Origin of the sequence: Paraburkholderia unamae, assembly GCF_003096875.1 — a bacterium.
GTDB lineage: Bacteria > Pseudomonadota > Gammaproteobacteria > Burkholderiales > Burkholderiaceae > Paraburkholderia > Paraburkholderia unamae.
This window is the reverse complement of the sequence record NZ_QEOB01000026.1, coordinates 56620-109583: the sequence shown is the minus strand read 5'-3', so window position 1 is coordinate 109583 and position 52964 is coordinate 56620. Positions and strand designations below refer to the sequence as shown.

At 65.6% G+C, this 52964-nt stretch carries 43 protein-coding genes and 1 tRNA gene (1 of these 44 running past the window's edge); 20 read left to right on the top strand and 24 right to left on the bottom strand.

Annotated features, from left to right (window positions below):
- The 3 genes from C7402_RS37955 to aceE all read right to left on the bottom strand — a co-directional run.
- Positions 1 to 1259: dihydrolipoyl dehydrogenase family protein (locus C7402_RS37955; protein ID WP_116614198.1), on the bottom strand; the 1259-nt coding region annotated here is incomplete at its 3' end.
- 90 nt (positions 1260 to 1349) lie between these two features.
- Positions 1350 to 3014 carry a dihydrolipoyllysine-residue acetyltransferase gene (gene aceF / locus C7402_RS37950; RefSeq protein ID WP_116614197.1) on the bottom strand — a complete coding sequence of 555 codons (1665 nt, stop codon included), beginning with the start codon at positions 3012 to 3014 and terminating at the stop codon, positions 1350 to 1352.
- Positions 3015 to 3092: 78 nt separating this feature from the next.
- Positions 3093 to 5789: a pyruvate dehydrogenase (acetyl-transferring), homodimeric type gene (gene aceE, locus C7402_RS37945; protein WP_112176809.1), complete on the bottom strand. Its 2697-nt coding sequence runs from the start codon at positions 5787 to 5789 to the stop codon at positions 3093 to 3095.
- Positions 5790 to 6084: 295 nt separating this feature from the next.
- On the opposite strand from aceE, the gene fixL reads away from it, so the two are divergent.
- From fixL to C7402_RS37925, 4 genes are all read left to right on the top strand, one after another.
- On the top strand, positions 6085 to 8598 hold the full coding sequence (fixL, locus tag C7402_RS37940; RefSeq protein ID WP_112176808.1) for an oxygen sensor histidine kinase FixL: 2514 nt from the start codon (positions 6085 to 6087) through the stop codon (positions 8596 to 8598).
- Positions 8595 to 9242, top strand: coding sequence for an oxygen response regulator transcription factor FixJ (gene fixJ, locus C7402_RS37935; protein ID WP_112176807.1), 648 nt, complete (start codon positions 8595 to 8597; stop codon positions 9240 to 9242). The genes fixL and fixJ overlap by 4 nt, the downstream gene beginning before the upstream one ends.
- A gap of 272 nt (positions 9243 to 9514) precedes the next feature.
- Positions 9515 to 10369 (top strand): bifunctional methylenetetrahydrofolate dehydrogenase/methenyltetrahydrofolate cyclohydrolase FolD, encoded by an 855-nt coding sequence (gene folD, locus C7402_RS37930; protein ID WP_116614196.1) that lies wholly within the window; start codon positions 9515 to 9517, stop codon positions 10367 to 10369.
- Positions 10370 to 10611: 242 nt separating this feature from the next.
- A complete protein-coding gene (locus C7402_RS37925) occupies positions 10612 to 12711 on the top strand; it encodes a M3 family metallopeptidase (protein ID WP_116614195.1) in 2100 nt (699 codons plus the stop codon).
- 94 nt (positions 12712 to 12805) lie between these two features.
- Here the strand turns inward: C7402_RS37925 and C7402_RS37920 are convergent, their stop codons facing one another.
- Entirely contained in the window at positions 12806 to 14092 is a 1287-nt protein-coding gene (locus C7402_RS37920) for an amidohydrolase family protein (RefSeq protein WP_116614194.1), read from the bottom strand.
- Between the two features lie 107 nt (positions 14093 to 14199).
- The gene (dinB, locus tag C7402_RS37915; protein ID WP_244315030.1) at positions 14200 to 15396 is read right to left on the bottom strand and encodes a DNA polymerase IV; all 1197 of its coding nucleotides are present in this window, start codon (positions 15394 to 15396) and stop codon (positions 14200 to 14202) included.
- A gap of 141 nt (positions 15397 to 15537) precedes the next feature.
- On the opposite strand from dinB, the gene C7402_RS37910 reads away from it, so the two are divergent.
- Positions 15538 to 16233, top strand: a complete 696-nt coding sequence (locus C7402_RS37910; RefSeq protein ID WP_116614192.1) for an aspartate/glutamate racemase family protein — start codon at positions 15538 to 15540, stop codon at positions 16231 to 16233.
- A gap of 36 nt (positions 16234 to 16269) precedes the next feature.
- Here the strand turns inward: C7402_RS37910 and C7402_RS37905 are convergent, their stop codons facing one another.
- The 3 genes from C7402_RS37905 to C7402_RS37895 all read right to left on the bottom strand — a co-directional run bounded on the left by C7402_RS37905 (position 16270) and on the right by C7402_RS37895 (position 17682).
- Positions 16270 to 16530 carry a hypothetical protein gene (locus C7402_RS37905; protein ID WP_112176801.1) on the bottom strand — a complete coding sequence of 87 codons (261 nt, stop codon included), beginning with the start codon at positions 16528 to 16530 and terminating at the stop codon, positions 16270 to 16272.
- A 376-nt stretch (positions 16531 to 16906) separates the two neighbouring features.
- A tRNA-Met gene (locus tag C7402_RS37900) sits at positions 16907 to 16983 on the bottom strand.
- Between the two features lie 159 nt (positions 16984 to 17142).
- The gene (locus C7402_RS37895; RefSeq protein ID WP_116614191.1) at positions 17143 to 17682 is read right to left on the bottom strand and encodes a PadR family transcriptional regulator; all 540 of its coding nucleotides are present in this window, start codon (positions 17680 to 17682) and stop codon (positions 17143 to 17145) included.
- 205 nt (positions 17683 to 17887) lie between these two features.
- On the opposite strand from C7402_RS37895, the gene C7402_RS37890 reads away from it, so the two are divergent.
- Positions 17888 to 18877 (top strand): NAD(P)H-dependent flavin oxidoreductase, encoded by a 990-nt coding sequence (locus tag C7402_RS37890; RefSeq protein ID WP_116614190.1) that lies wholly within the window; start codon positions 17888 to 17890, stop codon positions 18875 to 18877.
- Positions 18878 to 18941: 64 nt separating this feature from the next.
- On the opposite strand, the gene C7402_RS37885 is transcribed toward C7402_RS37890, so the two are convergent.
- Entirely contained in the window at positions 18942 to 19562 is a 621-nt protein-coding gene (locus C7402_RS37885) for a 2-hydroxychromene-2-carboxylate isomerase (RefSeq protein WP_116614189.1), read from the bottom strand.
- Positions 19563 to 19625: 63 nt separating this feature from the next.
- Positions 19626 to 20480, bottom strand: a complete 855-nt coding sequence (locus tag C7402_RS37880) for an IclR family transcriptional regulator (RefSeq protein ID WP_244315029.1) — start codon at positions 20478 to 20480, stop codon at positions 19626 to 19628.
- A gap of 184 nt (positions 20481 to 20664) precedes the next feature.
- Here C7402_RS37880 and C7402_RS37875 point away from each other — a divergent pair, with 184 nt between their 5' ends.
- A complete protein-coding gene (locus C7402_RS37875; RefSeq protein ID WP_116614187.1) occupies positions 20665 to 21393 on the top strand; it encodes an SDR family oxidoreductase in 729 nt (242 codons plus the stop codon).
- A 125-nt stretch (positions 21394 to 21518) separates the two neighbouring features.
- Positions 21519 to 22304: an exodeoxyribonuclease III gene (gene xth / locus C7402_RS37870; RefSeq protein WP_116614186.1), complete on the top strand. Its 786-nt coding sequence runs from the start codon at positions 21519 to 21521 to the stop codon at positions 22302 to 22304.
- Between the two features lie 9 nt (positions 22305 to 22313).
- Here the strand turns inward: xth and C7402_RS37865 are convergent, their stop codons facing one another.
- The 4 genes from C7402_RS37865 to glnA form a co-directional block, all read right to left on the bottom strand.
- The gene (locus C7402_RS37865) at positions 22314 to 24407 is read right to left on the bottom strand and encodes a prolyl oligopeptidase family serine peptidase (RefSeq protein WP_116614185.1); all 2094 of its coding nucleotides are present in this window, start codon (positions 24405 to 24407) and stop codon (positions 22314 to 22316) included.
- Between the two features lie 132 nt (positions 24408 to 24539).
- The gene (gene ntrC / locus C7402_RS37860) at positions 24540 to 26111 is read right to left on the bottom strand and encodes a nitrogen regulation protein NR(I) (protein ID WP_116614184.1); all 1572 of its coding nucleotides are present in this window, start codon (positions 26109 to 26111) and stop codon (positions 24540 to 24542) included.
- A 66-nt stretch (positions 26112 to 26177) separates the two neighbouring features.
- Positions 26178 to 27320, bottom strand: coding sequence for a nitrogen regulation protein NR(II) (gene glnL, locus C7402_RS37855; RefSeq protein ID WP_112176792.1), 1143 nt, complete (start codon positions 27318 to 27320; stop codon positions 26178 to 26180).
- Positions 27321 to 27523: 203 nt separating this feature from the next.
- A complete protein-coding gene (gene glnA / locus C7402_RS37850) occupies positions 27524 to 28939 on the bottom strand; it encodes a type I glutamate--ammonia ligase (RefSeq protein ID WP_112176791.1) in 1416 nt (471 codons plus the stop codon).
- 453 nt (positions 28940 to 29392) lie between these two features.
- On the opposite strand from glnA, the gene C7402_RS37845 reads away from it, so the two are divergent.
- Entirely contained in the window at positions 29393 to 29857 is a 465-nt protein-coding gene (locus tag C7402_RS37845; RefSeq protein ID WP_112176790.1) for a rhodanese-like domain-containing protein, read from the top strand.
- Positions 29858 to 29976: 119 nt separating this feature from the next.
- Here C7402_RS37845 and C7402_RS37840 read toward each other — a convergent pair whose 3' ends face one another.
- From C7402_RS37840 to hrpA, 5 genes are all read right to left on the bottom strand, one after another.
- Positions 29977 to 30834 (bottom strand): competence/damage-inducible protein A, encoded by an 858-nt coding sequence (locus C7402_RS37840; RefSeq protein WP_116614183.1) that lies wholly within the window; start codon positions 30832 to 30834, stop codon positions 29977 to 29979.
- Positions 30835 to 30870: 36 nt separating this feature from the next.
- The gene (locus C7402_RS37835) at positions 30871 to 31704 is read right to left on the bottom strand and encodes an EI24 domain-containing protein (RefSeq protein WP_112176788.1); all 834 of its coding nucleotides are present in this window, start codon (positions 31702 to 31704) and stop codon (positions 30871 to 30873) included.
- 224 nt (positions 31705 to 31928) lie between these two features.
- On the bottom strand, positions 31929 to 32984 hold the full coding sequence (locus tag C7402_RS37830) for a sterol desaturase family protein (RefSeq protein ID WP_116614182.1): 1056 nt from the start codon (positions 32982 to 32984) through the stop codon (positions 31929 to 31931).
- Between the two features lie 23 nt (positions 32985 to 33007).
- Positions 33008 to 34021 (bottom strand): YVTN family beta-propeller repeat protein, encoded by a 1014-nt coding sequence (locus C7402_RS37825; RefSeq protein WP_116614181.1) that lies wholly within the window; start codon positions 34019 to 34021, stop codon positions 33008 to 33010.
- 156 nt (positions 34022 to 34177) lie between these two features.
- Complete coding sequence (gene hrpA / locus C7402_RS37820) at positions 34178 to 38824, bottom strand: ATP-dependent RNA helicase HrpA (RefSeq protein WP_116614180.1); 4647 nt, start codon at positions 38822 to 38824, stop codon at positions 34178 to 34180.
- A gap of 23 nt (positions 38825 to 38847) precedes the next feature.
- On the opposite strand from hrpA, the gene argA reads away from it, so the two are divergent.
- From argA to proP, 3 genes are all read left to right on the top strand, one after another.
- Positions 38848 to 40239: an amino-acid N-acetyltransferase gene (argA, locus tag C7402_RS37815; protein WP_112176785.1), complete on the top strand. Its 1392-nt coding sequence runs from the start codon at positions 38848 to 38850 to the stop codon at positions 40237 to 40239.
- 45 nt (positions 40240 to 40284) lie between these two features.
- The gene (locus C7402_RS37810) at positions 40285 to 40560 is read left to right on the top strand and encodes an oxidative damage protection protein (protein ID WP_112176784.1); all 276 of its coding nucleotides are present in this window, start codon (positions 40285 to 40287) and stop codon (positions 40558 to 40560) included.
- A 644-nt stretch (positions 40561 to 41204) separates the two neighbouring features.
- Positions 41205 to 42662 (top strand): glycine betaine/L-proline transporter ProP, encoded by a 1458-nt coding sequence (proP, locus tag C7402_RS37805; RefSeq protein WP_425273819.1) that lies wholly within the window; start codon positions 41205 to 41207, stop codon positions 42660 to 42662.
- A gap of 89 nt (positions 42663 to 42751) precedes the next feature.
- Here the strand turns inward: proP and C7402_RS37800 are convergent, their stop codons facing one another.
- The 5 genes from C7402_RS37800 to C7402_RS37780 form a co-directional block, all read right to left on the bottom strand.
- On the bottom strand, positions 42752 to 43240 hold the full coding sequence (locus C7402_RS37800) for a metallophosphoesterase family protein (protein ID WP_116614178.1): 489 nt from the start codon (positions 43238 to 43240) through the stop codon (positions 42752 to 42754).
- Positions 43241 to 43289: 49 nt separating this feature from the next.
- Positions 43290 to 43634, bottom strand: a complete 345-nt coding sequence (locus C7402_RS37795; RefSeq protein ID WP_244315028.1) for a cupin domain-containing protein — start codon at positions 43632 to 43634, stop codon at positions 43290 to 43292.
- An 8-nt stretch (positions 43635 to 43642) separates the two neighbouring features.
- A complete protein-coding gene (locus C7402_RS37790) occupies positions 43643 to 45046 on the bottom strand; it encodes an FAD-containing oxidoreductase (protein ID WP_116614176.1) in 1404 nt (467 codons plus the stop codon).
- Between the two features lie 348 nt (positions 45047 to 45394).
- On the bottom strand, positions 45395 to 45649 hold the full coding sequence (locus C7402_RS37785) for a hypothetical protein (RefSeq protein WP_372460482.1): 255 nt from the start codon (positions 45647 to 45649) through the stop codon (positions 45395 to 45397).
- Between the two features lie 160 nt (positions 45650 to 45809).
- Positions 45810 to 46424, bottom strand: coding sequence for a glutathione S-transferase family protein (locus C7402_RS37780; RefSeq protein ID WP_116614175.1), 615 nt, complete (start codon positions 46422 to 46424; stop codon positions 45810 to 45812).
- On the opposite strand from C7402_RS37780, the gene C7402_RS46565 reads away from it, so the two are divergent.
- From C7402_RS46565 to C7402_RS37745, 8 genes are all read left to right on the top strand, one after another.
- Positions 46408 to 46614 (top strand): hypothetical protein, encoded by a 207-nt coding sequence (locus tag C7402_RS46565; RefSeq protein ID WP_133254626.1) that lies wholly within the window; start codon positions 46408 to 46410, stop codon positions 46612 to 46614. The genes C7402_RS37780 and C7402_RS46565 overlap by 17 nt on opposite strands.
- Positions 46615 to 46868: 254 nt before the next feature.
- Complete coding sequence (locus C7402_RS37775) at positions 46869 to 47117, top strand: hypothetical protein (RefSeq protein WP_112176777.1); 249 nt, start codon at positions 46869 to 46871, stop codon at positions 47115 to 47117.
- Between the two features lie 395 nt (positions 47118 to 47512).
- Entirely contained in the window at positions 47513 to 47785 is a 273-nt protein-coding gene (locus C7402_RS37770; RefSeq protein ID WP_116614174.1) for a hypothetical protein, read from the top strand.
- 520 nt (positions 47786 to 48305) lie between these two features.
- The gene (locus tag C7402_RS37765) at positions 48306 to 48605 is read left to right on the top strand and encodes a hypothetical protein (protein WP_116614173.1); all 300 of its coding nucleotides are present in this window, start codon (positions 48306 to 48308) and stop codon (positions 48603 to 48605) included.
- 566 nt (positions 48606 to 49171) lie between these two features.
- On the top strand, positions 49172 to 50209 hold the full coding sequence (locus tag C7402_RS37760) for a LacI family DNA-binding transcriptional regulator (protein WP_116614172.1): 1038 nt from the start codon (positions 49172 to 49174) through the stop codon (positions 50207 to 50209).
- Between the two features lie 280 nt (positions 50210 to 50489).
- Positions 50490 to 51512 carry an ABC transporter substrate-binding protein gene (locus C7402_RS37755; protein WP_372460490.1) on the top strand — a complete coding sequence of 341 codons (1023 nt, stop codon included), beginning with the start codon at positions 50490 to 50492 and terminating at the stop codon, positions 51510 to 51512.
- Positions 51513 to 51532: 20 nt separating this feature from the next.
- Positions 51533 to 52357 carry an ABC transporter permease gene (locus C7402_RS37750; protein ID WP_116614171.1) on the top strand — a complete coding sequence of 275 codons (825 nt, stop codon included), beginning with the start codon at positions 51533 to 51535 and terminating at the stop codon, positions 52355 to 52357.
- Between the two features lie 28 nt (positions 52358 to 52385).
- Positions 52386 to 52964: the 5' portion of an ABC transporter permease gene (locus C7402_RS37745; protein WP_116614170.1), read on the top strand. 375 nt of this gene lie beyond the right edge of the window; only the first 579 of its 954 coding nucleotides appear in the window; it begins with the start codon at positions 52386 to 52388; its stop codon lies beyond the right edge, outside the window.

The window sequence follows — 52964 nt, the reverse complement described above, 5'->3', positions numbered from 1 at the left end:
GTGCGCATCTGCTTGTCGACTTCGATGAAGCCGCGATCCGTCACCGCCACACCGGCCTTGTCCGCGCCGATCTTCTTGCCGTTGGGCGAGCGGCCTACGGCAACCAGCACGAGATCGTAGCGCTGCGCTTCGGCAGGCGCCTTCTCGCCCTCGAACGTCACGTAGATGCCGTCGTCCTTCGCCTCGGCCTTCGTGGTCTTGGTCTTGAGCATGACGTTCGCGAAGCGCTTCGCGTTGTACTTCTCCCAGACCTTCACGAGGTCGCGGTCCGCGCCGGCCATCAGGCCGTCGAGCATTTCCACGACGTCGATCTGCGCGCCGAGCGTCGCATAGACAGTGGCCATTTCCAGACCGATGATGCCGCCGCCGATCACGAGCATCTTCTGCGGCAACTGGCGCAGTTCCAGCGCGCCGGTCGAATCGACCACGCGCGGATCTTCCGGCATGAACGGCAGCTTCACGGCCTGCGAGCCCGCCGCGATGATCGCCTGCTTGAACTTGACGATCTTCTTGCCGCCCTCGCCCACCACTTCCATGTGATGCGGATCAAGGAACGAGCCCAGCCCCGTCACGACTTCGACCTTGCGCGCCTTCGCCATGCCGGCGAGACCGCCGGTGAGCTTCTTGACGACGCCGGACTTGAAGTCGCGCAGGCGGTCGAGATCGATCTGCGGCTTGCCGAACGTGATGCCGTGCGAGCCGAGCGCTTCGGCTTCGTCGATCACGAGCGCCGTGTGCAGCAGCGCCTTCGACGGAATACAGCCCACGTTCAGGCACACGCCGCCGAGCGTCGAATACCGCTCGACCAGCACGGTCTTCATACCGAGGTCGGCGGAGCGGAACGCCGCCGAGTAGCCACCGGGGCCCGCGCCGAGCACGAGCATGTCGCATTCGACGTCGGCGCTGCCGCCGAAGCTGCCGGCTTGCGGTGCCGGTGCTTTTGAGGCTTCTGCGGCCTTCGGCGCTTCGGCGGCCTTGGGCGCTTCGGCCTTCGGAGCCGCGGCCGGCGCCGCTGCGCCTACCGATGCCTCGACCAGCGCGATCACCGTGCCCTGCGAAGCCTTGTCGCCCGGCTTGATCTTCACTTCCTTCACCGTGCCCGCGACGTCGCTGGGCACTTCCATCGTGGCCTTGTCCGACTCGAGCGAGAGCAGCGTCTGCTCTTTCTCGATGACGTCACCGGCCTTGATGTTGACTTCGATGACGTCGATGTCCTTGAAGTCGCCGATATCCGGCACTTTCACTTCGACGAGACTCATGGTGTCCCCTTTTGGAATGACCGGCCACGCCAGCCGCGGCGCGCACGCATCGTTCGTGCGGCGCGGCGGCGCAAGCCGGTCAAAGCGGTTTTACAGAATCACGCGGCGGAAATCGCCGAGGATCGAAGCGAGGTACGCGTTGAAGCGCGCGGCAGCCGCACCGTCGATCACGCGGTGATCGTACGAGAGCGACAGCGGCAGCGTGAGGCGCGGCACGAACTGCTTGCCGTCCCACACCGGCTTCATCGCGCTCTTCGACAGGCCGAGGATCGCCACTTCCGGCGCGTTGATGATCGGCGTGAAGTGCGTGCCGCCGATGCCGCCGAGCGACGAGATCGAGAAGCAGCCGCCTTGCATCTGGTCCGGCTTGAGCTTGCCATCGCGGGCGAGCTTCGAGAGTTCGGCCATTTCCTTCGCGATGTCGACGAGACCCTTCTTGTCCGCGTCGCGGATCACCGGGACGACGAGACCGTTCGGCGTGTCGGCGGCAAAACCGATGTGGTAATACTGCTTGAAGACGAGGTTGTCGCCGTCAAGGCTCGCGTTGAACGCCGGGAACTTCTTCAGCGCGGCGACGCAGGCCTTGATGACGAACGCGAGCATCGTGAACTTCACGCCCGCCTTCTCGTTTTCCTTGTTCAGCTGCACGCGCAGCGCTTCGAGGTCGGTGATGTCCGCTTCGTCGTTGTTCGTGACGTGCGGGATCATGACCCAGTTGCGGTGCAGGTTCGCGCCCGAGATCTTCTTGATGCGCGACAGCGGCTGCGTATCGATCGGACCGAACTTCGTGAAATCGACCTTCGGCCAGGGCAGCAGGTTCAGGCCTGCGCCGCCAGCGGCCGGTGCGGCGGCAGCGCCGGCCGGCGCCGCGAGCGCACCCGTCATCACGCCCTTCACGAACGCGGTGATGTCGTCCTGGGTGATGCGGCCCTTCGGACCCGAACCCGTCACGCGGGCCACGTCCACGCCGAGCTCGCGTGCGAACTTGCGCACCGACGGCGAGGCATGGCTCGGACGGCGCGCGCCGCCTTCGCCTGCCGGAATGATCGGTGCTTGCGCAAGCGCCGACGGTGCGGCGGGCGCAGGCTTGGCCGCTGCGGGCGCAGGCGCGTCCGACGGCTCTTCGACATGCTTCGCAGCCGGTGCGGCGGCGGGTGCCGCAGCGCCTTCGGCTTCGACGACGACGATCTCGGTGCCTTCCGACACGTTATCGCCGACCTTGACCTTGATTTCCTTCACGACGCCGGCCACCGGGCTCGGCACGTCCATCGTTGCCTTGTCCGATTCGAGCGTGACGAGCGACTGCTCCTTCTCGACGCGGTCGCCGACCTTCACGCCGATCTCGATGACGGGCACATCCTTATAGTCGCCGATATCGGGGACCTTGACGCTTTGCACGCCGCCGCTCGCGGCGGCTGCGGGCGCAGCAGCGGCAGGTGCCGCAGCAGGCGCAGGGGCCGCGGCGGTGGGTGCCGGTGCTGCGGCAGGCGCGGCGGCCGGAGCCGCAGCGGCGCCCGCGCCGTCCAGCACCAGAACGAGCGTGCCTTCCGACACGTTGTCGCCCACCTTGACCTTCACTTCCTTGACCGTGCCCGACGCCGGGCTCGGCACGTCCATCGTCGCCTTGTCCGACTCCAGCGTGACGAGGGATTGCTCTTTTTCGACGGTATCGCCCGCCTTCACCAGCACCTCGATCACAGGAATGTCCTTGTAATCGCCGATGTCCGGCACCTTCACTTCGATCGCTTGACTCATTGTTAGTGTCTCCGGGGCCGCATAAAACACGCCTCCCCGCTTCGGGGAGGCGTGCATGCCATGCACAGGGGTGATGGGTTAGACGGTCATCGGGTTGGGTTTGGACGGGTCGAGGTTGTACTTGGCGATCGCCTCGCCAACCACCTTGCGCTCGATCTTGCCTTCGTCCGCGAGCGCATTGAGCGCCGCAACCGTGGTCCAGTAACGATCGACTTCGAAGAAGTGACGCAGCTTCTCACGCGTGTCCGAACGGCCGAAGCCGTCGGTGCCGAGCACCACGAACTTGCGCGGCACGAGACCACGGATCTGGTCGACCAGCGCACGCACGTAGTCGGTCGAAGCGATGATCGGGCCTTCCGTGCCCTTGAGCAGCTTCTCGACGTGCGATTCGCGGCGCGGCTCGCTCGGGTGCAGCAGGTTCCAGCGCTCGACTTCGTGACCTTCGCGGGCCAGTTCGGTGAAGCTCGGCACGCTCCAGAGGTCGGCTTCGACGCCCCAGTCGTTCTTCAGCAGGTCGGCGGCGGCGATCACTTCGTTGAAGATCGTGCCTGCGCCCATCAGTTGCACGCGCGGCGCCTTGGCGTTGTCGGCACCCTTGCGGAACGCGTACATGCCCTTGATGATGTCGGCCGCCACGTGCTCGCCCTGCGGGATCGCCGGGTGCTCGTAGTTCTCGTTCATCACGGTGATGTAATAGAACACGTCTTCCTGGTTCTGCACCATGCGGCGCAGACCGTCCTGCATGATGACGGCGAGTTCGTAGCCGAACGTCGGGTCATAGTTCACGCAGTTCGGCACCGAAGCGGCCCACAGGAGCGAGTGGCCGTCTTCGTGCTGCAAGCCTTCGCCGTTCAGCGTCGTGCGGCCGGCCGTGCCGCCCAGCAGGAAGCCGCGCGAACGCATGTCGCCGGCTGCCCACACCAGGTCGCCGATACGCTGGAGGCCGAACATCGAGTAGAAGATGTAGAACGGGATCATGATCTCGCCGTGCGTCGAGTACGACGTCGCGGCCGCGATCCAGTCCGACATGCCACCGGCTTCGTTGATGCCTTCCTGCAAAATCTGGCCGGTCTGCGATTCCTTGTAGAACATCAGCTGATCGGAATCTTCCGGCACGTACTTCTGGCCGTCCTGATTCCAGATGCCGATCTGGCGGAACAGACCTTCCATGCCGAAGGTACGCGACTCGTCCGGCACGATCGGCACGACGCGCTTGCCGAGCGCCTTGTCCTTCAACAGGATGTTCAGGATCCGCACGAACGCCATCGTCGTCGAAATCTCACGGCCTTCGCCCGTGCCCTTGAGCAGCGGCTCGAACGCGTCGAGCGCCGGCACCGGCAGCGATTCCGCCTTCTGGCGGCGCGCGGGCAGGTAACCGCCGAGGTCCATGCGCTTCTGGCGCATGTACTCGAGTTCCTTCGAGCCTTCTTCGAACGTGAGGTACGGCACGTCGACGATCTGCTCGTCGGTGATCGGCAGACGGAACTGGTCGCGGAACTTCTTGAGCTGATCCACCTGCATCTTCTTCTGCTGGTGGGTGATGTTCATGGCCTGGCCGGCTTCGCCCATGCCATAGCCCTTGATCGTCTTGGCGAGGATCAGGGTCGGCTGGCCCTTTGCGTGCTGGGCCTGATGGAACGCCGCGTAGATCTTGTGCGGGTCGTGGCCGCCGCGGTTCAGGTTCCAGATGTCGTCGTCGGACCAGTCGGCGACCAGCGCCTTCAGTTCAGGCGTGTTGAAGAAGTGCTCGCGCACGTAGGCGCCCGACTCCGACTTGTACGTCTGGTACTCGCCGTCGACCACGTCCATCATGCGGCGCATCAGCGCGCCCGACTTGTCGCGCGCGAAGAGCGCGTCCCAGCGTGATCCCCAGATGACCTTGATGACGTTCCAGCCGGCGCCGCGGAACTCGCTTTCGAGTTCCTGGATGATCTTGCCGTTGCCGCGCACCGGGCCGTCCAGACGCTGCAAGTTGCAGTTGATGACGAACACGAGGTTGTCCAGACGCTCGCGGCCGGCCATGCCGATCGCGCCGAGCGATTCCGGCTCGTCCGTTTCGCCGTCGCCGAGGAAGGCCCAGACCTTGCGGCCTTCGGTCTTCGTGATGCCGCGCGCCTGCATGTACTTCATGAAGCGCGCCTGATAGATCGCCATGATCGGGCCGAGACCCATCGAGACGGTCGGGAACTGCCAGAAGTCCGGCATCAGCCACGGGTGCGGATACGACGAAATGCCGCCGCCGTCCACTTCCTGGCGGAAGTTGTCGAGCTGGTTCTCGGAGAGACGGCCAAGCAGGAACGCGCGCGAGTAGACGCCCGGCGACGAGTGGCCCTGCACGAACACGAGGTCGCCGCCGTGCTCGGCGGAAGGCGCATGCCAGAAGTGGTTGTAGCCGACGTCATAGAGCGTGGCCGCCGACGCGAACGAGGCGATATGGCCGCCAACGTTCGTGTGCTTGCCCGCGCGCAGGACCATCGCCATGGCGTTCCAGCGCGTGTACGAGCGAATACGGTGTTCGATGTCCTGGTCGCCGGGGTTCTTGGCCTGGTTGGCGACGGGGATCGTATTGATGTACGGCGTGTTCGCCGAGAACGGCAGATGCTCGCCATGCACGCGGGCGAACTCGATCTGCTTTTCGATCAGGTAGTGGGCGCGATCAGGGCCGACAGTCGAAATGACGCCGTCGAGTGCTTCGAGCCATTCGGCGGTTTCCTGGGGATCCTCGTCCTTGTCGGCGGCAACGTACTTGAGGACTTCGTCGGGTACAGCGGACATGCTCGTCTCCTGGGTGTAGGGGAACGCTGTTGATCGGACCATGCGGGCGGCAACGCTTAAGACGTGACCGGGCCAACCGCAGCAGCTTCCGGGCGATTGTAATGACCCCCCTGACCGTCGCGCAACAAAATTTTCGAATTGCGAGATGTGATTTTATAATGTGGAAAATTGCTGCACCGCACGCTTAATCGTTCGTGCCCTTGTGCCGATAACGGCCAGTTTGCACCCGTTTATCGGCGATTTACTGCTTTTTTCGCGGCATTTCCGTGTCTTACGCTGAGCTACAATCCTTGCCATGTTGACCGAACGGCTTTTCGCACGCTCGGCACGCCCGCCCGGAACGCCTGGCGAGTCGTCGCCGTCCCGCTGGCACCACGGACCCTGGTGGTCGAATTCCTATTTGCTGACGCCGCTCCTGTCGATCCTCGTGTTCCTGATCGTCATGAGCCTGATCTTGTGGAGCCTGAACCGCCGCGAGCAGCAGCAGCAGGAAGACACGCTCTACCGCAATGTGGCGTGGGCCCAGCAACAGATCCGGCTTTCCATGACAGGCGCGCAGGAGCAGTTGCAGGCGCTCGCGCGCGATCTGGCGGCCGGCCACAGCGACCCTGAGTATTTCCAGACGTCCACCACGGACATCATGCAGGGCCATCCCGAGATCCTCTATCTCAACTGGTACACGAGCCAGGAGGAGCCCCGCTGGCCCAACACGGCCATGCCGGTCTTCGGCCAGCGCCTGGCCAAGCCCAACGACGCGCAAATGGACGAGGCCGTGAAAGCCGCCTTCGCCGAAGCGCGCGCCACGCGCCGCCAGGTGTATTCGCCGCTCATTTACGACGACGTCGGCAACGGCTACATCACGCTGCAAACGCCGGTATACCGCGATCGGGAATTCCTTGGTTCGATCGCGGCCGTGTTCTCGGTCGAAGGCATCCTGAAGCACGACATCCCGCCCGAGCTGTCGGCCAAGTACAAGATCTCGATACTCGACGCGAACAACCGCGAGCTCGCCACCACCTCCACGCGCCCGCGCCTGCCGCGCGACGTCTATTACGACCTGCCGCTCGACCCGCCAGGCCAGGGCATTTCGGTACGCGTGTACTCGTACCCGCAGATGACCAACTTCACGAACAACACGCTCGTGTGGCTGGTCGCGGGTCTGTCGTGCTTCGTGCTGTGGAGCCTCTGGAGCCTCTGGAAGCACACGCGCCAGCGCTTCGAGGCGCAGCAGGCGCTGTATGCCGAAGCGTTCTTCCGCCGCGCGATGGAAAACTCGGTGCTGATCGGCATGCGCGTGCTCGACATGCACGGCCGCATCACGCACGTGAACCCGGCCTTCTGCCGCATGACCGGCTGGGACGAAAGCGACCTCGTGGGCAAGAACGCGCCGTTCCCCTACTGGCCGCGCGACGCCTACCCCGAAATGCAGCGCCAGCTCGACATGACGCTGCGCGGCAAGGCGCCCTCCTCGGGCTTCGAGTTGCGCGTGCGCCGCAAGGACGCCTCGCAGTTCCATGCGCGGCTTTATGTCTCGCCGCTCATCGACAGTTCGGGCCGTCAGACCGGCTGGATGTCGTCGATGACCGACATCACCGAACCCAAGCGCGCGCGTGAAGAACTCGCCGCCGCGCACGAGCGCTTCACCACGGTGCTCGAAAGCCTCGACGCTGCGGTGTCGGTGCTCGCCGCCGACGAAGCCGAGCTGTTGTTTGCGAACCGCTACTACCGCCACCTGTTCGGTATCCGCCCGGACGGCCACCTGGAACTCGCCGGCGGCGGCGGCTTCGATTCGGCCAGCGCCTCCTCGGACTCGATCGACATGGTCGACGCCTTCGCGGGCCTGCCCGCCACCGCGCTCACCGAGAGCACGGCGGACGCGCAGGAGGTCTACGTCGAGAGCATCCAGAAGTGGTTCGAAGTGCGCCGCCAGTACATCCAGTGGGTGGACGGCCACCTCGCGCAGATGCAGATCGCAACCGACATCACCACGCGCAAGCAGGCCCAGGAACTGGCCCGCCAGCAGGACGAAAAGCTCCAGTTCACGAGCCGCCTGATGACGATGGGCGAAATGGCCTCGTCGCTCGCGCACGAACTGAACCAGCCGCTCGCCGCGATCAACAACTATGCCTCGGGCACCGTCGCGCTCGTGAAGTCGGGCCGCGGCGCACCCGAGAACCTGTTGCCCGCGCTCGAAAAAACGGCGCAGCAGGCCGTGCGCGCCGGCATGATCATCAAGCGCATCCGCGAATTCGTGAAGCGCTCCGAGCCGAAGCGGCAGGCCGCGCGTGTCGCCGATATCGTCGCGGACGCCGTGGGCCTCGCCGAAATCGAAGCGCGCAAGCGCCGCATCCGCATCGTGACCGACATGCGCTCGCGCATGCCCGTGATCTACGTCGATCCGGTGCTGATCGAGCAGGTGCTCGTGAACCTGCTGAAGAACGCCGCCGAAGCCATGGCCGACGCCCGCCCGAACGCCATCGACCCCGTGATCCGCGTGATCGTGAAGCGCGAAGGCGGCAACGTGTGCATCAGCGTCGTGGACCAGGGCCCCGGCGTGGACGAAGCCACGGCCGAGCGCCTCTTCGAGCCTTTCTACAGCACCAAATCGGACGGCATGGGCATGGGCCTGAACATCTGCCGCTCCATCATCGAATCGCACCGCGGGCGCCTCTGGGTGGTCAACAACGTCGAATCCGACGGCCACATCAGCGGTGCAACGTTCCATTGCAGTCTGCCTATCGGCGAATCGGACAACCCCTCGCGGAGCGCCGACGAACCGACTCCACAAACCGTTACGGGAGAGCCATGAACAGCCCAGTCACCACCCAGGAAACCGTCTTTGTTGTCGATGACGACGAGGCCGTACGAGACTCCCTGCGTTGGCTCCTCGAAGCGAACGGCTACCGCGTCCAGTGTTTCAATAGCGCGGAGGAGTTCCTCGAGGCATACCAACCGGCGCAGCAGGCCGGGCAAATCGCCTGCCTGATTCTCGACGTGCGCATGTCCGGCATGAGCGGCCTCGAGTTGCAGGAGCGCCTGATCGCCGAAAACGCCTCGCTGCCCATCATCTTCGTGACGGGTCACGGCGACGTGCCGATGGCCGTTTCGACCATGAAGAAGGGCGCGATGGACTTCATCGAGAAGCCCTTCGACGAAGCCGAGCTGCGCAAGCTCGTCGAGCGCATGCTCGACAAGGCGCGCAACGAAAGCACCAACGTGCAGCAACAGCGCGCCGCCGCCGAGCGACTCGGCAAGCTCACGGCGCGTGAGCATCAGGTGCTCGAGCGCATCATCGCAGGGCGCCTGAACAAGCAGATCGCCGACGACCTCGGCATCAGCATCAAGACGGTGGAGGCGCACCGCGCCAACATCATGGAGAAGCTCAACGTCAACACGGTCGCCGACCTGCTGCGTCTCGCACTCTCCAACAAGCCGCAACAAGCGCAGCAGTAAGCGCGCGGCCTCTTGCTGCATTCGCGCGCCGTGATGCGCGCGAATGCGGCTTGCGGCGTGTCGCCGCGCTGCCCCCCTCCTTCGGCCGCATGCGGCCTTCCTCGTCCGTCTTCGCCGTTCGCCGTCCATTGCGGCCGGAACGCGCCCCGTCGCGCGGTTATAATGTCGGCCTTCGCTATGGCTGCGGCCCTACAACGCTCGCCCGCGCCCTACGCGCGCCAGCGCTCGCGCCTACGCGTCCTCGCATCGCCCACACTCGACCTCGACCGACCATGACTGCCACTATCATCGACGGCAACGCCCTCTCCAAGAAACTGCGCGCCGACGTCGCCACGCGCGCCGCCGCCCTCACCGCCCGCGGCCACCAGCCGGGACTCGCCGTCGTGCTGGTCGGCGACAATCCGGCGAGCGAAGTCTACGTGCGCAACAAGATCAAGGCCTGCGAAGACAACGGCCTCCACTCGTCGTACGACCGCTACCCGGAGTCGCTTTCCGAAGCCGACCTGCTCAAGCGCATCGACGAGCTGAACCGCGACCCGAAAATCAACGGCATTCTCGTGCAACTGCCGCTGCCGAAGCACATCGACAGCCACAAGGTGATCGAGGCGATCGCGCCCGAAAAGGACGTGGACGGCTTTCACGTGGCCAACGCGGGCGCGCTCATGACGGGCCAGCCGCTCTTTCGCCCGTGCACGCCCTATGGCGTGATGAAGATGTTCGAGGAGTACAAGATTCCCCTCGAAGGCGCGAACGCCGTGGTGATCGGCCGCTCGAACATCGTCGGCAAGCCGATGGCGCTGCTGCTGCTCGAAAAGGGCGCGACGGTCACGATCTGCCACAGCAAGACGCGCGACCTCGCGAAGCACACGCGCGACGCCGACGTCGTGGTTGCCGCGGTCGGCAAGCGCAACGTGCTGACCGCCGACATGATCAAACCCGGCGCCACCGTGATCGACGTGGGCATGAACCGCGACGACAACGGCAAGCTTTGCGGCGACGTCGATTTCGCGGGTCTGAAGGAAGTGGCCGGTTTCATCACGCCGGTGCCGGGCGGCGTCGGCCCGATGACCATCACGATGCTGCTCGTGAACACGATCGAAGCGGCGGAGCGCGCCGCCGGCGTGTGAGCGCCCTGCGACCGCGCATCGCAGCATGACGTTCCCGAAGCGGCCCATCGCGGGCCGCTTTTCTTTTTTACAGCCTCGCCACGCGGGCCAGGATTGTGCCACCGCCCCCTGACATCTGTTAATTTGCTCGGATCACCCGGTTGGAAAGCGCGCCTGGCGCCCCAATAATCCGTGTATCGGGCGTACGCGAGCATGCCGCGCCCCGGTCCCCTCACCCGCGACAGACAGGAACAGGAAGCATCATGGCTACTACCCCCTCCGACAATCCGCTCCTCGATTTCACCGGCCTGCCGCGCTTTGGCGAAATTCGCCCCGAGCACGTCACGCCCGCGCTCGACGTGCTGCTCGCGAACGCCAAGGCCGCCGTGGAGCGCGCCGCGCAGCCCATGACGCCCGCGCAGTGGGACGACGTGGTCGAGCCGGTCGAGCGCGCGAGCGAGCCGCTCTCGCGCGCCTGGGGCGTGATCGGCCACCTGAACGCCGTTGCCGATACGCCGGAACTGCGCGCCGCCCACGGCGAGAACCTGCCGCGCGTGACCGAGTTCTGGTCGAGCGTCGGCCAGAATCTCGAACTCTTCAAGAAGTACAAGGCCATCACGAATCACAACTCGTTCGAGCTGCTCTCGGGCGAGCGCAAAAAGATTCTCGACAACGCGGTGCGCGATTTCCGCCTCTCCGGCGCGGAACTCCCCGAAGACCAGAAGCCGCGCTTTGCCGAACTCCAGGAGCGCCAGGCCGCGCTCGCCAAAGCCTTCTCCGACCACGTGCTCGACGCGACCAACGGCTACGCGTTCTACGCCGCGAGCGAAGCGGAACTCGCGGGCCTGCCCGAGGACGTGATCGCCGCCGCGCGCGAAGCCGCCGAACGCGAGAACAAGGAGGGCTGGAAGTTCACGCTGCACTTTCCCTCGTACTTTCCGGTGCTCCAGTATTCGGAAAATCGCGCGATGCGCGAAACGATGTACCGCGCCTATGTCACGCGCGCCTCGGAGCTCGGGCCGGTGTACGGCGCGGGCAAGGCCGAATGGGACAACACGGAAATCGTCGCCGAGCAGTTGAAGCTGCGCGCCGAGGAAGCGAAGATGCTCGGCTACAACAACTTCGCCGAAGTCTCGCTCACGCCGAAGATGGCCGAAACGCCGGCCCAGGTGATGAGCTTCCTCGAAGACCTCGCCACGCGTGCGCGCCCGCACGCCGAAAAGGACTGGGAAGAACTGCGCGAATTCGCCGCGAGCGAACTGGGCCTCACGCAGATCGAGCCGTGGGACATGGCGTTCGCCGCCGAGCGCCTGCGCCAGAAGCGCTACTCATTCTCGGAAAACGAGGTGAAGCAGTATTTCCCGGAAGACTTCGTGCTCCAAGGCCTCTTCAAGGTCACGGAAACGCTGTTCGGCGTGCGTATCCGCCCCGACAGCGCGCCGGTATGGAATCCCGATGTGCGCTTCTTCCGCGTCGAGAATGCGGACGGCACGCTCGTCGCACAGTTCTATCTCGATCTCTACGCACGTGAAGGCAAGCGCGGCGGCGCATGGATGGACGACGCGCGCTCGCGCCGCAAGCTCGAAGGCAACGGCGTGCAAACGCCCGTCGCCTACCTCACCTGCAACTTCTCCGCGCCCGTGGGCGGGCGCCCCGCCTGCTTCACGCACGACGAAGTCATCACGCTGTTCCACGAGTTCGGCCACGGCCTGCATCACATGCTCACGCGCGTGGACGAACTGGCGGTGTCGGGCATCAATGGCGTGGAGTGGGACGCGGTCGAACTGCCCTCGCAGTTCATGGAAAACTTCTGCTGGGAGTGGGACGTCGTGCGCGAGATGAGTTCGCATGTCGAAACCGCCAAGCCGCTGCCGCGCGAACTCTTCGACAAGATGCTCGCGGCGAAGAACTTCCAGAGCGGGCTCGGCACGCTGCGCCAGATCGTGTTTTCGATGTTCGACATGGCGCTGCACGTGGACTTCGACGCCTCGAAGGGCAAGACCGTGAACGACATCGCGCGCGAGATCAACGAGCGCTACCATGTCATTCCGCAAGCGCCGTTCTCGCGCTGGCCGAATACGTTCAGCCATATCTTCGCGGGCGGTTATGCGGCTGGCTACTACAGCTACAAGTGGGCCGAGGTGCTGTCCGCCGACGCTTACGCGGCATTCGAAGAGGCCGCGCAGGCCGCGAAGTCGAGCGTGCTCGACGAAGCAACCGGCACGCGCTACCGCAAGGAGATTCTCGAAGTGGGCGGCAGCCGCCCGGCGATGGAATCGTTCAAGGCCTTCCGCGGCCGCGAACCGAACATCGACGCGCTGCTGCGCCACAACGGCATGGAGCAGCCGCCTGCACAGCAATAAGCTGCCGATTCGCTGAGTCATCCGAAATAAAACCGCGCATGGGTATTCAACCCATGCGCGGTTTTTTATTGCGCCGTGTTGATGCGTCGCGCGCTTATCGATGCAGCTTGAAATCGACGCTCTGCGGCCGGCCTTCGAGCGCCAGCACCGCACGTTGCGCGGGCTGCCGGCTCACCACCCTGCCCCGGCTCACCACGGCGAGGCGCGCCGCACGCAGCCGGATTGCCTCGATCGGGTCGCGCGCGTCGAGCACCACCAGGTTCGCCGCGCAACCGGCCGCCACGCCGTAGCCTTCAAGGCCGAGGATGCTCGCGGCGTTCACCGTCACCGCATCGAAGCAAGCACGCGAAGCGTCGGTGCCGGTCATCTGTGCGACGTGCAGCCCCATGTGCGCGACTTCGAGCATGTCGCCCGAGCCGAAGCTGTACCACGGGTCCATCACGCAATCGTGGCCAAAGGCAACGCTCACCCCGGCCGCCATCAGTTCGGGCACACGCGTCATGCCGCGGCGCTTCGGATACGTGTCGGCGCGACCTTGCAGCGTGATATTGATGAGCGGATTCGCAATCGCGGCGACACCCGACTCGCGCATGAGCGGAATCAGCTTGCTCACGTAGTAGTTGTCCATCGAATGCATGGACGTGAGATGCGAGCCCGCCACGCGCCCCTGCAAGCCGAGCCGATGCGTTTGCGCCGCAAGCGTTTCGATGTGGCGCGAGAGCGGATCGTCGGACTCGTCGCAATGCATGTCCACGCGCAGCCCCTTTTCCGCCGCGAACTCGCAAAGCAGACGCACCGACTCCGCGCCGTCCGCCATCGTGCGCTCGAAGTGCGGAATGCCGCCCACCACGTCCACACCCAGCGCGATCGCGCGCTTGAGATTGTCGAATGCGCCGGCGCTGCGCAACACGCCATCCTGCGGAAACGCCACCAGTTGCAAGTCGAGATACGGCGCGACCCGGCGCTTCACTTCGAGCAGCGCCTCGACGGCGAGCAGGCGCTCGTCGCACACATCGACGTGCGAGCGGATTGCGAGCAGTCCGCGCGCGACGGCCCAGTCACAATATTGAAGCGCCCGCTCGACCAGCGCCTCCTGGGTAAGATGCGGCTTGAGTTCGCCCCACAGCGCGATGCCTTCGAGCAGCGTACCCGACGCGTTCACGCGCGGCAGCCCATAGGAGAGCGTGGCGTCCATGTGGAAGTGCGCATCGACGAACGGCGCGCTCACGAGCGCGCCCGCCGCATCGATCTCCTCGCGTGCCGTAGCCGCGAGATGCGGCTCGACGGCCGCGATGCGGCCTGCGTCCATGCCAATATCCACCGTCGGATGTCCGGCGGGATGCGCATGCGCGAGCACCGCGCGGCGAATGATCAGGTCCATCTGCGGCTCCTTGTTCCGGCGTCGTGGCGGGCTGCTTTCGTGTCGATTCTAGCGACGCCAGAAAGGCGCCGCCAGCCACGCGACGCACGCCGAAGCGCGCGCGGCACTTACACCCGCGCGCTGTGGCCGTCGTCCTCTTCGGGATCGTCGTCGAAAAGCGCGAACTGGCCGCGCAACGCCGGTTTCTCCTCTTCGAGCCGCACCCCGACGCCGAGCAGACGCACCGCCAGCTTGCGCCGCGCAAGTCCCTTTTCGAGCAGCAAGAGCAGCGTGCGCACATCGGCGGCATCGGCCACGCACTCGACGGTCGTGCGCTGAAAATCGGCGAAGCGGATCTTCACGAACAGCTTGCGCACGGCGTGCGTGCAACCCGCGCGCTCGATGCGCGCATCGAGCTGCACGGCCAGGCGCTTCAGCTCCTCGCTGCACGCTTCGAGGGTGCGCAGATCGTCCACATAGGTCGTCTCGACACTCACCGACTTGCGTTCCTGATCGGCGCGCACGGGCCGATCGTCCACGCCGCGCGCGAGTTCGTGAAGCCGCTTGCCGAACACGCCGAAGTGCCGGTGCAGATCGAACAGCGACCACGCGCGCAACTGCGCGCACGTGGTGAGCCCGAGGCTTTCGAGCTTCGCCGCCGTGACCTTGCCCACGCCATGAATCTTGCGCACGGGCAGCGCGGCGACGAAGGCATCGACCTCGTGCGGACGCACGACGAAAAGACCGTCGGGCTTGTTCCAGTCGGAGGCGACCTTGGCGATGAACTTGCTCGGCGCAACGCCCGCCGACACCGTCACCCCAACGCTCTCGCGCACGCGCGCGCGAATCTCCTCGGCGATCAGCGTGGCGCTGCCCTTGCAGCGCGAGGTGCGCGTCACGTCGAGATAGGCCTCGTCGAGCGAGAGCGGCTCGACCTCGGGCGTGTAGTCGCGATAGATCGCCATGATCTGGCGCGAGGCGGTGCGGTACTTCTCCATCGCGCTGGGCAGGATCAGCAGCTCGGGACACTTGCGCATGGCAAGGGCCGAGGACATCGCCGAATGAATGCCGAAGCGCCGCGCCTCATAGTTGCAGGTGGCGATCACGCCGCGCTGGTCGGGCCGTCCGCCCACCGCGAGCGCTCGCCCGCGCAACGAGGGGTCGTCGCGCATCTCTACCGACGCGTAGAAGCAATCGCAGTCGCAATGGATGATCTTGCGAGCAGCGGCGGCGAGTGCCGCGACGGAGCGCCCTGGATCGGGCGCAGCCGGCGGCGCGAGGTCGGAAGAAGGTGCGTTCACGGTTCCGATACTGTACAAAAACACAGTATCATTTTCAAGATAACTGTCCGTGCCCTTCATCTGTACCCGTACCGCTTCGGGCCGGCCAGACCGTCTCTGGACGGACGGCCGCGCGCGCCTATACTCGTGCGGACTGACCCGTCCATGAGAGTGAGAGGCAAATCGATGAAAACGATCGGCGTGATCGGGGGGATGAGCTGGGAATCGTCGGCCGAATACTACCGACTGCTGAACCGCCACGCGAAGGCGCGCCTGGGCGGCCATCACAACGCGCGCAGCCTGATGGTGACAGTGGACTTCGCGCGGGTCGAGGCGCTCCAGCGTGCGGGCGACTGGGATGCGCTCGGTGTGCAGATGGCCGAGGCCGCGCAACAACTCGACCGCGGCGGCGCGGATATCGTGCTGCTCGCGACGAACACCATGCATCGCGTGTGCGCCGCGATCGAGGCAACCATTTCCATCCCCTTCCTGCACATCGCGGACCCAACCGGCCAGGCGCTGCGCGCCGCCGGCGTCACGCGCGCGGGCCTGCTCGGCACGCGCTACACGATGGAGCAGGACTTCTACGTGGGACGATTGCGCGAGGCGCATGGCATCGAAGCCGTCGTGCCGAACGAGCCCGATCGCGCGGACGTGCATCGCATCATCTACGACGAGCTGTGCCACGGCAAAGTGGAGGCCGCATCGCGCCGCGTGTATCAGCGCGTGATCGAAGACCTCGCTGCACGCGGCGCGCAGGCGGTCATTCTGGGCTGCACGGAGATCACGCTGCTGATCGGCCAAAGCGATTCGCCCTTGCCCGTGTTCGACACCACCTCGTTACATGCGCAAGCGGCCGTGGATTGGGCCATTGATCACTAGGCAGGCGCCAGGCGCCCGCCCTGCGTTGCCTTGCGCTTAGCGATGGCGTTCGTTGTAGACGGCCGCCTCGCGCAGCTCGTCCTTCGCCTGCTGAAGCAATTGCAGCGCGCGCTCAGCGTGACCGCCGAACTGATCGTGATGATCCTTGCGCGCCGCTTCGATGTGCCCGCTGCTCTGATCGATCAGTTGCTGTGCGGTTTCGAGATTCGGGTACTGGGAAGGCGGCGCGGCAAACGCACTGGCGACGCAGCACAGGGCAAGACCCGCCGACGCGGCAATGATGGAAAGGCGCTTCATGTTTTGCTCCAGAGGAATCGGGATGCAGATGCATCCGCAGAGGTTGTCAGGCAATCACGGCCGCGCCGAGATGGCGACGCATGGGCCGTGCGCTGAACTAACGTCTCTCTATTCCGGCTGTTGACCTGGCTGACAGTCTTTGACGTTGCCGCTCATTACGAGATTGCGAATGGCGGGCGTTGAGCATGAGCGCGTGCTGAAGGCACACTTACTGAGATAAAGCGAAAAAGCGCGCGGAAAACAAAAAACCCGCCATTGGCGGGTTTATGGTCAGCGCATCTTTCACAACACGTGTGCGAAATCTGCTGCTGTGACTGACGGCGACTCTTGCTGCTTCCTTCAACTCGCAGACCGGAAAGAACACGATCAGGAGTATTGGTTGCGGGGGTAGGATTTGAACCTACGACCTTCGGGTTATGAGCCCGACGAGCTGCCAGACTGCTCCACCCCGCGTCCGTCAGAGAAAAGAATTATAGGGCCTCGGCGCGACTTCGTCAAACATCTTTTTCACGCGAATGAAATATTGCCTCCTGGCGCCTTCGCATCACCAACCATCGCAATGGAATTTAATTCGGATTGCCTGGTAAATAGACCTCACTGCGCTCGTCGTGCTCACTGCGCCGAAGATTCCACCAGCGGCCGCACCTCTTCCGCCCAGGCAAGCCACATCTCCTGCGTATGAATGCCCGCCTTGAGAATCGCATACTGCAACTGCTGCCCGCGCGTGAGCGATGTCGCGCCGAAGTCGCGTTGCTCGATCTCACGATAAAGCGCGAGCCGCACGTGGTTCTCGTCCATGAGCCGGCGCAATTCATCCGCGAGACCGAGCGGCCCGATCACCGCGTCGGCGCGCAGCTTGAGCAGGAATACGTTGCGCGAGTCGGGACCGAGGGCCGTCTCGCGCGCCCAGCGCGCCACCTCTTCCCGCCCCACCGGCAACACGCAGTACACCTTCTTGCGCGTGGCCGCGGCTGTCTCGTCCTCCACGACCGACACCCACCCCGACTCGACCATACGGCCCAGCTCGCGATAAATCTGCTGATGCGTGGCGTGCCAGAAGTAACCGATCGCGCGATCGAAGCGGCGCGCCAGGTCGTAACCCGACGAAGGCTTTTCCAGCAAGGCGATGAGGATGGCGTGCGGCGTCGACATGCGGCGATTCTAAACCACGCCTCAGACCATACCGGCGCTGTTGCGGATCGAATTTTTCCACTATGCAACTAGTTGCATAGAGACAGGAGCTTTGCTATGTTTTGTCCTGCCGGCCGGTGCGTGAAGGCAAATCCACCCTGCACCGGCGCCACGAACAACGCGTCGGCGGCCGCATCCGGCCGCCGTCCCAGTCAAGGAGATATGGATGTCCCTGCCCGCCGTGCTGCGCCGCGGCCTGTCGATTCCGGTCGTCGGCTCGCCGCTCTTCATCATTTCGAATCCCGATCTCGTGATCGCCCAGTGCAAGGCGGGCGTCGTGGGTTCGTTCCCCGCGCTGAACGCGCGGCCCGAACCCGTGCTGGGCGAATGGCTGGACCGCATCACCACCGAACTCGCCGAGTACAACGCGAAGCACCCGGACGCCCCCGCCGCGCCGTTCGCCGTGAACCAGATCGTGCACAAGTCGAATGACCGCCTGGAGCACGACCTGGGCGTATGTGCTGAATACAAGGTGCCGATCGTCATCACGTCGCTCGGCGCGCGCGAAGAGGTCAACCATGCCATTCACGCATGGGGCGGCATCGTGCTGCACGACGTGATCAACAACAAGTTCGCGAAAAAGGCCGTCGAAAAAGGCGCGGACGGCCTGATCGCCGTGGCCGCCGGCGCGGGCGGCCACGCGGGCACGCTCTCGCCGTTCGCGCTCATCCACGAGATTCGCGAGTGGTTCGACGGCCCGCTGCTGCTCTCGGGCGCGATCGGCAACGGCAACGCGATCCTCGCGGCGCAGGCGGCCGGCGCGGACCTCGCCTACATCGGCTCGGCGTTCATCGCCACGCAGGAGGCGAACGCCGTGGACGCGTACAAGCAGATGATCGTCAACAGCGATGCGGGCGATATCGTCTATTCGAATCTCTTCACGGGCGTGCACGGCAACTACCTGCGCGAGAGCATCGTGCAAAGCGGCCTCGATCCGGAGGCACTGCCGGAGTCGGACCCTTCGAAGATGAATTTCGGCTCGACGCGCGTGAAGCCGTGGAAGGACATCTGGGGCTCGGGCCAGGGCATTGGCGCCGTGAAGAGCGTCGTGCCGGCGGCCGAACTGATCGCGCGCCTGAAGCGCGAGTACGAAGCGGCGCGCGTGCGCCTGGGCGTCGCCGCCGTGCGCGAAGCCGAGGAGCAAGCCGCGCTCTGATGCGCGGCGCGAGGCGGGTGCGAAGATGCCGCGCCCGCCCGAGACCATTACGGGGCGCGACGCGTCATGCGCGCGCCTTCACGCGCGCGATTTCTTCTTCGACGTCGCGCAACTGGTCCTTCCCGAAGTACATCTCGTCGCCAACGAAGAAGGTCGGCGATCCGAACGCGCCGCGCTCGAACGCCGCCTGCGTGTTCGCAAGCAGCGCGGCTTTCACGTCGCCGTCCTGTATCGCCGCCTCGAACGCCGCCGCGTCGAGGCCGTCCGCATCGAGCGCCGCGCGAATCACAAGGGGGTCGTCCATCTTGAGTCCCTCTTCCCACATGTGCGCGAACATGCGGTCGACGTAGTGCTCGAACGTGCCGTTGCGCTGCGCCGCAACGGCGCCGCGCATGATCTGCAACGTATTCACCGGGAAGTGCGGATTGTGGCGATAGGCCGTGAGCCCATGCCGCTCGATGAAACGCCGCATCTCCACCATCATGTACTTCTGCTTGTTCGCGATGCCCGCGAACGCCTCGCCGGGCGAGCGATTGCCGCTCAGCTTGAAGAGGCCGCCCAGCAGCACGGGCACATAGTCGAAACGCACCTGCTGGCGCGCTTCGATGCCCGCGATCACCTTGTGGCTCAGGTAAGCGTTAGGACTGCCAAAGTCGAACAGGAACTGCACCTTCACGTCGCTCATCGTCTCCCCTCCATGCGGGTATGGCGGCCGCTCGCGGGCCGCATATTGCGTTCGCGGCGCGCCTCACTCGCCCGGTCCGCGCTGCCCGAGGCAGCGCTCGACCTGGCGCACCGTCTCCACCAGTTGCGCGCGCACCGTGTTTTCCATGTGCTCGCGCGGGAAATCCTGCGCGGCGCCGGCCACGCTGATCGTCATCATCGGCAATCCGCGGCCGGGGTTGAACGGCATGGCGATGCCATGGACCTCGCGCACCCAGTCGCCGAGCGACTGCGTGCAGCCGGTCAGCGCGTGCTCGCTCACCGCGGCCTCGATGCCGCGCCGCATCTTCGGCCATGCCGCTTCGTCGAGCGCGCGCAGGCGCTCCATGAGCTCCGCCCGCGCCCCTGCCTCGCTGCCGGCCAGACAGGCGCGCCCCGCCGCCGACGTGCCGAGCGGAATGCGCGAGCCCGTGCCGAGACTCAGCGTCACGATCGCATCGCTACGGCAACACTCGAAATAGAGCATCGAAAGGCCGTCGCGCGTGGCGAGCGCGACCACGCCGCCGGTCGCGTGCGCGAGCGATTGCATGAGCGGCCGCGCGACTTCACGCACATCGAGATTCACGAGCATGGCGCTGCCAAGGCCGATGGTCGCCGTGCCAAGCCGGTACTGGCCGGTCTCGGGCACGAGATGCAGATAGCCGAGCTTCGTGAGCGTATAGGCGAGCCGCGTGACGGTCGAACGCGGCAGCGCGCAGCGCGTCGCGATTTCGTGATTCGAGAGAAAGCTGTCGCCGCTGCGAAAACAGGCCAGCACCTCCAGGCCGCGCGCGAGCGCCGTCACGAAGTGGCGGTCGCCGCCCTCTTGCCCGCCGCTTTGGGTGTCTTCGGTAAGTGTCGCGGCATCCAGATCCGCCTCGCCAGGTTCGCTGCTGGTCACGCTCGTGTCGTCCGGTTGTTCCGATATGCGGTTCAATATACCGGCATGCGGCGCGCGCATCAATTGACGTTTTCCTCGATTTCTCCAGTAAACCTTTGACTTGTCGAGCACGGCCTAAGATACTCGAAACCGATATGCAGTTCTTCATTCCGCATTGCAGTCAAATAATCAGGAGGCAAGCACCATGACGACAAAGAAAGCCGTGCTGGTGATCGGCGCGGGCGACGCCACGGGCGGTGCGATTGCGCGCCGTTTCGCGCGCGAGGGCTACATAGCCTGCGTGACGCGCCGCCACGCCGACAAGCTCGCGCCGCTGGTCGCGCAGATCGAGGCCGAAGGCGGCGAGGCGTACGCCTTCGGCTCGGACGCACGCAACGAAGAGGACATGATCGCCCTGTTCGCGGACATCGAGGCGCGCATTGCGCCGATCGAAGTGGCGATCTTCAACATCGGCGCGAATGTGCGCTTCGGCATTACCGAAACGACGGCGCGCGTCTATCACAAGGTCTGGGAGATGGCCTGCTTCGCCGGCTTCCTGATGGGCCGCGAAGCCGCGAAAGTGATGCTGCCGCGCGAGCGCGGCTCGATCTTCTTCACCGGCGCGACCGCGAGCGTGCGCGGGCGGGCGGGCTTCGCGGCATTCGCGGGCGCGAAACACGCGTTGCGCGCGCTTGCGCAGTCGATGGCGCGCGAACTCGGCCCGCAAGGCGTCCACGTCGCGCAGATCATCGTCGACGGCGCGATCGACACCGAATTCATCCGCGAGAATTTTCCCGAGCGCTACAAGCTCAAGGAACGCGACGGCATCCTGAACCCGGAGCACATCGCCGACGCCTACTGGACGCTGCACCAGCAGCCGCGCGACGCCTGGACGCACGAACTCGATCTGAGGCCATGGCTGGAGGAATGGTGAGGCCGCTGCCGCGGGCTGCGCGAAGCAGGCGATAATGGCGCGTCGCGCGCGCGTCGCACTGGCGATGCGCGCTTTACCGCCTTGCGTCGCAGCGCCCGGCGCGCCGCCACCCTATCGAGCCTCACATGAAAATCGCCACCTGGAACGTCAACTCCCTCAAGGTCCGTCTACAGCACGTCATCGACTGGCTCAACGAGAGCAAGACCGACGTGCTCTGCCTCCAGGAGCTGAAGCTCACCGACGACAAATTCCCGCGCGCCGATCTCGAAGCGCACGGCTATCGCAGCTGGTTCGCGGGCCAGAAGACCTATAACGGCGTGGGCATCCTCGTGCGCGAGGGGCTTTTCGTCGACGAAGCGACGGTCGTGCGCAACATTCCCGGCTTTGAAGATCCGCAGCAGCGCGTGATCGCCACGACGATTGGCGACGTGCGCGTGGTGAGCGCGTATTTTCCCAACGGCCAGGCGCCGGGCACCGAGAAGTTCGCGTACAAGCTGCAATGGCTCGACGCCATGCACGACTGGCTCGCGCAGGAGATGCAGCGCTACCCGAAGCTCGCGCTGCTCGGCGACTACAACATCGCCCCCGAAGACCGCGACGTGCACGACCCGAAGGCCTGGGAAGGCCAGAACCTGGTCTCGCCCGAGGAACGCGCGCAGTTCCAGCGCCTGATCGAGCTCGGTTTCGTCGATTCGTTCCGCCAGTTCGAGCAGCCGGAGAAGATCTTCACGTGGTGGGACTATCGCATGTTCGCGTTTCGCCGCAACGCGGGCCTGCGCATCGACCACATTCTGCTCTCGCCCGCGCTTGCGCAGCACCTCACCGCGTGTGAAGTGGACAAGGTGCCGCGCAAGTGGGAACAGCCGTCCGATCACACGCCGGTGATCGCCACGCTCGATATCGGCGGCTGAGTCCCCGCCTTACCAGTTCCCGCCGAGCGTGGTCCACAGGAAGCGATAGACGAGCGCGTCGTACTGCGCGCGCTCGAGCGAATCGCTGCCGGGACCATGTCCGCCTTCAGTGTTCTCCAGGTACCAGACGTTCGCGTGCCCCTGCTGCTGCATGCGCGCGACCATCTTGCGCGCGTGCGACGGGTGCACGCGGTCGTCGCTCGTCGAAGTCGTGAAAAGCGAGGACGGGTACACGACGCCGGGCTTCACGCGGTGGTACGGCGAGTACGCGGCGAGCGCGCGCGCTTCTTCGGCATCCTCAGGATCGCCGTATTCGTCGATCCATGACGCGCCCGCATGCAGCAGCGGATAGCGCTGCATGTCGAGCAACGGCACTTCGCACACCACGGCGCCGAACAGTTCGGGACGCTGCACCATGCACGCGCCCACCAGCAGCCCGCCGTTGCTGCCGCCCTTGATGCCGAGCTGCGCGGCGCTCGTATAGCCGTCGGCGATCAACTGTTCGGCCACGGCGATGAAGTCGTCGAACGAGCGTTGCCGGTGTTCGCGCTGCGCCTCCACGTGCCACGCGGTGCCATACTCGCCGCCGCCGCGAATGTGCGCGATCGCCACCACGCCGCCCTGCTCCAACCAGCCGATGCCCGAGCCCACGAGATATTGCGGCGTGAGCGCGATTGCGAAGCCGCCGTAGCCTGTGAGCAGACACGGCGACGCCTTGCGCGACTCGCCTTCGAGCGCGGCTTTCGGGCCGATCACCGTGAACGGCACGCTCGTGCCGTCCGCCGATTTCGCATGCGAGCGGATCACCGTGAGCGGCCCGGAGTCGAACTGCGTGGGCCAGCGGTCGAGCAATTCCCACTGCTGGAGATCGGCCTGCGCGAGATCGGCGAGGCAGTATTCGGGGGGCAGCAGATAATCGTCCACGTCGACGAACACCTCGTCGTTGAGCGTGTCCTCAATGGGCGACACATCCACCTGCGAACTCGCGCGCGACGGGAACACGCGCGACTCCCAGCGCCATGCGCCATCGGCCTGCTGCGGTTGCCAGAGCATGGTGCGGCTCTGCACGTCATCGAGCCAGGAGACGATCAAGACGTTTTGCGTATTGGTCCAGTCGCAGGCGGAAGTCACCGGCGTGGGCGCGAACAGCGTCGTGAACGTGCGATCGCCTGCGAGGAAGGCGTCTTCGCGGATCGCGAGCAGCGCGCCGCCCTTGTACGTGGCGCCTGAAATCGTCCAGTCGAGGCGCGGCTCCAGCAGCAGCCAACCGTGCCACGCGCCCACCGCGACGTGCGTGGGCACGTCGTAGAGCTGCCAGTCGCCGTGCTCATCCAGACGATAGGAACAGGAGTCGAAGAAGTCGACGCTGCGCACCACGTCGTGGCGCTTCTCGACCGGGTCGTAGTCGCCTTCCACGCTGATGTCGTCGAACTCGCCGCTGAACACCACGGGCGCGTCGGCAAGCGCCGTGCCGCGCGTCCAGCGGCGCACCTCGCGCGGATACCCCGAGCGTGTGAGCATCCTCTTCCCGATCTTGCCGCCGGCGTCCCAACCCAGGTACACCGTATCGCGGTCGATCCACGAAATGATGTGCTTGCCTTCTTTGGCGATGGCGAAGCCGCCATCGACGAACTCGCGCCGCACGATGTCGAATTCGCGCACGATGACCGCGTCGGAGCCGCCATCGGAAAGCTGGATCAGCGCGCGGTCGCCGTCCGGGTAGAGGATGTCGATGCCCGCGCAAACCCACGACATGCCCTCTTTCGCGCCGAGCGCGTCGAAGTCGATGAGCGTTTGCCACTGCGGCTTGTGCGCACGCCAGTCGGCCCAGAGCGCGCGGCGCCACAGGCCCTTGGGATTGTCCTCGTCCTCCCAGAGGTCGTAGGCCCACTCCTGCCAGCGGCTCGGGATCACGGGCCGCTCGCGCGGCAAATAGGCCTGCGCGAGGCGCTTCTCCAGCGCCTCGAAGCGCGCGCCGCCATGCCACGCGGCGCGCGTGCGCGCATTCTGCGACTCGACCCAAGCCATGACAGCGGGGTCGTCGAGCGATTCGAGGGAAAGGAAGGGATCGGCCTCGGCGGGCCAGGGGGAAGTCACGGGCATGATCGGTCGTCGACAGGAAAACAGCGTCGATTATGCCCTGTGTGCGCGTCGGCGCACTGCGCACCGGGCCGGCTCGCCTTGCGCGAAGCCAGCCCGGCGCCTCATTGGCTCATGCATCCGGCCAATGCAGGCTCATTCCAGATTGAGTTCCTGGATCTTGCGCGTGATGGTGTTGCGGCCGATGCCGAGGCGCTCGGCCGCCTCCACCTTGCGCCCGCGCGTGAAGTCGAGCGCCTCGCGTATCACCGCGGCTTCGAAGCGACGCGAAAGCTCGTCCATCACGTCCGCGCTGTTTTCGCGCAGCAGGCGTGCGACTTCCGTGCGCAAACCGCTCTCCCACACGCTCAGCGGAGAGATGGCGGCGCCGTTGGCCGCGCTGGCGCCAGGTGTCGCGAACACCACGCCGCCCAGCGCACCAGGCAAGCCCGCGCCGGGAGCCGCGCCGGCAATCGGCAATGCGGCCGCCGCGCCGTTGGTCGCCGCGCCCGCCGCCGCATCGGCAACGCTCACCCCTTCGGCGAGCGCCGCAGCCGCGCCCGGCGCGCCGTGCGCCGGCACGAGATCGGGCGGCAAGTCCTTGATCTCGATGGTCTGCGCGGGCGCCATCACCGTGAGCCAGTTCGCGAGATTCTCGAGCTGGCGCACGTTGCCCTGAAACGGCAGCGCCGACATATACGCGAGCGCTTCGTCCGACACGCGCTTGGGCTCCACGCCCAGTTCGCGCGCGCTCTTCTGGAGGAAGTGGCGCGTGAGCAGCGGAATGTCCTCGCTGCGCTCGCGCAACGCGGGCAAGCGCAGCCGGATCACATTGAGCCGGTGATACAAGTCCTCGCGGAACAGCCCCTGGCGCACACGCGTTTCGAGGTTCTGGTGCGTGGCGGCAATCACGCGCACGTTGGCACGCAGCGGATTGTGTCCGCCCACGCGGTAGAACTGCCCGTCCGAGAGCACGCGCAAGAGGCGCGTTTGCAGGTCGAACGGCATGTCGCCGATTTCGTCGAGGAACAGCGTGCCGTTCTCGGCCTGTTCGAAGCGGCCCTGGCGCATGGCCTGCGCGCCCGTGAACGCGCCTCGCTCATGGCCGAACAGTTCGGACTCCAGAAGATCCTTCGGAATGGCCGCAGTGTTCAGCGCGATGAACGGACCGTTCGCGCGTGGGCTATGTCGGTGCAAGGCGCGCGCGACAAGCTCCTTTCCGGTGCCCGACTCGCCCGTGATGAGCACGGTGGCGGCCGAATGCGAAAGCCGTCCGATGGCGCGGAACATGTCCTGCATGGCGGGCGCCTGGCCGAGCATTTCCGGCGCTTCGGCGGGACGTTCGTCCCACTGCTGCTCACCGCGCATGCTTTCGTCCACGGCGCGGCGAATCAGCTCGACAGCCTTGTCCACGTCGAAGGGCTTGGCGAGATACTCGAACGCGCCGCCCTGAAATGCGGCCACTGCGCTATCGAGGTCCGAGAACGCCGTCATGATGATGACGGGCAAGCCCGGCACGCGCTCGCGCACGGTCTGCAACAGCTCGAGGCCCGAGCCGCCCGGCATGCGGATGTCGGAGACGAGCACCTGCGGGCTGTCGTGATCGAGCGCGCTCGCGGCTTCGCGCACATTCGAGAAGCTGCGGGTGGCGAAGTTCTCGCGGGCCAGGGCCTTTTCAAGCACCCAGCGTATCGATTGGTCGTCGTCTACTATCCAGATCGGCTTCATAAGGTCGGTCAGAAGTCCTGGTGGCGTGCGGTATCGGTCAGTCTAAAAACAGCTTCGGTTATCGGCTCAGTTATCAAGCGGCAACAGAATCTGAAACTCGGTGTGGCCTGGCCGGCTATCCACTTCGATCAGTCCGTCGTGCTGCTGCACGAACGTCTGCGCGAGCGTGAGGCCGAGACCGCTGCCATCCTCGCGTCCGGAGACGAGCGGATAGAAGATGCGGTCACGGATCTCCTCGGGAATGCCGGGGCCGTTGTCAGTGATATGCAAGTCCAATGCCAGCTTGCACAAGCGCTTTGAAATCGTCACCTTGCGCGCAATGCGCGTGCGCAACTCAATGCGCGCGTCGCCCTGCGAAATGCGCTCGCGCAGCGCCTGCGCCGCGTTGCGCACGATATTGAGCAGTGCCTGGATCAGTTGCTCCTTGTCGCCGCGCAGGTCGGGCACGCTCACGTCGTAGTCGCGCTCGATCGTGAGGCCGCGCGGGAACTCCGCGAGGATCACGGCGCGCACGCGCTCGCACACTTCGTGAATGTTCACGTCGCCGACGATGTGTGGATGACGGTGCGGTTCCAGCAGCCGGTCGACCAGCGTTTGCAGGCGGTCCGACTCCTTGATGACCACCTGCGTGTACTCGCGCAACTCGTCGCGCTCCAGCGCGCCAAGCTCGAATTCGAGCAGTTGCGCCGCGCCCCGAATACCGCCGAGCGGATTCTTGATCTCGTGCGCGAGATTGCGGATCAGATGCTTGTTCACGGCCGTGAGGTCGTGAATGCGCTCCTCGCGGTCGCTGCGCAAGTGCCGCTCGTTCTCGAAGAGTTCGAGCAGCACATAGTCGGGCGCGCTTTCGAGAAAGCCGACGATCGCATGCACGTTGAGCGGTTCGCGGCCGGGGCGCTCCAGCGACGCGTCGAGGCGTGTCGCGTGAAAGCGATGCTCGGCGATCGACGCAATCGTGGTGAGCAGTTCGTCCGCGTTCGAGAAGAGATCGGACCACGCCATCTGCGCGAGCTGACGGCGCGAAAGATCGAGCATCGCCTCGGCCGAAGGGTTCGCGAACGCCACGCGCAGCGTGCGCTTGTCGAGCACGAGCACGACGGTCGGCAGCGCCTCGAAGCCGGGCAGCAGCCCGGAGTCGACGAGCGGCGCATCGTCGGAGAGCGGCTCCGCGTGGCCCTTTCTTGCCTTGATCAGATTCTTGAGCACCATGTTTCAGGCCGGCGGCCATGCGGCGCGCCAGCAACGGTCCGGGTCGTGAAGAACGGTGGCGCCGCCTCGGCACGTCTGGCGGCCCAACGAAAAAGGGACGGCACCGCCGTCCCTTCGAGACTGATCGCAAGCGTCGTGCTGCGAGTCGAACAAACTGAACCGGCGCTTCGCTTGAATACAGCCCGGCGAAGCGCCATCGCCAGTTACAGCGAGTAGTACAGTTCGAACTCGACCGGGTGCGTGGTCATACGCACGCGTTGCAGCTCGCCTTCCTTCAGTGCGAGGTAGGCGTCGATCATGCCGTCGGTGAACACGCCACCGCGCGTCAGGAACTCGCGATCCTTGTCGAGTGCTTCCAGAGCCTGGTCGAGGCCGGCGCAAACGGTCGGGATCTTTGCATCCTCTTCCGGCGGCAGGTCGTACAGGTTCTTGTCGGCGGCTTCGCCCGGATGGATCTTGTTCTGCACGCCGTCCAGACCTGCCATCATCAGTGCCGAGAAGCACAGGTACGGGTTGGCCATCGGGTCCGGGAAGCGCGTTTCGATACGGCGGCCCTTCGGGTTCGACACGTGCGGAATACGGATCGATGCCGAACGGTTGCGTGCCGAGTAAGCCAGCTTGACCGGTGCTTCGAAGTGCGGAACCAGACGCTTGTACGAGTTCGTCGACGGGTTCGTGATGGCGTTCAGCGCGCGAGCGTGCTTGATGATGCCGCCGATGTAGAACAGCGCGAATTCCGACAGACCTGCGTAGCCGTTGCCTGCGAACAGGTTCTGGCCGTCCTTCCAGATCGACTGGTGAACGTGCATGCCCGAACCGTTGTCGCCAACGATCGGCTTCGGCATGAACGTAGCCGTCTTGCCATACGTGTGCGCCACGTTATGGATGATGTACTTCATCTGCTGCGTCCAGTCCGCGCGCTGAACCAGCGTCGAGAACTTGGTGCCGATTTCGTTCTGGCCCTGGCCAGCGACTTCGTGGTGGTGCACTTCGACCGGGATGCCGATCTGTTCGAGCAACAGGCACATTTCCGAACGGATGTCCTGGAACGTGTCGACCGGAGCGACCGGGAAGTAGCCGCCCTTGACGCCCGGACGGTGACCCGTGTTGCCGCCTTCGATTTCACGTGCCGACGACCACGGTGCTTCGTCCGAACCGATCTTCACGAACGAACCCGACATGTCCGTGTTCCACTGGACCGAGTCGAAAATGAAGAATTCCGGTTCCGGACCGAAGAAGGCCGTGTCGCCCAGGCCCGTGCTCTTCAGGTACGCTTCAGCGCGCTTTGCCAGCGAGCGCGGATCGCGCTCATAGCCCTTGCCGTCAGCCGGTTCGACCACGTCGCAGGTCAGCACCAGCGTGGACTCTTCGTAGAACGGGTCGATGAAGGCCGTGTTCGCGTCCGGGACGAGCAGCATGTCCGAGGCTTCGATGCCCTTCCAGCCGGCGATCGACGAACCGTCAAACGCATGGCCCGACTCGAACTTGTCTTCGTCGAAATGCGACAACGGAACCGAGACGTGTTGCTCCTTGCCGCGCGTGTCCGTGAAGCGGAAGTCGACAAACTTGACGTCTTCGTCCTTGACGAGCTGCATGACGTCGGCCACGGATTTACTCATAACCTATTCTCCTGATTAACGATTTCGGCGAACGCTGCCGCCGTCCCAATCTTGTTGATCCTCGCCGGCCGCCTCCTTCCTGGGTCCGTCCTGCTAACCCCGGCTGGCCGGCTGCGAATCGATCGCGACGTATAAAGCAGCTTCCATGCCATGCATGCGCCAAGCTGGCGCAAAACCCTTTCGCGACACGCACTTGCAAACAAAAATCGTGCGTCGCGCCTTTATGGAGCCGCCAGTCTGGCGACTCATCGGCACCAAATTCGTGCAATCCCGAATTTGGCGCGCGAATCTTTATCCATTATGGTGCAAATCATCAGATATGCACCAACTCAATGCATCCCATCCATGACGCTGCCAGCCGCCCGGCGGGTGCGACCCGGACCGCCCTTCCCGCTGCGTCCCCGCGCGCTAGAATAACTTTTTGGTCCAACGCGAAACAGGAGATCCGTTGTCATGAGTACGCTCGAACAGTTGTACGCCCAGGCCGAGAAGCGCCGCGTCGAGAATCAACTGCCCTACGCGGGCGCGGTGTCCCCCGCCGAGGCATTCGAGCTTCTACAGCTCGACCCGCGCGCGCGGCTCGTCGACGTACGCACGCGAGCGGAACTCGACTGGGTGGGCCGCCCCGTGATCGGCGACGGCCAGTATGCCCACGTCGAATGGACTCGCTACCCCGGCGGCGTGCCCAACGCCGAATTCCTCACCCAACTCAAGAGCGCCGTGGAAGCCGACGCGCCCGTGCTGTTCCTGTGCCGCAGCGCCGCGCGCTCCAAGCTCGCCGCCATCGAAGCCGCGAAGGCCGGCTTCACGAAAGCCTATGACCTGCTCGAAGGCTTCGAGGGCGACAAGGACGGTCAGGGCCACCGCAAGACCGTCACCGGCTGGTGCTTCCGCGGCCTGCCGTGGATCGGCGCGTAACGCTCACCCATCCTGCCGCAGGCGGCCGGCGCCAGCCCGACGGGCCACTCTGAGCGCCGCATGTGACACGCCGATGATGCGCCGCCCGGCCCTGCGCGGCGCACGCGCCGCGCGCTGAATCAGAAACCGGCGCGCGGCCCGCTGCGGCGCTCGCGATCGGGCGTTCCTTCGCCCACCGCAGCCGGCTCCACCACGTCGCCGCCCAGTTCGTGCACGCCTTCGCGCAGCTTCACGAAGGCGGCCGCCACGGCCTCGGGCTCGCCCTTCACGCCCAGATCGATATGGCGGCGCGCATAAATGCCGCCGCGCTCCGTGTCGCCCACGCTCGGCAGGCTGAACACGCGCACGCCCGGGAAGTCGCGCTCAATGCGCTCCATGAGCGGCGTGAGCGTCGACTCCGGCAGCTCGAACACGAGCAGCGACTTTTCGGCGTGCGGCGTCTGGTGATGCAGATGCGCGTACTTCGTGTCGAGCACCCACTCGATCATCGGCCAGGCCATCACCGGAAAACCGGGCACGAAATGGTGGTCGCGAATCGAAAAACCCGGAATCTTGTTGTAGCCATTCGGGATGATCTCGCAACCCTGCGGGAAGGTGCCCATCTGGAACCGGTGCTGATTCTCGGGCGACTGATAGTTCACGGGTTCCGCGCCCGTGTGCATATCGCGAATGCGCTCGCGGATCGCCGCCTCGGCGTCGGGATGCAGCGCGAGCGGCACGCCCAGCGCCGCGGCCGCGCACTGGCGCGTGTGGTCGTCCGGCGTCGCGCCGATGCCGCCCGTGGAAAACACGATATCGCCCGACGCGAACGAGCGGCGCAGCGTTTCGGTGATGCGTGCGGGGTCGTCGCCCACGTACTGGGCCCACTCGAGCGACAGACCGCGCGCGCCGAGCAATTCGATGACCTTCGGCAGATGCTTGTCGGTGCGGCGTCCCGAGAGGATCTCGTCGCCGATGATGATGACGCCAAATGCCATGTGTCGCCTCGCTGTTTGATCTTGGTAGTGGAAACGTTAGTGCACGATGGTCACGTCGCTCGACGCCTGCTGCACCTCCTGCGCGCGCATGCGCTGGAGCGCGCGCAGGCAGTAGTGGCCGAACCAGAGCGCCGTAAACACCAGAATGAATGCGTAGATCCAGATCGTCACCGCCGCCAGCACCGGGAAGAACAGGAGCAGCCACGCGGAAACGGCCCAGATCGCCGTGGGCAGCGAGCCGAGCAGCCCGCTCACCACGCCAATGACCAGGAGCGGCAGACGGTGGCTGCGCACCAGCGCGCGCCGCTCCTCCACGCTGGCGTGCAGCGCGAGCGCGTCGTAGGTCATCACGCGGTAGGTCAGCCAGCCCCACAGCAGCGGCGGGATGAGCGCGAAGAACGGCGGAATGAGCCACAGCGGCAGCGTCACGATCATCACGATCAGGCAGACAACGGTCGTGACGAGCGAATAGAACAGGCTACCGTACCAGCTCCCGCCGCGCCGCGTGTCGAGCATCGCGTACTGGCGCTTCGACAGATGGCGGATCACGCGCGGCATCGAAATCGCGACGATCAGCAGGAGCACCGTGATGACGATGAGCGGAATCGTCAGGATGATGACGAGAAATGGCGCAATCGTCGCCCGCAGCCAGCCGAAGCCGAGTGCATCGAACAGGTGGTACAGGTAGGCCGTCGATGACCAGTTCGCGAGCGCGCCGCGCATGAGGTCGAGCAGCGGCTGCCAGAACACGTAGAGCACGGCGCCCCACGCCGCCGCCGCCAGGAGAAACGGCACGAACGTGAGAAGCAGCATGGCGGGATGGAACACGCTCGAGAGCGCGCGGCCAAACGAGCGCAACAGGTCATTCATGCGAGCGGAATACGGCGAAAGGACGGGTGGAGAACACGGTGTCGGCGAAAAATCGGTGCGACCAAGCCGACAGCATAAACCACCGCGCGCAAGGCGGGTAAGACGGGACAGCGGGTGAATGAAGGTGATTCGCGCGGGTGAAAGGTGCAGGAAAGCGGGCCGGTTCGCGGGCGCGATTCAACGGCCCGATTCAACGCCCCGATGCCGCGGCCCGGCACCTGCGCTCAGGAAACGGTGGCGTCGTCCCGCGCCTCGCGCCGCGCGGCGCTTGCGGCCCGTGGGGCGCGCGAGCGCAGGCGCCGCCCGATGCGGGCGAACGCGTAGCCCTGCTGCGCCCAGAAGCCTTCACCGTAGCGCACGCCTTCGAGCTGGTCGCGAACGCCGGTGGGCTCGATCTCGCGATTGAACGACGCGCTGCCGAACATCATGTCCCACCAGGGGAACAGCACGCCGAAGTTGCAGCCATACGTGGTGCCTTCGTGGCCGTAGCCGATGGCGTGATGGCGGCGGTGAAAACGCGGGCTCACGAGAAGCCGCTCGCCGAGCCAGCCGAAATGCACGCGGATATTGGCGTGCTGCACGCTCTGCATGAAATTCGTGAGCGCGACGAGCACGACGAACTGCGCGGGCGGCACGCCGATGACGAGCGCGACGACGGCGAACATGCACGACTGGCCCAGCACGTCGAGCAGATGGTTGCGGTCATCGCACCAGAGCGACATCTTGCGCTGGCTGTGATGCACCGCGTGCAACTCCCACCACACGCCGTAGCGGTGCGAAAGCCGGTGGTACCAGTAGCTGCAAAAATCGAGCACCACGAGATAGATCGCGAAAGCCACGAGCGGCTCGGTCGTCACGCCGGGCCAGAGATTGTCGAGGTCCACGGTCTTCACGCCCATCAGGCGCAGCGTGCTTTGCGCGTGATCGAAGAACGGCTGCATCGTGAAGAAGAACAGCAGGTTCAGGATGCCGAGGCGCGTGACCCACGTATAGAGCGCATCGACGCCCACGCCCTTGCGGTCGCGCCACTTTTCCGCGGGCGCGAGCGCTTCGAGCGGACGCAGCAGCGCGTACATCAGCCCCACTTCGAGCACGCCGATGATCACCCAGTACAGCGCGTCGTAGGTGTCCTCGTCCACGTCCATCATGCCGGCGTGAAAGAGCAAGGGCTGGATTGCGTTCACGTAGAGGAGCGTCTGTAGCCAAGACACCAGGTCGTCCGCGCACGAGACCACCGAGTGCCCCGCGTGCGCGAGGAAGGCCAGCACAGACGCCACCATATCCACGCTATCGCCCTCCCGCGTTACGCCCCGTTCGGCGCCGTGACGGGCGCGCGGTCGTAGAAGTAGATGCCGTGCGGCGAGCGGCCCACGGCGATCGTCTTGATGAGCTTCTTCGTCTGCATGTCGATGAGGCCGATATGCTTCGCGAAGCGGAACGTGACCCACAGGTAGCGCTTGTCGGCCGAGAGTTCCATGTCATCGGGTCCGGGCATCAGACCGTTGATTTCGCCAGTTTTCTCGAGCGTCTCTTCGTCGATGATGCTGATGACGTTCGCCACCCGGCTCGACACCAGCACGTGGCGGCCGTCGACGAGCGAGCGGAAGTTGTGCGCGGCCTTGCCGACCTGGATCGTCTTGACGATCTTCTGGTTGCGCCAGTCCACCACGGCCACGTAATCGGCGCCCGTCATGCCCACGAGCAGGTACTTGTCGCCGGGCGTGAGCCACAGGCCGGCCGGCGCCGGACCGACCTTCATTTTCCAGAGCACCTTTTGCGTGGGCAGATCGACCGCCGCGATTTCGCCCGAGACCTGCAAGGAAACGAACACGGTGCGGCTGTCGTTGGTGAACGCAAGGTGGCTCGGCATGGCCGAAAGCGGCAGGCGTTTGGCCAGCGTGACGTTGCTGCCGCCGCCGTACTGGTAGATGTCGAGGCGGTCGAGGCGCAGGCCGGTCGTCACGAACCACTTGCGGTCGGGCGAGAAGCCGAGCTGGTACGGGTCTTCGACGTTCTCGACCCAGCGCTGCGGCTTGCCGGTTTTCGGATCGACGAACAGCAGGTTGTTCGACACCGAGTTCGCGACGATCAGCGAGCTGTTGTCCGGCGTGGGAAAGAGGTGATGCGGCTCCTTGCCCGTGGGCACGGTGCCGACGACCTGGTGCGTCTTGTCGTCGATGAGGCTCAGCGTGGCTTCGCCCGAATTGAGGACAATGATGTTGTTCGCGTGCGCGGCCGTGGAGGCGAGCGCGGCGAAGGCGAGCGCGAAGCCAGCGGCTTGGCTGGCAACGCGACGAAGCGTGTTCTTGTTAGGCATGAAGAATCGTTCCCGGGCAGATTCGTGATTGTAGAACGTCTACCTGCACGCAAGGTTGACGTAGGGCCCTTGAAATATCAAAGGGGCGCAATTAAGCGCCCCTTTTCGAACAAGTGTTATGGCCCGCAATGCGTCAGACGCGGCGCCGGGTGCGGCTTATCGCTGCATCGATTCCCAAACCTTGTAGAGACGCTTGACCGAAACCGGCATCGGCGTGCGCAACTCCTGGGCAAAGAGCGAGATGCGCAGTTCTTCGAGCAGCCAGCGGAACTCGGAGAGCCGCGGATCGAATACCCCGCCGCGTTGCGAGAGCGCACGCTGATACTGCTGCGCGAGCGGCTGGAATTCGGCGGCCTGGCGCGCGTCGCGCGCGGGGTCGGCGCGCAGCTTGTCGATGCGCAGCGCCACGCCTTTCAGGTAGCGCGGGAAATGCACGAGCTGCGCATAGGGCGTCTCCAGAATGAAGCGTTTGCTGATGAGCGCGTCGACCTGCGCCTGCATGTCCGCCGCCGGCGCGCCGAAGGCCTTGGCCTGCACGAGCTTCTTCGCGAGCGAGGCATATTCGGCGAGGATCTGGCCCACGAGGCGCGCGATTTCCTGCGCGAGCAGCGAAAGGCGCCCGCGCCCTTCGTCCTTGCGTGCGTGGAAGCTCGCGTCGTCGTCGGGCAGCGGGTCCTGGAGGCACGCGCGGTCGAGCGCGAGTTCGATCAACTGGTCGCGCAGTTCCTCCTGAGTCGCGCGCGCCATGAACTGCATCGCCATCTCTCGCAGACCCGGCAGATTCTTCTCCATGTAGCGGATCGGCTCGCGCAGTTGCAGCGCGAACAGCCGCCGCAGCCCCGCGCGATGAATGCGCGCCGCCTCTTCCGGCGAATCGAACACTTCGACGTCGCAGTGCGTGCCGCGATCGACGAGCGCCGGATAGCCGAACAGCGTCTGTCCGCCGCGGCGGATTTCCAGCAGCTCGGGCAGCTTGCCGAAGTTCCACGTCGTGAGGTTCTCATAGAGCGCGGTGGCGGGCGTCGCGCCCTCGCCCGGCGCGGCCGTGTGCGGCACGCTGGCCTTTTGCGTCTGCGGCGCGTTGCCGCCGCCTTCGCGCACGGGCTCCGTCGCCGCGGGCGCGCCGCCCTGCGCATGCGTTTCCAGCGCGGCCAGCGCCGTGGCGCTCGCGAGCTTCTGGAATTGCTGCTGCGCCTGGGCGCCGAGTTCGGCGCGCAGTTGCGCGAGGTTGCGCCCCATCGCGAGCTGGCGACCGTGCTCGTCGATCACCTTGAAATTCATGAAGAGATGCGCGGGCAGCGTCTCCAGCTTGAAATCGGCCAGCTTCAAGGCGACCTGCTTCTGCTCGCGCACATCGGCGATCAACGCTTCGAGCAACCCGCCCGCGCCGAAGCGTTCGCCGCCAACGCGTTCCGCGAAACCCGCCGCGTACTCGGGCAGCGGCACGCAGTGACGGCGCAGCTTCTGCGGCAGCGATTTGAGCAGCAGTTGCGCCTTCTCCTTGAGCATGCCCGGCACGAGCCATTCGCAGCGGCGCGCATCGACCTGATTGAGCGCGTAGAGCGGCACCGCGAGCGTCACGCCGTCGCGCGGCGAGCCCGGCTCGAAGTGATACGTGAGCGCCATCGCCACGCCCGACATCGTCATGCGCTTCGGGAACAGGTCGGTCGTCACGCCCGCCGCTTCGTGGCGCATCAGGTCGTCGCGCGAAAGGTACAACAGGCGCTGCTTGTCTTCGGGCTGGCCGCCCTTCCTCACTTCGTCGCGATACCAGCGTTCGAACGACGCGCCGGAATAGATGCCCTCGGGAATCGCCTGATCGTAGAAACCGTAGATCAACTCGTCGTCGACGAGCACGTCCTGACGCCGCGACTTGTGTTCCAGTTGCTCGATATCGGCGAGCAGTTTGCGGTTATGCGCGAAGAAAGGGAGCTTCGTGTCGAATTCGCCTTCCACGAGCGCGCCGCGGATAAAGAGTTCGCGCGCGCGCGCCGGGTCCTGCTTGCCGAACGCCACGCGCCGGCGCTGGTACACCGGCAGGCCGTAAAGCACGCCGCGCTCGAACGCGCTCACCTGCGCGGCGCGCTTTTCCCAATGCGGCTCCGAGAGCGACGTCTTCAGCAGATGCGCGCCCACCTTCTCGAGCCACTCGGGCTCGATCTTCGCGATACAGCGTGCGTAGAGGCGACTCGTTTCGACGAGTTCCGCCGCCACGACCCAGCGCCCCGCTTTCTTCACGAGCGCGGAGCCGGGCCACAGGTGGAACTTGATGCTGCGCGCACCGAGGTAATACGGTTCGTCGTCGGCCTTGAGGCCGATGTTGCCGAGCAGGCCTGTGAGCAGCGCGTGATGGATCTGCTCGTAAGTCGCGTCGGCTTCGTTGATGCGCCAGCCGTGCTCGCGCACGACCGTGAGCAGTTGCGAGTGCACGTCGCGCCATTCGCGCAGGCGCAGATGCGAGAGGAAATTCGCGCGGCACGCATCGAGCAGTTGCCGGTTCGACTTCTTGTGCGCGACGGCCTCTTCGAACCATGCCCAGATCTTGAGCCATTGCAGGAACTCGGAGCGCTCGTCGGCAAAACGGCGATGCGCCTGGTCCGCCTGCTCCTGCGCCTCGATGGGCCGGTCGCGCGGATCCTGCACCGACAGCGCGCTCGCGATGATGAGCACTTCGCGCAGCGCCTGCTCGTCGCGTGCGCCGAGAATCATGCGGCCCACGCGCGGATCGAGCGGCAGGCGCGCGAGTTCGCGGCCGAGCGGCGTGAGCGCGTTGTCGTCGTCCACCGCGCCCAGTTCGTTGAGCAGTTGATAGCCGTCGGCAATGGCGCGGCCCGGCGGCGGCTCGATAAACGGGAACGTCTCGATCGCCGTGAGATGCAGCGACTTCATCCGCAGAATCACGGCCGCGAGCGACGAGCGCAGGATTTCCGGATCGGAAAAGCGCGGGCGCGCGATGAAATCGGACTCCTCGTAAAGCCGGATGCAGATGCCGTCCGCCACGCGCCCGCAACGGCCCGCGCGCTGGTTCGCGGGAGCCTGCGCGATCGACTCGATCTGAAGCTGCTCGACCTTGTTGCGGTACGAATAGCGCTTCACGCGCGCAAGCCCCGTGTCGACCACGTAGCGAATGCCCGGCACCGTGAGCGAAGTTTCCGCCACGTTGGTGGCGAGCACGATACGCCGCGCGTTCGACGGCTTGAACACGCGCTCCTGCTCCTGCGCGGAAAGCCGCGCGAACAGCGGCAGGATTTCCGTGTGCGGCGGGTGGTGCTTGCGCAGCGCTTCGGCGGCGTCGCGAATCTCGCGCTCGCCGGGCAGGAACACGAGCACGTCGCCCGAGCCTTCGCGGCAGAGTTCGTCCACGGCGTCGACAATTGCGTCCATCAGGTCGCGATCGGTGTCGCGTTGCGACTTCGCGCCCTTTTCGCGGCCCGTTGTGCCCTGCGCGTTCTTCACCGCCGGGCTGTCCTCCTGCACCGGCCGGTAGCGCACCTCGACGGGATACAGACGCCCGCTCACCTCGATCACGGGCGCGGGCTTGTCCTCGCTGCCGAAGTGGCGCGCGAAGCGGTCGGCGTCGATGGTCGCCGAGGTCACGATCAGCTTGAGGTCGGGCCGGCGCGGCAGGATCTCTTTCAGATAGCCGAGCAGGAAGTCGATGTTCAGGCTGCGCTCGTGCGCCTCATCGATGATGATCGTGTCGTAGGCCTTGAGCAGCGGATCGGTTTGCGTCTCCGCGAGCAAAATGCCGTCGGTCATGAGCTTGACCGAGGCGCCCGGCGAGAGATTGTCGGTGAAGCGCACCTTGTAGCCGACCACTTCGCCGAACGGCGTATTCAGTTCGTCGGCAATGCGGCGCGCCGTGGCCGACGCCGCGATCCGGCGTGGCTGCGTGTGTCCGATCAGGCCCGTGCCGCCCGCGCCCAGGCCACGCCCCAACGCGAGCGCGATTTTCGGCAACTGCGTGGTCTTGCCCGAGCCGGTTTCGCCGCTCACGATCACGACCTGGTTTTCGGCGATGGCGCGTGCGATTTCCTCGCGTCGGCCGGAGACCGGCAGCGCTTCGGGGAAGGTGATGGGCGGAACCTTGTTCGGCTCGATCACGCGACGCGGCGCGCGCGGCGGCCGTTCCGCGCGCGGCGCGCGTTCGTTCGATTCGCCGGCTTCGCTGCGTTCGCCGCCTGGGCGCGCGCTGCGCTGCGCGGACTGATCGTGATCGCGCACCGCTTCGGGGCGCGGCGCGCGTGGTGGCTTTTGTTGCGGCGGTTTTTGTTGCGCCGGTTTTGGCTGCGGCGAGGGTTGGCGAGGGTTGCCCGTTTGCGGCTGGCGCGCGCCGCTCGACGCATCGCGTGGCGCACGTTGCGATTGTCCTCGCGACTCGCCCTGCGGCGCGCGGCTCGCCTCGCCGCGCGTCGGCTGGGCCGTCGGCCTGGCAGCGCCTCGCGGTTCGCGGGGTGGTTCCGGCTTGCGTGTTTCGACCCGCGATTGCGCCGGCGCTTCGTGGCGAACTTCGGGACGACTTTCAGGACGCGCATCGGGACGACTTTCGCCAGCACGCTGATCCGCTTGCGCGTCCTTCGGCTTCACGGGCTGGGCCGGCTGCTCCGCGCGCTTATCCTGCACGCGCGCCCCACCCAGCGCGCCGCCCATGAGCGCGGCGAGCTTGTCCGACGACGCGAGCGTTTGCCCGTCGCCATACTTCTGCGACGCGCTTTTCTGCTTCGCGCCGTCCTGCGCCGTTTCCTTCCCGGCCGGGGTGTTGCTGCCCTGCGCCGAGGCAGGTCTTTTGGGTACATTCGACATGGGGGCGCATTATAATCCCGGGCATGAATTCCCAAACCGACCTCGTCCCCGCCACCGCCAGCGCGCCGGCCTCCGCCGCCGCTGCGGATTCCGACTCGCAGATCATGGCGCAGCACGCGCAGTTCGTGGACTGGATGCGATCGGTCGCGCCCTACATCCACGCGTTCCAGGGCAAAACCTTCGTCGTCGGTTTCGGCGGCGAGGTCGTGCACCAGAACCTGCTCAACGCGCTGGTGGCCGACATTGCGCTCTTGCAGGCCATGGGCATCCAGATCGTGCTCGTGCACGGTTCGCGCCCGCAGGTCGAAGAGCAGATGAGCCTGCACGGCGTCGAGTCCGAGTTCTCGCATGGCATGCGCATTACCAATGCCCGCGCGCTCGAATCGGCGAAGGAAGCGGCCGGTGAAGTGCGTCTCGACATCGAGGCCGCCATCAGCCAGGGTCTGCCGAACACGCCCATGGCGCACGCGCACATCAGCGTGGTGTCAGGCAACTTCGTGACGGCGCGGCCGGTCGGCATTCTCGACGGCGTGGACTTCCAGCATACGGGCGTCGTGCGCAAGATCGACGCCGACTCGATCCGTCACTCGCTCGCAAGCCGCAAGCTCGTGCTGCTCTCGCCGCTCGGCTTCTCGCCTACGGGCGAGGCGTTCAATCTGTCGATGGAAGACGTCGCCTCGGCGGCGGCCATCGCGCTGCGCGCCGACAAGATCGTTTTCCTCACGGAAACGCAGGGCCTGATCGACGAGGAAGGCGAGTTGATCCGCGAATTGTCGCTCGACGACGCCTACAAGCTGCAAGAAGGCGGCACCGTGCTCGGCGACGAAGGCTTCTATCTGAAGCACTCCATTCGCGCCTGCCGCGGCGGCGTGGGCCGCGCGCACATCATTCCGTATTCGCTCGACGGCGGCCTGCTGCTCGAACTATTCCTGCACGACGGCGTGGGCACCATGATCTCGTACGAGAATCTGGAAAGCCTGCGCGAGGCGACGCCCGACGACGTCGGCGGCATTCTCACGCTGATCGAGCCGCTCGAAAGCGACGGCACGCTCGTGCGGCGCGGGCGCCACCAGATCGAGCGCGACATCGACCACTTCTCGGTGATCGAGCACGACGGCGTGCTCTTTGGCTGCGCGGCGCTTTACGCGTACTCGCAGGAGCGCATCGGCGAAATGGCGTGCCTCACGGTCTCTCCGGAGGCGCAAGGCTCCGGCGACGGCGAACGGCTCTTGCGCCGTATCGAGCAGCGCGCGCGGGCGCGCGGCCTCACGCGTATTTTCGTGCTCACCACGCGCACCGAACACTGGTTCCTCAAGCGCGGCTTCGTCAAGGCAACGGTGGACGACCTGCCCGAAGACCGCCGCCGCCTCTATAACTGGCAGCGCAAATCGCTCGTGCTGATGAAGCAGCTCTGAGCGGCGCCGCCCACCCCACACATACGACTACAGGAGAAGCACAGCATGGCCCGTATGATCCAATGCGCGAAGCTCGGCAAGGAAGCCGAGGGACTCGACTTTCCGCCGCTGCCGGGCGATCTCGGCAAGCGCATCTATGAGAGCGTTTCGAAGGAAGCCTGGCAGGGCTGGCTCAAGCAGCAGACCATGCTGATCAACGAAAACCGCCTGAACATGGCCGATCCGCGCGCGCGTCAGTACCTGATGAAGCAAACGGAAAAGTACTTCTTCGGCGAAGGCGCCGACCAGGCGTCGGGCTTCGTGCCGCCGACCGAAGGCTAAGCCCGCCTTCTGCTGCACACCGGGATCTGGCCCCGACCCGTTCGGGCACAGCCAACCCGACCGCAAAAACCGCGCCCCGAGCGCGGTTTTTTTATGCGCTTCATGCGCGTTTCCCATCGCGGAAACGGTTCCATCGAATCGGCGCAATCGCCCGCCACACGGGGCTTCCAGCCCCCTCCCCGAATCTGCGCAGATGCCTGCGTTTGCGCGATCTTCCGTTATCGTGCTATCATGTGGCCTCGTTCAACAGGCATTAGCCATCAATTGCATTCGGGAAGGCACCCAAAAACGCCAGCAACCCGAGTGCGCATATGACAAAAAGAACGCTTCGCCACGCGAGCTTCTTTTTCGTTTCAGCGGCGCTTCACTCGTGCACCTCGTGCCGGTCCAGCGTCCTCATGCGTCCTGCCCCCCTTCCACGGCCACGCAGGCGCAACGTTAAACACAATTCGTCCGAGTGTCGTTTCGCGACACTTCAGCATGCTTTCGTGCGCCGCTCGCCTTGTGCGATGCAACATCGGCCCGCCCTCCTTCCTGTGAACCGGCGCGCCGAGCGCGAAATGTCGCCGCTATCGCGAAACGGCACTCTCCGGCAACCGTGGCGGGCCCTCCTGGGTTCGTCGCAGTCATTGGAGATGCAGACCTTGACCGCTTCCACTTCCGGCGCGTCGGCGCAGACCGACCTTACCCTCGACGACATCACGATCGTCGACAACAGCCTCCTCAAACGCGCCGTCGGCGCCATGGCCCTTGGCAACGCCATGGAATGGTTCGACTTCGGCGTGTACAGCTACATCGCCGTCACGCTCGGCCAGGTGTTCTTCCCGTCGAGCAGCCCCTCGGCGCAGCTCATCGCGACCTTCGGCACGTTCGCGGCCGCGTTCCTCGTGCGCCCGATCGGCGGCATTGTGTTCGGGCCGCTCGGCGACCGCATCGGCCGTCAGCGCGTGCTCGCGATGACGATGATCATGATGGCCTGCGGCACCTTCGCCATCGGCCTGATCCCGTCGTACCACTCGATCGGCATTGCGGCCCCCGCGCTGTTGCTCGTGGCACGCCTCGTCCAGGGCTTTTCGACGGGCGGCGAATACGGCGGCGCAGCCACCTTCATCGCCGAGTTCGCCACCGACAAGCGCCGCGGCTTCATGGGCAGCTTCCTCGAGTTCGGCACGCTGATCGGCTATGTGTTCGGCGCCGGCACGGTTGCCGTGCTGACCGCCTTGCTCTCGCACCAGCAACTGCTCGACTGGGGCTGGCGCGTACCGTTCATGATCGCGGGCCCGCTCGGCCTCGTGGGTCTGTACATCCGCACGAAGCTCGAAGAAACGCCCGCGTTCAAGCGCGAAGCGGAACTGCGCGAAGCCGAAGAGCACACGCGCCCGAAGCTCACGCTGCATTCGTTGCTCACGCAACATCTGCGCCCCTTCCTGCTGTGCGTGGGTCTCGTGCTGATCTTCAACGTGACCGACTACATGGCGCTCTCGTACCTGCCGAGCTACCTCTCGGCGACGCTGCACTTCAACGAAACGCACGGCCTGTTCCTCGTGCTGATCGTGATGGTGCTGATGATGCCGATGACGCTCGCGTTCGGCCGCCTCTCCGACGCCGTGGGCCGCAAGCCGGTGATGCTCGCGGGCTGCGTGGGCCTGATCCTGCTGTCGATCCCGTCGCTCACGCTCATTCAAACGGGTGAGCTCGTGCCGGTGTTCTTCGGTCTCCTGATTCTCGGCGCGCTGCTCTCGTGCTTCACGGGCGTGATGCCCTCGGCGCTGCCGGCCCTCTTCCCGACCGCGATCCGCTACGGCGCGCTCGCCATCGGCTTCAATGTGTCGGTGTCGCTGTTCGGCGGTACGACGCCGCTCGTGGCCGCATGGCTCGTGGAGCACACGCAGAACCTCATGATGCCCGCGTACTACCTGATGGGCGCGGCAGTGGTCGGCATCATCTCGGTGCTGGCGCTGCATGAAACGGCGCGCCGTCCGCTGCCGGGCTCGGCGCCGAGCGTGAGCAACAAGGCCGAAGCGCATGCGGTGCTGCGCGGCGTGCGTCTCGCACGCGAACTCGACGAGGAATACGCCGTCGCCAACGCCGTGCGCGCTTGATAATCATCGATTAAGTTGTACGCACAACGAAAAAGGCCAGCCTCGCGCTGGCCTTTTTTCTTGCCCGGTCTCCTTGTGCTCGCCTCACGTCACTCGATGAGCTTGACGTGCTCGACGTGCAACGCGCCCCCCGTTGCTATCGTGAGCATGGCCGCCGAAACCGGCAGTTTGAAGCGCCGCGGCCCCGCGCTGCCGGGATTCACATACAGCACGCCCTCGCGCGTCTCCAGCGCGGGCTTGTGCGAATGGCCGCTGACCACCACGGCAATACCGTCGGCCGCGGGATCGCCGCGCAGGTCGGGCAGTTCGTGCACCACGGCAAGCCGCACGCCGCCCGCTTCGAGCGTGGTCTGCACGGGCAGCGCTTCGGCCCAGGCGCCGCGATCGTTGTTGCCGCGCACCGCAGTGAGCGGCGCGATGGCGGCAAGCGTGTCCAGCACGGCCTGCTCGCAGATGTCGCCGGCATGCACGATGGCATCCGCGTGCGCAACGAAAGCCAGCAGTTCGGGGCGCAGGAGATTGTGCGTATCGGAAACCAGCGCTATACGCAGCGCCGGCAGCGTTTCTTTCGCGGACATGGTGATTCGTTTCGGCTCGGCGCGAACGTGAAGGACGAGTTAGCGATTATCAACCGAAATACACCGCCAGCCACACGCTCGGCACGGTCGGATCGGTCCACGCCACGCGATGACGGCAGTGCGCCGGAATCCGCACGTAATCGCCGGGCAGCAGGCGACGCGGCGGCTCGCCCGCGTCCTCGAACTCCAGCGTCGCGGCGCCCGTGAGCAACACCACCCACTCATCGCGTGCGTCGTCGTACCAGAAGCCGGGCGGGCTCGCCTGCCCCGTCGACACGATGCGTTCGACCTGCACGCCGCCGCGCGCAACGAGCGTGTCGAAACGCTCGTCGGCGGCGTCATGGGCGATGCCCGCATAGAGATTGCCGAACGCGACGGCCTTCGCTTCGTTCATGTGTGCGCTCATGCCAGCGGCTTCAGGCCGTCGAGCAGCGTGGGCACGAGCTCGCTCACCGTGGGATGCACGTGCATCGCGTATTGCAACGTCGTGTACGGCGCGTCCGCCGTCATCGTGTCGATAAACGTATGGATAGCCTCGTCGCCCTCGATGCCGAAGATCGCCGCGCCGAGAATACGCTTCGTTTGCGGGTCCACCATCGCCTTCATGAAGCCGTCCGTCTCGCCGCGCTCGCGTGCGCGGCCCACGCGCGACATCGGCATCTTCGCGATGAGCGCGGGCTTGCCACGCTCGCGCACCTCGCGCTCGCTCAGGCCCACGCGTGCGAATGGCGGATCGACGTACACCGCGTAGGCGGGAATGCGCGTATCCGCGCTGCGCGCGCCACCGGCCAGCAGATTCGCCGCGACGATCTGGAAGTCGTCGTACGAAGTGTGCGTGAACGCGCCCCGCCCGTTCACATCGCCGAGCGCCCAGATGCCCTCCACGGCCGTGCGCAATTCCCCGTCTACGGCAATCAGCCCTCGCGCATCGCGCTCGATGCCCGCCGCCTCCAGACCGAGGTCGTCGGTATTGGGTAAGCGGCCCGTCGCAAAGAGCAGATGCGAAACGTCGAGCGTCCCGTCATCGAGATCGATACGCACGCCCGCATTGCCTTCGCGCGGCGCGACGCTGCGCGGCTCGGCGCCGAATCGAAACTCGACGCCTTCGCGCGCAAGCACGTCGCGCACGGCGAGCGAAACGTCGTCGTCCTCGCGCGCAAGCACGCGCTGCCCGCGCACGAGCACCGTGACACGGCTGCCGAAGCGCCGGAACATCTGCGCGAATTCGAGCGCCACATAGCTGCCCCCGCAAATCGCCAGATGCTCGGGCAGATGGTCGAGCGCGAGCAGCGTCGAATTGGTTTCGTAGCGGATCGTTTCGAGCCCGGCAATCGCGGGGATCTGCGCGCGCGTACCCGTATTGATGAAGATCTCGGGCGCTTCGAGCGCGAGCGGCGAGCCGTCGTGGCCCGCCACGCGCACCGTGTGCGCGCCCGTGAAACGCGCGTGGCCCTTGAACACCGTGACATTCGGCGTGCCGCGCAACCAGTGCTCGACGCCGTCGCGCGACGCGCCGATGATGCGCTCCTTGCGCGCCTTCACGAACGCGAGATCGACGCGCACGTCGCTTGCCTGCGTGCCATCGCCGATGCGCACGCCGAAGTCCGCCGCATGCCGCGCGACATGCGCGGCGCGCGCGCAGGCCACGTAGGCCTTGGTCGGCGTACACCCGACGTTTACGCAGGTGCCGCCGAACGACGCACGCTCGATCACCGCCGTCTTGCGCCCGCTTTGCCCGAGGCGCACGGCGAGCGGCGGCCCGCTCTGCCCCGTGCCGATCACGATCGCATCAAACCGTTCTGCCATGCCGCTCTCCTTTGCTGGTGCCGCGGGCGGGGCACGGAAATCGGGCCTGAAATGGGCCGCCCGGACGCGAAAGACGCGAGACGCCACTCGCGCCATCTTACGCGCGGCGAATGGCAGCCGCCCGTTGCGCGTCGCGAATCGGCACAGAAGAACGAGCACAAAAAAAGAGCCGCCTCGCACGTCGAGGCGGCTCACAGGGTGACGTCACAACAGCAAACGGGCGATGCCGCTGCGCGTCAGGGGGATCGGCGAACGCTCGGCGCGTGGGCGTCAGGCGTTCGGTAAAGGGTATCGGTTCTGGGGTCGCGGCACTGCGCGTTCAGCGGCAGGCGCGGCGACGGCTCGCGCTCAGTGCACGCAATCGGTCGGGACGATTTCGCCGTGCCCGGCGTTCCACAGTTCGCGCGAACGCAGGAATGCGGCGCGCGCGCCACGCGTTGCCACCATCAGCCCGACTTGCCCCATGTTGAAGTCGAGCGACACCATCAGCTGCATCAAGTCCACCATCGGCAGAACCAGCGCCGGCTGATACAACTGTCGTTCGATAAAGGATTTCATGACCACTCCCGCTGCATGCCCCGCGTCCTCCTGACGCAGGGTCATTCAATGGTTGTCATTCTAGGAATGCAGCGTGCGCCGATAAATGGGCCGTTGGCGAAGTCACTTGTCGCAAATCACTAACAATCGCGCGGCGGTGGAGAAAATGCGAGGTTGGCGCAGGCCGGAGCGGCCGCCCGGCCGGCCACTGCGCGGGCGCCGCGCCTCAGGCGAGCGGCGTCGCCACGAATTCCGGCATGGCCTCGGCGCGCGCGGAAAGCGCGGCGATCGCCGGATATCGGGCAGGATCGACGGAGCCGGGCAGGATGTACTGGTTGAATCGCCAGGCCACGGCCGCCGTGATGTCGGCCTGGGTGATGCGCCCGGCGCACAGCCACCCGTCCCGGCCCGCCACGAGCCGGTCGAGCACCGCCCACGCCGCATGCATCTGCGCGTTCACGCGCTCGAACCACGGCTCGTGCTGCCGCTCGGCAGGGCGCAGTTCGCGCTCATAGACCTGCTGCACCGTCTTTTCCATGGCCGCGAGCGCGAAACCGTTCACGCGCAGCGCGAACGTGCGCTCCTGCGTTTCCTCCGGCATCAGCCGCCGCGCCGCCGGCACCTTGCGGTCCAGGTAGTCGAGGATCAGCGTCGAATCGATTAGCTGGGTGCCATCGTCGTCGACGAAAGTCGGCGCTTTCACGACCGGATTGATCTGCGCAAATTCGTCGTACTGGCGAAACACCGAAATGCTGCGATGCTCGAACGGCAGGCCGAGCACATGCAGTGAAATCGCGACGCGACGCACGTAGGGGGAGTCCATCATGCCGATCAACTGCATGGGTTCACCTCGCACTGAAAAAAAGGGATCGGACGTCGATGTTGCAGGAAGCGCGGAAGCTTTTCAAGACGCGACAGACGACAGGGATAAAACGGTGTCACATGGCGCTTTTCCCTTTCTCGTTGTGCAAAATCACACCGTGTCGATGTGCCACGTCCTGCACGCCGCGCAATACGGCTACATTCGTTAGCAGACGTTCAATCTGACGCGTCGCGGCATTGTTGCGACGCAGCGCCATGCCCCGCGCATCGCGCTTTTTGCACGACACCTTGCCACACAAGGCGCAGCGACGCACAGGGGTCAAGCGAAGGAGGCCGAAGTATTGTTCAGATCACAGAAAAGCGCGTTTTTATGCGCCACATGTGCTGCGGTGCATCGCCGGGAAACTCCTGGATTCGGACGCCGAACGGCTGAGATAGTCTGAATGCACAAGGAGACGAAATCATGAGACAAGCATTCAATGTTGGCGTCGTCATCGTCCTCGCACTCCTCCTCGCGAACCGCGCGATGACACGCGTACAGGCTCACGAGGCCGGCGGGCTCACCTGCGCCCAGGGCTCCGCACTCGTGAAAGCTGAAGCGCTCGTGCGCGGCTTTGGCGAGCGCGGTGCAAGCAGCCAGGGCGAAAACTTTCTCTCCTCTTGCCTCGTCTCCGGACAAGGCCAGGTCGGCGACCTGATCGCCCACGACTGAGCGCCCTGCGCGCGGTAACCGGCCAGGCACTTTCGCGGTGGCGCGACGTATGACCTGCGCGCCGCCCGCGCGGTCTGTCCGCTCGCGTGCGCAGCCGCTTCGTCGCGCTAGTGCCGCGCGACGCCGTTCGCGTGCGCCCTCTTGCTTCGCGGGCTGCCGTTGCGCCGCCTTCCTGCGATCTCCTCGTCAAGCGTCGAGCGCGCCGATCGACCGTTCTTCGCGGCACTTCACGACTCCTCACGGCTCCTTGCGGCGCCGCTACACGCCGCTGCGTAGCGTGCATCGTGGCCGTCGACTACGAGAACGCCGCCGCTCAGGCACGCCGGTCCGCCTTTCTTTTGGGTTGCCAATGTCACGGGTTGGCGGCGAGAATGCTCGCGGACCACGGAGAATCTATGAAAGGGTACGTCCTGTTGTTTGGCGTCAGCATGCTGACGGCGTGCACATCGGTGACCGCCATCAATTCGAAACAGGATGGCCACCTTCACGTCACGAGCCGCGCGCGTTGGGATATCGTCTCGTGGAACCGCGTGCGCTCGGCGGGCGTCAACGAGGCCGAAGACTACTGCGAAAAGCAAAAAAAGCAGATGCACACCGTTGAAATACATAGCGAAGGTCTGCGCGGGGTGACGTCGCAAACTGCAGAAGTAATATTCGACTGCATCTGAATAACCGCCGTCTCCCTCCTCCTTTCCCCGCCAGACGGGCGTCTCAGCCCGGTTCCCCTTCCGCCTCCCCACGATTGCCTTGCAATAGCGCAACAATATGTTGTCGTTCACCCTGATATCCAGATTGCATCTTCGCGCTACACTGGCGACACATTTTGTTACGTTTCGGGCTGACTCGTATCATGTTGACCGCATTCTTCATCGCCTGTCCTTTCGGCATCGCGGCCCTGTTCGGCTTCGCGCGGCTGATCAACCCGCACACCGGGAAGATAGGTAATCGTTGAGTGCGCAAGCGCCTTGTTCGGGCGCCGCGCTCAACCAAAACCCATTTGCGCTGCCGTTCGTCGTGGCCGCGTCCGTCTTTTCCGGCGCCTTCTGCCGGGTCTCTCCGTTTTTTCTCCGCTTTCCAGCACGACGTGCCAGCCCGATCGCATTTGCCGCAGATTGATTGAGGTCAATACGGGGGCGAATCGCGGTAATATCGCCGGATCACACATTCAATCCATGCCGAGGGCAGCCCATGCGGGGACGTCTTGTCGTCTTGATGACCGCCTTGATCGCATTGCCTTGCGTATCGTTCGCCGACGTCATCGAGCAAAACCTGCAATTCGGCATGCGCGCGCCGTCTGCGACCCACACCGGCATGGATTGCCGGAACTGGAACAGCGGCATGCAGTGGACCCAAGGCGGGTTGTCGATCGACCCGGGCAGGCTGGCGCTCACGCTGACTGCCAATGCGCTGGCGAGCCATTCCGGCCAGCAACCGGCTGCCATGCGGGACAATCCTTGCGAACGCGGGACGAGGCTGCGAGAACCCTGACTGACGTTCAGTGTGAGTTCGCCTGGGGATCGGGGAGCGTTGGGAGACCCTGTGGTGCCGGGGACCGGGCTCGAACCGGCAAGCCGTTAGGCGGCGGATTTTCGTCACACCACGTCTTTCGACGCCACACGCCCCGCTAAGGGCGCGCGTTCGTGCGCTGGACTATGCCTTCGCCGTCGCCGCACGCCGCGTTCGCACGCCGCGCACAACCTTAGGCGCCCCCCGTCTAGTCTCTACACCTTCCAGACCGCCGCTCGCGCGGCAGCCGGCTTGGCTCGGCGTTGCCTCGGCGCCCGGCGCGCTACGCGCCTCATGGCCCAGGGGGTTCGCCGAATTTGAGGGGTTCTGCACCGGCCGTTTCCGGTCGGGCACTCAATCGTCTTTCAAGTCCGCTATGTTTACCAATTTCATCACCCCGGCAGGGCGGACGCGATTCTACCATTGCGCGGCCCCCGTCCCAAAGGGACAGCGGGGAGATGACGCGCGTCCATCGTCATGCGGCGGTCATACGCGTTTTTCATAATCGGCCCATCGAAAACGTTTACAACGCTGCCGGGGCCGCACGCATGACGCCAACCATCAAGGATGTCGCCGCACACGCCGGGTTCTCGATCGCGACGGTTTCGCGCGCGATCAACGCGCCGCACACGGTCAATCCCGTGACGCTCGCGCGGGTACGCGAAGCGATCGACGCCCTGAAGTTCCGCCCGAACCCGCTCGGCCGCCAGTTGCGCGGCGAGCGCACGCGCCTCATCGGCGTCGTGCTGCCCACGCTCGCCAATCCGGTGTTCGCGGAGTGCCTGCAAGGCATCGACGAGCTCGCGGCCGCGCAAGGCTTCCGGCTCATGCTCATGACCACGCAGTACGACGCCGGGCGCGAGCGCCACGCGATCGAAACGTTGCGCGCGCAACGGGTGGAAGGGCTGATCCTGACTGTCGCCGACGCGGACACCCACCCGCTCCTCGACGAACTCGACGCGGACGGCCCCCTCTACGTGCTGATGCACAACGACACGAAACGCCGCCCGTCGGTATCGGTGGACAACCACCAGGCGGCGTGCGACGGCGTGCGCATGCTCATCGCGCACGGCCATCGCCGCATTCTCATGCTCGCCGGCACGCTGGCCGCCTCCCACCGCGCACGCCAGCGCCACGCCGGCTATGCGCTCGCCATGCAGCAGGCCGGCCTCACGCCCTCCCCGGCGCTCGAAATCGATTTCAACGCGGAAGAACTCGCGCCCTCGGTGCTCGCGCATCTCACGAGCGGACCGGCGCGCCCCACGGCGCTCTTTTGCAGCAACGATCTGCTCGCCATGGTGGTGATGCGCGGCCTGCGCCGCGCGCGCATGCGCGTACCGCAGGACATGTCGATCATCGGCTTCGACGGCCTCGCCATGAGCGAGTTGCTCGCGCCGCCGCTCGCGAGCATCGGCACGCCGAACCGCGAGATCGGCAGCGCCGCGTGGCAATGCCTGATGGCGCGCATCGGCGGCCAGTACGCGGGCCCGCTCGCCAATACGCTGCCTCACACGCTGCGCACGGGCGGCACCGTCGCGGCGATTGCGCACGCGCCGCTCGGCGTGCCCGCCGGACCGCTTTCGTGAGCCGGCCGCGCGCCTGAGCGCGCTGCGCAACAAGCACTGCGCAATACGCAATACGCACCGCATACAGCCCGAATCCGGACTCGAACAACCTGGGCCGCGCACGCACGCGGCCTCCATCCACCAGAACGTTTTCCAACCGACCTGGAGACCTGCCGTGACCCGTCGACTCGCCTTCGCCGGCCCGCTTTCGTCCACGCCCGTGCGCACCGCCCTGCGTGCGCTCGCCGCGCCCCTGCTTCGCATTGCACAGCGCTCGCGCGCCGTGCCGCCCATCACCCGCATTGCCGTCATCACCCGCACCGCCCGCGCCGCCGCGCTCGCGGCCGGGCTGGCCGTGCTCGGCGCGCCGCTAGCGGCGCAGGCCGATCAAACCGCGATCTGCTACAACTGCCCGCCCGAATGGGCCGACTGGGCCAGCCAGATCCAGGCCATCCAGAAGGAAACCGGCATTCGCGTGCCGTTCGACAACAAGAACTCAGGCCAGTCCATCGCGCAACTGATGGCCGAGCAGAAAAGCCCGGTGGCCGACGTGGTCTATCTCGGCGTCTCCTCGGCGTTCCAGGCCAGGGATAAAGGCGTGATCGCGCCGTACAAGCCCGCGCACTGGAACGACATTCCCGCCGATCTCAAGGACCCGCAAGGCTACTGGTTCGCCATCCATTCGGGCACGCTCGGCTTCTTCGTCAACAAGGACGCGCTCGAAGGCAAGCCGGTGCCGCGCTCGTGGGCCGACCTGCTCAAGCCCGAGTACAAGGGCATGATCGGCTACCTCGATCCGTCGAGCGCGTTCGTGGGCTATGCGGGCGCCGTGGCTGTGAATCTCGCGCTGGGCGGCACGCTGGACAATTTCCAGCCCGCCTTCGACTGGTTCAGCAAGCTCAAGGCCAACCAGCCGATCGTGCCCAAGCAGACGGCCTATGCACGCGTGCTCTCGGGTGAGATTCCGATCCTGCTCGACTATGACTTCGACGCCTACCGCGCGAAGTACAAGGACCATGCAAACGTCGAATTCGTGATCCCGAAAGAAGGCACGATCGCCGTGCCCTACGTGATGAGCCTCGTGAAGAACGCGCCGCACGAAGCCAACGGCAAGAAGGTGCTCGACTTCGTGCTCTCCGACGAAGGCCAGAAGCTCTGGGCCAACGCGTATCTGCGCCCGGTGCGCGCGAGTGCGCTCTCGCCGGAAGCCGCCTCGAAGTTCCTGCCCGCGAGCGACTACGCACGCGCGAAGCCCGTGGATTTCGCGAAGATGGCGGCCCAGCAGCAGGCCTTCGGCGAGCGCTATCTGCAAATCATGCACTGAACCGCGAGCCGATCCCGTCCATGCACGACCTGACTTTCCCGTTGCGCTGGCGCGTGGCGCTCCTTGCGCCCGCGCTCGCGGTATTCCTCGCGTTCTGGCTGCTGCCGATGGTCGCGCTCGTGCAGGTGAGCGCCGACGGCCATGTCGTCGACACTTATCGTGCACTGCTAACGAACGGCCGCTACATGAGGAGCCTCGGCGCGACCGTTGCACTTTCCGCCGCCGTCACCGCGGCAACGCTCGTGATCTCGACGATCTGCGGCCTGCTGCTCGCGCGCCGCGTGTTCGCGGGGCGGCGCGCGCTCGTCGCGCTGCTCACGTTTCCGCTGGCGTTTCCGGGCGTGGTGGTCGGCTTCATGGTGATCATGCTCGCCGGCCGCCAGGGTCTCATCGGCGCGCTCGCGCTGCGCTTCACGGGCGAGCGCTGGGTATTCGCCTACTCGATGGCGGGACTCTTCGTGGGCTATCTGTACTTCTCGATCCCGCGCGTGATCGTGACGGTGATGGCCTGCGCGAGCCAGCTCGACGCCTCGCTCGAAGAGGCGGCGCGCTCGCTCGGCGCGTCGTCGTGGCGCGTGCTCCGCGACGTGATCCTGCCCGCGCTCGCGCCCGGCCTCGTCGCGGCGGGTGCGATCTGCTTCGCGACCGCCATGGGCGCGTTCGGCACGGCCTTCACGCTCGCCACCGACATCGACGTGCTGCCGATGACGATCTACACCGAGTTCACGCTCAACGCCAACATGGTCACGGCCGCAGGCCTTTCCATCGTGCTCGGCGTGGTCACGTGGGCGGTGCTCACGCTCGCGCGCAGCATGACGGGTTCGGCTGTCGCAGCCACCGCATGAGCGCCCCCCGGCTATCGAGGACTCCAGAATGAATTCACTCGCGAACCCGACGGCGCCCGGCATGCACGACGCGCCGGGCCAGCCGCCCGCCGCGCGGCGGCGCGTCGCCCTGCCCACCGCGCGCACCTGGCTTGCCTGCGCGCAGTGGCTCGTCACGCTCGCCACCTGCGCGTTTCTCATCGTGCCCGTGGGGATGTCGATCCTCGCCGGGCTCACGGTCAACTACTTTCGCGGCGTGGCAAGCGGCCTCACGCTGCGCTGGCTCGATCAGGTCTGGGCACAATATCACTCGAGCGTGTTCCTCTCGCTCGAAGTGGCGGCGGCCACGCTCGCCGTCACGCTCGTGACCGGCGTGCCCGCGGGCTACGCGCTCGCGCGCAGCCGCACGCGCCTCTCGCGCGTGATCGAGGAATTGCTCGTGCTGCCCGTGGCCCTGCCGGGTCTCGCCTCGGCGCTCGCGCTGCTCGTCGTGTACGGCGGCTTCAGCGCGTTTCGCATGAGCGCGGCGTTCATCGTGGTCGGTCACGTGGTGTTCACGCTGCCGTTCATGGTGCGGCCCGTGGCGGCCGTGTGCGCATCGGCTGACCTGCGCACGCTGGAGGAAGGC

Coding starts and splice junctions, on each gene's coding strand:
- C7402_RS37750 (WP_116614171.1), top strand. CDS start 51,533: ATGCACGACCTGACTTTCCCGTTGCGCTGGCGCGTGGCGCTCCTTGCG.
- C7402_RS37790 (WP_116614176.1), bottom strand. CDS start 45,046: ATGGCAGAACGGTTTGATGCGATCGTGATCGGCACGGGGCAGAGCGGG.
- C7402_RS37890 (WP_116614190.1), top strand. CDS start 17,888: ATGTCCCTGCCCGCCGTGCTGCGCCGCGGCCTGTCGATTCCGGTCGTC.
- C7402_RS37765 (WP_116614173.1), top strand. CDS start 48,306: ATGCGGGGACGTCTTGTCGTCTTGATGACCGCCTTGATCGCATTGCCT.
- argA (WP_112176785.1), top strand. CDS start 38,848: ATGAATTCCCAAACCGACCTCGTCCCCGCCACCGCCAGCGCGCCGGCC.
- C7402_RS37905 (WP_112176801.1), bottom strand. CDS start 16,530: ATGAAGCGCCTTTCCATCATTGCCGCGTCGGCGGGTCTTGCCCTGTGC.
- C7402_RS37810 (WP_112176784.1), top strand. CDS start 40,285: ATGGCCCGTATGATCCAATGCGCGAAGCTCGGCAAGGAAGCCGAGGGA.
- glnL (WP_112176792.1), bottom strand. CDS start 27,320: ATGGTGCTCAAGAATCTGATCAAGGCAAGAAAGGGCCACGCGGAGCCG.
- C7402_RS46565 (WP_133254626.1), top strand. CDS start 46,408: ATGCCGATCAACTGCATGGGTTCACCTCGCACTGAAAAAAAGGGATCG.
- aceF (WP_116614197.1), bottom strand. CDS start 3,014: ATGAGTCAAGCGATCGAAGTGAAGGTGCCGGACATCGGCGATTACAAG.
- C7402_RS37780 (WP_116614175.1), bottom strand. CDS start 46,424: ATGCAGTTGATCGGCATGATGGACTCCCCCTACGTGCGTCGCGTCGCG.
- C7402_RS37825 (WP_116614181.1), bottom strand. CDS start 34,021: ATGCCTAACAAGAACACGCTTCGTCGCGTTGCCAGCCAAGCCGCTGGC.
- C7402_RS37835 (WP_112176788.1), bottom strand. CDS start 31,704: ATGAATGACCTGTTGCGCTCGTTTGGCCGCGCGCTCTCGAGCGTGTTC.
- C7402_RS37775 (WP_112176777.1), top strand. CDS start 46,869: ATGAGACAAGCATTCAATGTTGGCGTCGTCATCGTCCTCGCACTCCTC.
- C7402_RS37925 (WP_116614195.1), top strand. CDS start 10,612: ATGGCTACTACCCCCTCCGACAATCCGCTCCTCGATTTCACCGGCCTG.
- C7402_RS37865 (WP_116614185.1), bottom strand. CDS start 24,407: ATGCCCGTGACTTCCCCCTGGCCCGCCGAGGCCGATCCCTTCCTTTCC.
- fixJ (WP_112176807.1), top strand. CDS start 8,595: ATGAACAGCCCAGTCACCACCCAGGAAACCGTCTTTGTTGTCGATGAC.
- ntrC (WP_116614184.1), bottom strand. CDS start 26,111: ATGAAGCCGATCTGGATAGTAGACGACGACCAATCGATACGCTGGGTG.
- folD (WP_116614196.1), top strand. CDS start 9,515: ATGACTGCCACTATCATCGACGGCAACGCCCTCTCCAAGAAACTGCGC.
- C7402_RS37895 (WP_116614191.1), bottom strand. CDS start 17,682: ATGTCGACGCCGCACGCCATCCTCATCGCCTTGCTGGAAAAGCCTTCG.
- C7402_RS37920 (WP_116614194.1), bottom strand. CDS start 14,092: ATGGACCTGATCATTCGCCGCGCGGTGCTCGCGCATGCGCATCCCGCC.
- C7402_RS37840 (WP_116614183.1), bottom strand. CDS start 30,834: ATGGCATTTGGCGTCATCATCATCGGCGACGAGATCCTCTCGGGACGC.
- C7402_RS37875 (WP_116614187.1), top strand. CDS start 20,665: ATGACGACAAAGAAAGCCGTGCTGGTGATCGGCGCGGGCGACGCCACG.
- aceE (WP_112176809.1), bottom strand. CDS start 5,789: ATGTCCGCTGTACCCGACGAAGTCCTCAAGTACGTTGCCGCCGACAAG.
- xth (WP_116614186.1), top strand. CDS start 21,519: ATGAAAATCGCCACCTGGAACGTCAACTCCCTCAAGGTCCGTCTACAG.
- C7402_RS37885 (WP_116614189.1), bottom strand. CDS start 19,562: ATGAGCGACGTGAAGGTGCAGTTCCTGTTCGACTTTGGCAGTCCTAAC.
- C7402_RS37760 (WP_116614172.1), top strand. CDS start 49,172: ATGACGCCAACCATCAAGGATGTCGCCGCACACGCCGGGTTCTCGATC.
- C7402_RS37770 (WP_116614174.1), top strand. CDS start 47,513: ATGAAAGGGTACGTCCTGTTGTTTGGCGTCAGCATGCTGACGGCGTGC.
- C7402_RS37785 (WP_372460482.1), bottom strand. CDS start 45,649: ATGACCCTGCGTCAGGAGGACGCGGGGCATGCAGCGGGAGTGGTCATG.
- C7402_RS37830 (WP_116614182.1), bottom strand. CDS start 32,984: ATGGTGGCGTCTGTGCTGGCCTTCCTCGCGCACGCGGGGCACTCGGTG.
- fixL (WP_112176808.1), top strand. CDS start 6,085: ATGTTGACCGAACGGCTTTTCGCACGCTCGGCACGCCCGCCCGGAACG.
- glnA (WP_112176791.1), bottom strand. CDS start 28,939: ATGAGTAAATCCGTGGCCGACGTCATGCAGCTCGTCAAGGACGAAGAC.
- C7402_RS37845 (WP_112176790.1), top strand. CDS start 29,393: ATGAGTACGCTCGAACAGTTGTACGCCCAGGCCGAGAAGCGCCGCGTC.
- C7402_RS37800 (WP_116614178.1), bottom strand. CDS start 43,240: ATGTCCGCGAAAGAAACGCTGCCGGCGCTGCGTATAGCGCTGGTTTCC.
- C7402_RS37795 (WP_244315028.1), bottom strand. CDS start 43,634: ATGAACGAAGCGAAGGCCGTCGCGTTCGGCAATCTCTATGCGGGCATC.
- hrpA (WP_116614180.1), bottom strand. CDS start 38,824: ATGTCGAATGTACCCAAAAGACCTGCCTCGGCGCAGGGCAGCAACACC.
- C7402_RS37910 (WP_116614192.1), top strand. CDS start 15,538: ATGAAAACGATCGGCGTGATCGGGGGGATGAGCTGGGAATCGTCGGCC.